This window comes from Streptomyces sp. NPDC020379 (genome assembly GCF_044387105.1).
Taxonomy (GTDB): Bacteria; Actinomycetota; Actinomycetes; order Streptomycetales; family Streptomycetaceae; genus Streptomyces.
Genome location: NZ_JBIRVR010000009.1, coordinates 1 through 57,671 on the forward strand (window position 1 = coordinate 1; position 57,671 = coordinate 57,671).

At 71.9% G+C, this 57,671-nt stretch carries 46 protein-coding genes and 1 riboswitch (1 of these 47 running past the window's edge); of the genes, 28 read left to right on the plus strand and 18 right to left on the minus strand.

Annotation, left to right across the window (positions count from 1 at the left end; translation table 11 throughout):
• The coding region (locus ACH427_RS14205; RefSeq protein ID WP_398869737.1) for a protein-L-isoaspartate(D-aspartate) O-methyltransferase at window positions 1–867 on the plus strand (867 nt) is incomplete at its 5' end.
• Window positions 868–1,079: 212 nt separating this feature from the next.
• Window positions 1,080–1,601 carry a hypothetical protein gene (locus tag ACH427_RS14210; RefSeq protein ID WP_398869738.1) on the plus strand — a complete coding sequence of 174 codons (522 nt, stop codon included), beginning with the start codon at window positions 1,080–1,082 and terminating at the stop codon, window positions 1,599–1,601.
• Between the two features lie 10 nt (window positions 1,602–1,611).
• Here ACH427_RS14210 and ACH427_RS14215 read toward each other — a convergent pair whose 3' ends face one another.
• Complete coding sequence (locus tag ACH427_RS14215; RefSeq protein WP_398869739.1) at window positions 1,612–2,988, minus strand: cation:dicarboxylate symporter family transporter; 1,377 nt, start codon at window positions 2,986–2,988, stop codon at window positions 1,612–1,614.
• 139 nt (window positions 2,989–3,127) lie between these two features.
• Between ACH427_RS14215 and ACH427_RS14220 the strand changes: the two genes are divergently transcribed.
• The 5 genes from ACH427_RS14220 to ACH427_RS14240 all read left to right on the plus strand — a co-directional run bounded on the left by ACH427_RS14220 (window position 3,128) and on the right by ACH427_RS14240 (window position 9,215).
• Entirely contained in the window at window positions 3,128–4,801 is a 1,674-nt protein-coding gene (locus ACH427_RS14220) for an ATP-binding protein (RefSeq protein ID WP_398869740.1), read from the plus strand.
• Complete coding sequence (locus ACH427_RS14225; protein ID WP_398869741.1) at window positions 4,798–5,502, plus strand: response regulator; 705 nt, start codon at window positions 4,798–4,800, stop codon at window positions 5,500–5,502. Before ACH427_RS14220 ends, ACH427_RS14225 begins: the two co-directional genes overlap by 4 nt.
• Window positions 5,503–5,816: 314 nt before the next feature.
• Entirely contained in the window at window positions 5,817–7,181 is a 1,365-nt protein-coding gene (locus tag ACH427_RS14230; protein WP_398869742.1) for an extracellular solute-binding protein, read from the plus strand.
• Window position 7,182: 1 nt separating this feature from the next.
• On the plus strand, window positions 7,183–8,079 hold the full coding sequence (locus tag ACH427_RS14235; RefSeq protein WP_398869743.1) for a carbohydrate ABC transporter permease: 897 nt from the start codon (window positions 7,183–7,185) through the stop codon (window positions 8,077–8,079).
• A 164-nt stretch (window positions 8,080–8,243) separates the two neighbouring features.
• The gene (locus ACH427_RS14240; RefSeq protein WP_398869944.1) at window positions 8,244–9,215 is read left to right on the plus strand and encodes an alpha/beta hydrolase; all 972 of its coding nucleotides are present in this window, start codon (window positions 8,244–8,246) and stop codon (window positions 9,213–9,215) included.
• A gap of 19 nt (window positions 9,216–9,234) precedes the next feature.
• On the opposite strand, the gene ACH427_RS14245 is transcribed toward ACH427_RS14240, so the two are convergent.
• The 5 genes from ACH427_RS14245 to ACH427_RS14265 all read right to left on the minus strand — a co-directional run bounded on the left by ACH427_RS14245 (window position 9,235) and on the right by ACH427_RS14265 (window position 18,230).
• Window positions 9,235–9,651, minus strand: coding sequence for an MmpS family transport accessory protein (locus ACH427_RS14245; protein WP_398869744.1), 417 nt, complete (start codon window positions 9,649–9,651; stop codon window positions 9,235–9,237).
• A 177-nt stretch (window positions 9,652–9,828) separates the two neighbouring features.
• A complete protein-coding gene (glgB, locus tag ACH427_RS14250) occupies window positions 9,829–12,489 on the minus strand; it encodes a 1,4-alpha-glucan branching enzyme (RefSeq protein WP_398869745.1) in 2,661 nt (886 codons plus the stop codon).
• An 85-nt stretch (window positions 12,490–12,574) separates the two neighbouring features.
• On the minus strand, window positions 12,575–14,176 hold the full coding sequence (locus ACH427_RS14255) for a maltokinase (RefSeq protein WP_398869746.1): 1,602 nt from the start codon (window positions 14,174–14,176) through the stop codon (window positions 12,575–12,577).
• A 317-nt stretch (window positions 14,177–14,493) separates the two neighbouring features.
• Complete coding sequence (treS, locus tag ACH427_RS14260; RefSeq protein ID WP_398869747.1) at window positions 14,494–16,227, minus strand: maltose alpha-D-glucosyltransferase; 1,734 nt, start codon at window positions 16,225–16,227, stop codon at window positions 14,494–14,496.
• Window positions 16,224–18,230, minus strand: coding sequence for a maltotransferase domain-containing protein (locus ACH427_RS14265; RefSeq protein WP_398869748.1), 2,007 nt, complete (start codon window positions 18,228–18,230; stop codon window positions 16,224–16,226). Before ACH427_RS14265 ends, treS begins: the two co-directional genes overlap by 4 nt.
• A 647-nt stretch (window positions 18,231–18,877) precedes the next feature.
• On the opposite strand from ACH427_RS14265, the gene glgP reads away from it, so the two are divergent.
• Window positions 18,878–21,505 carry an alpha-glucan family phosphorylase gene (gene glgP, locus ACH427_RS14270; protein ID WP_398869749.1) on the plus strand — a complete coding sequence of 876 codons (2,628 nt, stop codon included), beginning with the start codon at window positions 18,878–18,880 and terminating at the stop codon, window positions 21,503–21,505.
• Between the two features lie 74 nt (window positions 21,506–21,579).
• On the opposite strand, the gene ACH427_RS14275 is transcribed toward glgP, so the two are convergent.
• The 4 genes from ACH427_RS14275 to glgX all read right to left on the minus strand — a co-directional run bounded on the left by ACH427_RS14275 (window position 21,580) and on the right by glgX (window position 30,539).
• Window positions 21,580–23,862 carry a M4 family metallopeptidase gene (locus tag ACH427_RS14275; RefSeq protein WP_398869750.1) on the minus strand — a complete coding sequence of 761 codons (2,283 nt, stop codon included), beginning with the start codon at window positions 23,860–23,862 and terminating at the stop codon, window positions 21,580–21,582.
• Window positions 23,863–24,271: 409 nt separating this feature from the next.
• Window positions 24,272–26,116, minus strand: a complete 1,845-nt coding sequence (locus tag ACH427_RS14280) for an ABC transporter ATP-binding protein (protein ID WP_398869751.1) — start codon at window positions 26,114–26,116, stop codon at window positions 24,272–24,274.
• Entirely contained in the window at window positions 26,113–27,918 is a 1,806-nt protein-coding gene (locus ACH427_RS14285) for an ABC transporter ATP-binding protein (RefSeq protein WP_398869752.1), read from the minus strand. Before ACH427_RS14285 ends, ACH427_RS14280 begins: the two co-directional genes overlap by 4 nt.
• Window positions 27,919–28,181: 263 nt before the next feature.
• Entirely contained in the window at window positions 28,182–30,539 is a 2,358-nt protein-coding gene (gene glgX, locus ACH427_RS14290) for a glycogen debranching protein GlgX (RefSeq protein WP_398869753.1), read from the minus strand.
• Window positions 30,540–30,927: 388 nt separating this feature from the next.
• Here glgX and ACH427_RS14295 point away from each other — a divergent pair, with 388 nt between their 5' ends.
• The 5 genes from ACH427_RS14295 to ACH427_RS14315 all read left to right on the plus strand — a co-directional run bounded on the left by ACH427_RS14295 (window position 30,928) and on the right by ACH427_RS14315 (window position 35,024).
• A complete protein-coding gene (locus tag ACH427_RS14295) occupies window positions 30,928–32,142 on the plus strand; it encodes an Ig-like domain-containing protein (protein ID WP_398869754.1) in 1,215 nt (404 codons plus the stop codon).
• A 123-nt stretch (window positions 32,143–32,265) separates the two neighbouring features.
• Window positions 32,266–33,033 (plus strand): enoyl-CoA hydratase/isomerase family protein, encoded by a 768-nt coding sequence (locus ACH427_RS14300; protein WP_398869755.1) that lies wholly within the window; start codon window positions 32,266–32,268, stop codon window positions 33,031–33,033.
• Window positions 33,034–33,360: 327 nt separating this feature from the next.
• Window positions 33,361–33,864 carry an ATP-binding protein gene (locus ACH427_RS14305; protein WP_398869756.1) on the plus strand — a complete coding sequence of 168 codons (504 nt, stop codon included), beginning with the start codon at window positions 33,361–33,363 and terminating at the stop codon, window positions 33,862–33,864.
• Window positions 33,865–34,251: 387 nt separating this feature from the next.
• Window positions 34,252–34,761 (plus strand): N-acetylmuramoyl-L-alanine amidase, encoded by a 510-nt coding sequence (locus ACH427_RS14310; protein ID WP_398869757.1) that lies wholly within the window; start codon window positions 34,252–34,254, stop codon window positions 34,759–34,761.
• A 38-nt stretch (window positions 34,762–34,799) separates the two neighbouring features.
• Window positions 34,800–35,024, plus strand: a complete 225-nt coding sequence (locus ACH427_RS14315) for an EF-hand domain-containing protein (protein ID WP_398869758.1) — start codon at window positions 34,800–34,802, stop codon at window positions 35,022–35,024.
• Window positions 35,025–35,051: 27 nt separating this feature from the next.
• Here the strand turns inward: ACH427_RS14315 and ACH427_RS14320 are convergent, their stop codons facing one another.
• From ACH427_RS14320 to gcvT, 6 genes are all read right to left on the minus strand, one after another.
• Window positions 35,052–35,360, minus strand: a complete 309-nt coding sequence (locus ACH427_RS14320) for a hypothetical protein (RefSeq protein WP_366003756.1) — start codon at window positions 35,358–35,360, stop codon at window positions 35,052–35,054.
• Between the two features lie 48 nt (window positions 35,361–35,408).
• The gene (locus tag ACH427_RS14325; protein ID WP_398869759.1) at window positions 35,409–35,960 is read right to left on the minus strand and encodes a hypothetical protein; all 552 of its coding nucleotides are present in this window, start codon (window positions 35,958–35,960) and stop codon (window positions 35,409–35,411) included.
• A 108-nt stretch (window positions 35,961–36,068) separates the two neighbouring features.
• Window positions 36,069–37,451, minus strand: a complete 1,383-nt coding sequence (locus ACH427_RS14330; RefSeq protein ID WP_398869760.1) for an L-serine ammonia-lyase — start codon at window positions 37,449–37,451, stop codon at window positions 36,069–36,071.
• 176 nt (window positions 37,452–37,627) lie between these two features.
• Window positions 37,628–38,890: a serine hydroxymethyltransferase gene (gene glyA / locus ACH427_RS14335; protein ID WP_398869761.1), complete on the minus strand. Its 1,263-nt coding sequence runs from the start codon at window positions 38,888–38,890 to the stop codon at window positions 37,628–37,630.
• Between the two features lie 40 nt (window positions 38,891–38,930).
• Entirely contained in the window at window positions 38,931–39,311 is a 381-nt protein-coding gene (gene gcvH / locus ACH427_RS14340) for a glycine cleavage system protein GcvH (protein WP_398869762.1), read from the minus strand.
• A 67-nt stretch (window positions 39,312–39,378) separates the two neighbouring features.
• The gene (gene gcvT / locus ACH427_RS14345; RefSeq protein WP_398869763.1) at window positions 39,379–40,494 is read right to left on the minus strand and encodes a glycine cleavage system aminomethyltransferase GcvT; all 1,116 of its coding nucleotides are present in this window, start codon (window positions 40,492–40,494) and stop codon (window positions 39,379–39,381) included.
• Window positions 40,495–40,641: 147 nt separating this feature from the next.
• A riboswitch (glycine riboswitch) is annotated at window positions 40,642–40,735 on the minus strand.
• Between the two features lie 151 nt (window positions 40,736–40,886).
• On the opposite strand from gcvT, the gene ACH427_RS14350 reads away from it, so the two are divergent.
• From ACH427_RS14350 to mnmA, 12 genes are all read left to right on the plus strand, one after another.
• On the plus strand, window positions 40,887–41,546 hold the full coding sequence (locus ACH427_RS14350) for an AAA family ATPase (protein WP_398869764.1): 660 nt from the start codon (window positions 40,887–40,889) through the stop codon (window positions 41,544–41,546).
• Window positions 41,547–41,775: 229 nt separating this feature from the next.
• Window positions 41,776–42,573: an enhanced serine sensitivity protein SseB gene (locus tag ACH427_RS14355; RefSeq protein ID WP_398869765.1), complete on the plus strand. Its 798-nt coding sequence runs from the start codon at window positions 41,776–41,778 to the stop codon at window positions 42,571–42,573.
• A 156-nt stretch (window positions 42,574–42,729) separates the two neighbouring features.
• Window positions 42,730–43,512: an enhanced serine sensitivity protein SseB C-terminal domain-containing protein gene (locus ACH427_RS14360; protein ID WP_398869945.1), complete on the plus strand. Its 783-nt coding sequence runs from the start codon at window positions 42,730–42,732 to the stop codon at window positions 43,510–43,512.
• A 341-nt stretch (window positions 43,513–43,853) separates the two neighbouring features.
• Window positions 43,854–44,852, plus strand: coding sequence for an ABC transporter permease (locus tag ACH427_RS14365; protein WP_398869766.1), 999 nt, complete (start codon window positions 43,854–43,856; stop codon window positions 44,850–44,852).
• A 58-nt stretch (window positions 44,853–44,910) separates the two neighbouring features.
• Window positions 44,911–46,668 (plus strand): ABC transporter substrate-binding protein, encoded by a 1,758-nt coding sequence (locus tag ACH427_RS14370; protein ID WP_398869767.1) that lies wholly within the window; start codon window positions 44,911–44,913, stop codon window positions 46,666–46,668.
• A gap of 101 nt (window positions 46,669–46,769) precedes the next feature.
• Window positions 46,770–47,783: an ABC transporter permease gene (locus ACH427_RS14375; RefSeq protein ID WP_398869768.1), complete on the plus strand. Its 1,014-nt coding sequence runs from the start codon at window positions 46,770–46,772 to the stop codon at window positions 47,781–47,783.
• A 23-nt stretch (window positions 47,784–47,806) separates the two neighbouring features.
• Window positions 47,807–48,910 (plus strand): ABC transporter ATP-binding protein, encoded by a 1,104-nt coding sequence (locus ACH427_RS14380; RefSeq protein WP_398869946.1) that lies wholly within the window; start codon window positions 47,807–47,809, stop codon window positions 48,908–48,910.
• Window positions 48,911–48,921: 11 nt separating this feature from the next.
• Window positions 48,922–49,974, plus strand: a complete 1,053-nt coding sequence (locus ACH427_RS14385; protein WP_398869769.1) for an ABC transporter ATP-binding protein — start codon at window positions 48,922–48,924, stop codon at window positions 49,972–49,974.
• Between the two features lie 87 nt (window positions 49,975–50,061).
• Window positions 50,062–50,721 carry a trimeric intracellular cation channel family protein gene (locus ACH427_RS14390; protein WP_398869770.1) on the plus strand — a complete coding sequence of 220 codons (660 nt, stop codon included), beginning with the start codon at window positions 50,062–50,064 and terminating at the stop codon, window positions 50,719–50,721.
• Between the two features lie 57 nt (window positions 50,722–50,778).
• Window positions 50,779–51,627 carry a thioesterase family protein gene (locus tag ACH427_RS14395; protein WP_398869771.1) on the plus strand — a complete coding sequence of 283 codons (849 nt, stop codon included), beginning with the start codon at window positions 50,779–50,781 and terminating at the stop codon, window positions 51,625–51,627.
• A 438-nt stretch (window positions 51,628–52,065) separates the two neighbouring features.
• Complete coding sequence (locus ACH427_RS14400; protein ID WP_398869772.1) at window positions 52,066–53,235, plus strand: cysteine desulfurase family protein; 1,170 nt, start codon at window positions 52,066–52,068, stop codon at window positions 53,233–53,235.
• Between the two features lie 247 nt (window positions 53,236–53,482).
• Window positions 53,483–54,640 carry a tRNA 2-thiouridine(34) synthase MnmA gene (gene mnmA / locus ACH427_RS14405; protein WP_398869773.1) on the plus strand — a complete coding sequence of 386 codons (1,158 nt, stop codon included), beginning with the start codon at window positions 53,483–53,485 and terminating at the stop codon, window positions 54,638–54,640.
• 5 nt (window positions 54,641–54,645) lie between these two features.
• Here mnmA and ACH427_RS14410 read toward each other — a convergent pair whose 3' ends face one another.
• The gene (locus tag ACH427_RS14410) at window positions 54,646–54,909 is read right to left on the minus strand and encodes a hypothetical protein (RefSeq protein WP_398869774.1); all 264 of its coding nucleotides are present in this window, start codon (window positions 54,907–54,909) and stop codon (window positions 54,646–54,648) included.
• Entirely contained in the window at window positions 54,906–55,274 is a 369-nt protein-coding gene (locus ACH427_RS14415; protein ID WP_398869775.1) for a hypothetical protein, read from the minus strand. Before ACH427_RS14415 ends, ACH427_RS14410 begins: the two co-directional genes overlap by 4 nt.
• A gap of 198 nt (window positions 55,275–55,472) precedes the next feature.
• Between ACH427_RS14415 and ACH427_RS14420 the strand changes: the two genes are divergently transcribed.
• The 3 genes in view from ACH427_RS14420 to ACH427_RS14430 are tightly spaced (at most 56 nt apart) and all read left to right on the plus strand, a layout consistent with a single transcriptional unit that may run on beyond the window.
• The gene (locus ACH427_RS14420) at window positions 55,473–56,012 is read left to right on the plus strand and encodes a TIGR00730 family Rossman fold protein (RefSeq protein ID WP_398869776.1); all 540 of its coding nucleotides are present in this window, start codon (window positions 55,473–55,475) and stop codon (window positions 56,010–56,012) included.
• Between the two features lie 14 nt (window positions 56,013–56,026).
• A complete protein-coding gene (locus tag ACH427_RS14425) occupies window positions 56,027–56,716 on the plus strand; it encodes an SDR family oxidoreductase (RefSeq protein ID WP_398869777.1) in 690 nt (229 codons plus the stop codon).
• 56 nt (window positions 56,717–56,772) lie between these two features.
• Window positions 56,773–57,671, plus strand: partial view of a methionine synthase gene (locus ACH427_RS14430; RefSeq protein WP_398869778.1) — the 5' portion only. Its footprint extends 124 nt past the window's final position; 899 of the gene's 1,023 nt are visible here — the first part of the coding sequence; it begins with the start codon at window positions 56,773–56,775; the stop codon falls past the right edge of the window.

Consider the following 57,671-nt stretch of genomic DNA (forward strand, 5'->3'; position numbering starts at 1 on the left):
GTGCCGCGACGAGTGGCACGCACGGTTCTGAGGGGGGACCGCCGCAGTAATGCGGCGGTCCTACCTGACACCGGCTGGAACGCAGGTCTCCTCACACATCGGGTCGGCGGCGCCAACGTGGTCAGCGTCGAGTACGACGCGGATGTGTCGAAGGCCGCCGTCGAGAACCTCCGGGTGGCTGGCCTGGCGCCACTGGTGCTCGTGGGAGACGGGCGTCTGGGGCACGCGAGCAGTGCCCCGTTCGACCGGGTCATCGCCACGTGCTCTGTCGGGGAGGTGCCCCGGGCGTGGGTCGAGCAGACTCGCCCCGGAGGGGTCATCGTTGCGCCCTGGGGGACCGAGTACGGCGGCGAGTACATCATGCGCCTGTCAGTTGGCGAAGACAGCACGGCAGGTGGCCCCTTCACCCGCTCCAGTGCCTTCATGCGCTTGAGGCAGCAGCGGACCGAGCGGCCGCCGTTTGATGCCTACCTCAAAGGCCGGGAGTGGCCCGCGGACGGCGTCAAGGGCGTGACGGCACTGTCCCCCGCCGACATCGGCGGGTGGGTCGAACAGTTCGTGATCGGGCTGCACGTACCCGGAACGTTCTGGCGGGCCGAGCGGTACGACGACGGTGCGTACACGCTGTGGACGTACAGCACCGACACCCGGTCGTGGGCGTCGGCCGACTACGAGCCCGGGGCGAGTGAGTACGTCGTGGCCCAATCCGGGCCGCGCCGCTTGTGGGACGAGACGGAAGCGGCCTTCCGGTGGTGGGAGGAGAACGGCCGTCCCGGCTTCGACCGCTTCGGGCTCACCGTGGATGGCGACGGGGAACGGGTCTGGCTCGATTCCCCGGACAACCCTGTACCTCGCCTGAGCGCGTAGCTGCCCCGAGTGGCCCCGGTCGGCGTCTCCCACGAGCGCTGGCCGGGCGTTTTCCCGGAGCTGGTGGGCGACGGAGTGGGCGGGTCCTTCGAGAGCGGCAGACGGCGGTCTGTGGCCCGCCCTCGTCCCCGCCGACCGGCACCCGCGCCACCCTCACCGGAAGCGCTCAGCCCGCACCCCTTAAATTGGGCCGCCGCACCACAGGAGAGCCCATGAAAGACCCTTCCAGCGGGACCCTACGTTTCGGCAGTGCCTTCATCGTCGTCGTCGGGCTCGTCGTCGTCGCGCTCGGCGCCGTGAACTCCGCCCACGCCTCCGGGCTGTTCGGGCAGCACGGCACCTTCACCGTGCGGCGGTGCGAGACCCGTACGACCTCGCGTGGCGGCACTTCCACCGACTGCTTCGGCGCCTTCCGGTCCGCCGACGGCAAGACCGTCATGCGCGACGCCGAGCTCGATGTGACGTACGCGACGGGGCGAAGCGTCAGCGCCTCGTGCGGGTTTCCCGATATGTGCTACAAGATCGACGCGGCCGACGCCGTCGGCTGGTTCGCCGGGCTGCTGGCCGCGTTGACGGCCCTGTGCTTCGCGGGGCCGCAGTTGGTCCACGGTGCCGCCTGGCGGCAAGAGCGGCACCTCAGGGGGCGGGCGGTGCAGAACCGGCTGCTCAAGTGGCTCTTCTGGAGCGCCGTCGGCAGTGGCGCGATCGCCGTGGCGTGCGCCGTCGCCATGTGAGGTCCGGGGGTCACACTCCCGCCGCCTCCCGCCGCTCCGGCGCCGGCGCGCCGTGGCCGTCGGTGCCCGCCAGGGAGGACTCGTCGAACGGCAGGCGGCCGCCCAGCACCTCGCGGCAGCGGGCGCTGTCGATCTCCTTCGTCCAGGTGCCGATGAGGACCGTCGCCACCGCGTTGCCCGCGAAGTTGGTCAGCGCTCGGGCCTCGCTCATGAAGCGGTCGATGCCGACGATGAGGCCGACGCCGTCGACCAGTTCGGGGCGGTGCGACTGGAGGCCGCCCGCGAGCGTCGCCAGGCCCGCGCCGGTCACGCCCGCCGCGCCCTTCGACGCGATGATCATGAAGAGGAGCAGGGAGAGCTGCTGGCCGACGGAGAGCGGTTCGCCCATGGCCTCGGCGACGAAGAGGGAGGACATCGTCAGATAGATGGCGGTGCCGTCGAGGTTGAAGGAGTAGCCCGTCGGCACGGTGATGCCGACGACCGGGCGGCTGACGCCCAGGTGCTCCATCTTCGCGATCAGGCGCGGCAGCGCCGACTCCGAGGAGGAGGTGGAGAGGATCAGCAGGAACTCCCGGCCCAGATACTTCAGCAGGGCGAAGACGTTCACCCCCGCCACCACCCGCAGCAGCGTGCCGAGCACCACGATCACGAAGAGCAGACAGGTCGTATAGAAGCCGATCATGATGACGGCGAGCGACTTGAGCGCGTCCACGCCCGTCGCCCCGACCACGGCGGCCATCGCGCCGAACGCGCCCACCGGCGCCACCCACATGACCATGGACAGGACGCGGAAGACGAGCTTCTGCACATGCCCGACGCCGCGCAGCACCGGCTCGCCGGCCGCGCCCAGGGACTGGAGCGCGAAGCCGCAGAGGAGCGCCACCAGCAGCGTCTGGAGCACCTGCCCGCCGGTGAAGGCGGAGACCATCGTCGTCGGGATGATCCCGAGCAGGAAGTCGGCGGTCGACTCGCTCGCGCCCTTGGCCTGCGCCGCGCCCGCGTGCCGCAGCGACTCGGTCAGGTGCAGCCCGCTGCCCGGCTCCAGGATGTTGCCGACCACGAGGCCGATGGCGAGGGCGACGGTCGACATCACGAGGAAGTAGCCGAGCGCGAGACCGCCGACCGCGCCGACCTTGGCCGCCTTGCGCACCGAACCGATGCCCAGCACGATCGTGCAGAAGATGATCGGCGAGATCATCATCTTGATGAGGTTGACGAAGCCGGTGCCCAGCGGCTTCAGCTCGACGGCGACGCCCGGCGCGGCGAAGCCGACCGCGATGCCGGCGAGCACCGCCGCGATCACCGCGAGGTAGAGATAGTGCGTACGGTCCCGGCCGGCCTTCGCCGGGCGGCCCGGTGGTGACTGCGTTACGGACTGCGTGGCCATGGGTCTCTCCCCGTTGTCGCGGCTCCAGGACGCCCACTCTCCCGAGAGGGGGGGCTCCGGCGACTATGCACGCCCATGTGACTGCGGTCACCCTTGCGTGCATTACGTTCATGGGCCCGCCCAGGTCAGACTGTCCGCCATGCGCAAACCCCGCATACGCCGCCCCCACAGCCTGGCCGGCCGGCTCTTCGCGATGCAGACCGTGCTGGTCGCCGCCGTGGTGGCCGGCTGCGCGGCCTTCGCGTACGTGTCCGACCGCGGCCAGGCCGAGGACTCCGCGCGCCGCGAGGTGACCGCGGCCGCGGCGGCGGTGGCGGCCTCCCCGGCCGTGCGGGACGCGATGCGGGCGGCGGACCCGGCGACGGCGCTCCAGCCGTACGCCGAGCGGGTGCGCCACGACACCGGCGTCGACTTTGTGACGATCATGGACCGGGACGGCACCCGCTGGACCCACCCCGACCCGGACCGCATCGGCGAGCGCTTCCTCGGCCACACCGCCCCCGCGCTCGACGGCCGGATCTTCTCCGAGACCTACACCGGGACGCTGGGCCCCTCCGTGCGCGCCGTCGCGCCCGTCACCGACGGGCAGCGCGTGATCGCCCTCGTCAGCGCGGGCATCACCGTCGACGCGATCAGCGCCGACGTCAGCCGCCAGCTCGTCGTCCTGCTCGGCGTCGCCCTGGGGGCGCTCGCGCTCGGCGGCGCCGGTACCTACGTCCTCAACGCCCGGCTGCGCCGCCACACCCACGGCATGAACGCCACCGAGCTCAGCCGGATGCACGACTACCACGAGGCCGCGCTGCACGCCGTGCGCGAGGGGCTGCTGATGCTGGACGGGCAGCGGCGCATCGCGCTGATCAACGACGGGGGACGGGAACTCCTCGGCCTGGACGGCGAGGTGATCGGCCGCCGCGTCACCGCGCTGGGCCTGCCGCCCGCGCTCACCGACGCCCTGCTGGCGGCCGGGCCGCGCCTGGACGAACTGCACCTGACCGACGACCGGATCGTGGTCGTCAGCACCTCGCCGGTGTCGGGCGGGGAGCGCAGCGGCACGGTCGTGACCCTGCGCGACCACACGGAACTCCAGGCCCTGTCGGGCGAGCTGGACTCCGTGCGCGGCTTCGCCGAGGCGCTGCGCTCGCAGGCGCACGAGGCCGCGAACCGGCTGCACGCCGTGGTGTCCCTCATCGAACTCGGCCGCGCCGACGAGGCCGTCGACTTCGTGACGTCCGAGCTCGAACTCGCCCAGGCCCTCACCGACCAGGTCGTCGCCGCCGTCGCGGAACCCGTGCTCGCCGCGCTCCTCCTCGGCAAGGCCGCCCAGGCCAACGAGCACGGCGTCGAGCTCCTCCTCGCCCCCGACAGCCGCGTCGACGACGGCTTGCTGCCGTCCGGCCTCCCGGCCAGGGACCTGGTCACGATCCTGGGCAATCTGCTCGACAACGCCGTCGACGCGGCCGCCGGGGCCCTCCGGGCGGAGACCGCGCCGCACGGGGCGGCCGAAGGCGCCGGCCGCCGCCCCCGCGTCACCGTCACCCTGCGCGCCGAGGCGGGTGAGCTGCTGATGCGGGTCGCCGACAACGGCCCCGGCGTCGCGCCCGAGGCGGTGGACGAGGTCTTCCGGCGGGGCTGGACCACCAAGGCCGGGCAGCCGCTGGGCACCGCCGTGCACGGCCGCGGCCTCGGGCTGGCGCTCGTCCGGCAGGCGGCCCGGCGCAACGGCGGCACGGTCGCGGTCGCCGATGTGCCGGACGGGGGAGCGGAGTTCACCGTACGGCTGCCCCTGCGCGTACGCGAGGAGGCGGTCTCGTGAGCGTCCCGCGGCCGGCCGAGGGGCCGATCCGCGTACTCGTCGTGGAGGACGACCCCGTCGCCGCCGCCGCGCACGCGCTGTACGTACGGCGCGTGCCCGGGTTCACCGTGGCCGGGGTGGCGCACACACGGGGCGACGCCTCGCAGTTCCTCAAGCGGACCCCCGTCGACCTCGTCCTCCTCGATCTCTGTCTGCCCGACGGGCACGGCTTCCCGCTCATACGCGCGCTGCGCTCCGCCGGGCAGAGTGTGGACGTCATCGCGGTGACCTCGGCGCGGGACCTGGCGGTCGTCCGCGAGGGCGTGTCGCTGGGCGTCGTGCAGTACGTCCTGAAGCCGTTCACGTTCGCGACCCTCCGCGACCGGCTCGCGCGCTACGCGGAGTTCCGGGCGGTCGCCGGCGAGGCCAGCGGCCAGGAGGAGGTCGACCGCGCGCTGGCCGCCCTGCGCGCGCCCCAGCCGGCCGCCCTGCCCAAGGGGTTGAGCCAGGCCACGCTCCAGGCGGTGACGGCGGCGATCCGCGAGGCGGGCCCGGAGGGCGTGTCGGCGGGCGCGGCGGCGACGGCGCTGGGCATCTCACGGATCACGGCGCGCCGCTATCTGGAACACCTGGTCCACGCGGGGCGTGCGGCTCGGGCGCCGCGGTACGGGCAGGTGGGGCGCCCGGAATTGCGCTATCGGTGGCTGACACGGGGGTCGTGACCGGGGCGGTCGAGCCGGTGCGCTGTGTCGCTTGCGGCGGGCTTTGTTCCCCTGCCCCGCCCCTTCCCGGCCGCGTCTGATGCGCGGCTCCGCCGCGTGGGGGCAAGCCACCAGACCCCGAGCAACACGCTTCGCGCGTTGTCCTCAAACGCCGGACGGGTTGCTTTCCACCCGTCCGGAGATCGAGGACGCCGCCCCAGGGGGGCTCCCGCCGCAGGCGGCAACGGCGAGCCGCGCGCCCCGGTTCGGGAGGGGGCGGGGCGGGGAAAACACCGCACGCGTGCCGCAACCCTTGCCCTCCCGTAGGAGGTACCGTGCGCCCCACCACCCCCACGCTCCTCGCCCTCACCACCGTCCTCGCCCTCGTGCCCCTCGCCGCCTGCGGCGGGAGCCACAGCGGCCCCGACACCGTGAAGGTCGCCTACCAGCGCACCACGGACAACAAGAACCGGATCCTGGACGACTATCTCGCCGATGTGAAGAAGCAGTTCGAGCGAGAGCACCCGGGCAAGAAGATGCGCCTGATCCCCGTGCAGGCCGCGCAGGCCGACTACTACTCCAAGGTGCAGCAGATGATGCGGTCCGCGAAGACCGCCCCGGACATCGTGCGCGAGGACACCTTCGTCATCAACTCGGACGCGAAAGCCGGCTACTTGAGACCGCTCGACGACAAGCTGACGGGCTGGCAGGACTGGTCCCGCTTCGCGCCGTCCGCGAAGGCCGCGGTGCGGGCGGAGGACGGCAGGACGTACGGGGTGCCGGACGGCACGGACACCAGGGGGCTCTGGTTCGACAAGGAGCTCTTCGCCAAGGCCGGCCTGCCCACCGACTGGCGGCCGCGCACCTGGCAGGACGTGCTCGACACCGCCCGCACGCTCAAGCGCGCGCTGCCCGGTGTGATCCCGCTCAACGTCTACACCGGCAAGGGCCCCGGCGAGGCCGCGACCATGCAGGGCTTCGAGATGCTGCTGTACGGAACCGCCGCGGCCGGGAAGGACCCGCTCTACGACGCGGGCACGAAGAAGTGGATCACCGGGAGCCAGGGGTTCGAGGACGCGCTGGAGTTCGTCCGGACCGTCTACGCCGAGAAGCTCGGGCCGGATCCCTCGGACGCGCTGGACCCCAACGTCGACACCCATGTGGCCACCGAGTGGCTCCCGGCGGGCAAGCTCGCCATCGACCTCGACGGCAACTGGCTGGGCAAGAACTGGCTGCCGTCCGGCGGCAAACCGTGGCCGCGCTGGTCGCAGGTGATGGGCCAGGCGCCGTTCCCCACACAGAACGGCGCGGCACCCGGCGCCGTCAGCATGTCCGGCGGCTGGGCGTGGTCGGTCACCGCGAAGTCGGAGAAGGCGGATCTGGCCTGGCAGGCCGTCGAGACGCTCCAGACGAAGGACAACGCGGTGACATGGGACGTGCGGGACGCGGGGATCGCCGTGCGGGACGACGTCGCGGCGGATTCCACCTACCTCACGTCGATGCCGGGCATCCGCTTCTTCACCGGCCTGGTCAAGGACACGCACTACCGGCCCGCGCTGCCGGTCTACCCCCAGGTCTCCAGCGCGATCCGGGAGGCCATGGAGTCGGTGACGACGGGCGACGCGACGGCCGCGCGGGCCGCCGCCCGCTACGGCGACGCGCTGAAGTCGATCTCCGGCGTGAGCGTCGAGGAGCGCTGAGATGGCGGGCGCCGGATCCGCCGCGCCGCGCCTTCGTCACCGCCGGAGGGGAGTCCTCCGATGGTGGCCGATCGCCCCGGCGACGACTCTGCTGCTGCTCTTCCTCGCGGGCCCCATCGCGTACTGCGTCTATCTCGCCTTCACCGACACGCAGTTGACCGGCCAGGCGTCCGCGTCCTTCGTCGGACTGGCCAACTTCCGGCGCGCGTTCGCCGACGACGCCTTCCGGAACGCGGTGTTCCTGACCTTCGTCTTCACCGTGCTCTCCTCCATCGTCGGCCAGAACACCCTGGGTTTCGCGCTCGCCGCGCTGATGCGCCGGGCGTCGCGGCCCGTGCGCGCGCTGACCGGTGCGATCGCGATCGGGGCATGGGTGCTCCCGGAGATCGTGGCGGGCTTCCTGCTCTACACCTTCTTCAACCGCCGAGGCACATTGAACGCCGTCCTCGACTGGCTCCATCTGCCCACCCAGAACTGGCTGTTCACGCTGCCGATCCTCGCGGTCTCCTTCGCCAACGTGTGGCGCGGCACCGCCTTCTCCATGCTCGTCTACTCCGCCGCCCTGGCCGAGATCCCGCGCGATGTCACGGAGGCGGCGGAGGTCGACGGCGCGAGCGGCCTCCGGCGGTTCTGGCACATCACCCTGCCCATGATCCGCCGCTCGATCGCCACCAATCTGATGCTCAACACGCTCCAGACGCTGTCGGTCTTCGGCCTCATCTGGGCGATGACCCGCGGTGGGCCCGGCGACCGCAGCCAGACGCTGCCGGTGTTCATGTACGACCAGGCGTTCCTGAAGTCCCTGATCGGCTACGGCACGGCGATCGCCCTGCTCCTGCTGCTCGTGGGGGCGCTCTTCTCGGTGGTGTACCTGAGGCTGATGCGGGAGGAGGTCTGAACCGTGTCCCCTGAATGCCGGGAGCGCGCGCGTATCCGCGGGATCCGTGTGTTCATGGATATGTGGTGTACGTCAGCCGGGGCCGCCGCCGGGCGTCGCGCGCCCGACGCGGGCTCGTCGGCGTGGCGTCCGTGGTCGCGGCCGGGCTGATCGCCTGGCTCGCCATGAGCTACTTCGAGATACCGCCCTTCACGGACAAGGGGGATCCCGTCAGCTATGGCGCGGCCGAGGAGCGGGGCAAGCCGCCCGCCGACCCGGGCACGCTGATGCCGACCGGCCCGGCCGCCGCGTTCGCGAACGTACGGACGCTGGACGACGGCACCCACATCAGCGTCGTCACGCTGGAGGGCCGGAAGTCCGGCTTCAGGGGCAAGGTGTGGGTCTGGGCGCCCAAGGAATACACGGACGACCCGAAATTCGCCAGGAGCGGCTTCCCGGTGATGATCGCCCTGCCCGGCGGTCCCGGATACGGCACCAATTACTGGATGGGCGGCTTCAAGCTCCAGGAGAACATCGCCCAGTGGTACGACGAGGGCAAGAGCAAGCCGTTCCTGCTGGCCATGCCGGTGCTCAATCCGGGGCCGGACGACAAGGGGATCTACTGGGACGGCAGTGACATACCGGGCCAGCCGAAGATGGGCACCTGGCTCACCGAGGACGTCCCGGACTTCATGAAGGCGAACTTCCGCACCCTGAAGTCGCGGGACGGCTGGGCGTTCATGGGATCCTCCACCGGTGGCTTCGCGGGCCTGAAGGCCGTGCTGAAGCACCCCGACACCTTCAAGGCCGTCATAGCCAACGGCCCGGACATCGTGCCCGACTCCCCGCTGTGGCGCGGCCACGAGAAGGAGATGCGGGAGAACAATCCCGAGGTGCTCGCGAAGCGGCTGATCGCCGCCAAGGGGCCGGACGTCTATCTCGCCTTCCAGGTCGGCACCCGGGAGAGCAGCAAGAAGACGATGCCCAACGTCCGTAATTTCATGGCCACGTACGGCAAGGGCCCCATTCACACATATCTGCACGTGATAGAGGGCGGCAAGCACGACGGCGCGTCGTACGCCCCCAATCTGGGCCGCGGCCCGATCCAGTGGATCAGCGAGCGGATGGCGGGGCCGACGCCGTCGGCGGGTGACTGACCCTTGTGCGAGCGGATCCTCAGGCGAGCGGGGAGACCGCCACACAGGATGCCGGCGCCGAGGCGTCCTTCGACGTCTCGGACTTGAGGACCTTGCCCTTGTGGGTGATCCGGCAGGTCACCTCCGCGCCGTCCGCGGCGCCGCCGGCCTGGACCGTGGGGGCCGCGATGCCCTTGAGGGTGACCGTCTTCTTCCACGGCAGCGCGGCGTCCGTCTCGGTCTCCAGCTGCGGCTCGTTCGCCGTGCCCTTGCCCGCGTTGAAGTCGACGGTGGCGGTGCCGGACCCGGTGATCTCGTACGTCACCTCGTACGTCTCCTTGACCGCCTTGTCGACGCTCTCGGTCACCTTCTCCTCGGCGGCGCCGCAGGCGGCGAGGGCCAGGGCGGAGCCGGTGACGGCCAGGGCGGCCAGGGTGTTGCGGAGGGTGCGCTGCACGGGGGTTCCTTCGACGGCTGGAAAAGTCGAGGTCATCCAACCGCAAAGGGATGGTAAAGGCAAAAGGGTGTTTCCTTCCCCTGCTCCGTCCCTGCCCCGCCCCTTCCCGGCCGCACATCGGGCGCGGCCGGGAAGGGGCGGGGCAGGGGGAAAGCCCGCCGCGGGCGCGACGGTCCGCTACATCCCCCGCCACCACACCGTCGCCAGCGGCGGCAGCGTCACCGTCACGCTCGCCGGCCGCCCATGATGCCGCGTCGCCTCCGTCTTGACGGGGTCCGGGGAGACCACCCCGCCACCCCCGTACCGCTCCGCGTCCGTGTTGAGCACCTCCACCCAGGCCGTCGGCTGAGCCGGCACCCCCAGCGGGTAGTGGTGCCGCACCACAGGGGAGAAGTTGGAGACGGAGAGCAGCGGGGAGCCGTCCGCGTCATAGCGGAGGAAGGCGAAGACGTTGTCCTCGCTCGCGTCGCCGTCGACCCACTCGAAGCCCTCGGGGGCGGTGTCGCGCTGCCACAGCGCGGGCGTGTCGAGGTAGACGCGGTTGAGGTCGCGGACCAGGTCGCGTACGCCCCGGTGGTCGGCCTCCGCGGAGTAGGAGGGGTCCAGCAGCCACCAGTCCGGGCCGTGGGTCTCGGACCACTCCGCGCCCTGGGCGAACTCCTGGCCCATGAAGAGCAGTTGCTTGCCGGGGTGGGCCCACATGAAGCCGAGGTAGGCGCGGTGGTTGGCGCGCTGCTGCCACCAGTCGCCCGGCATCTTCGAGACCAGCGAGCGCTTGCCGTGCACCACCTCGTCGTGCGAGATGGGCAGCACGTAGTTCTCGCTGTAGGCGTAGATCATGGAGAAGGTCATCTCACCGTGGTGGTACTTCCGGTGCACCGGCTCCTTGGAGACGTAGACCAGGGAGTCGTGCATCCAGCCCATGTTCCACTTCAGGCCGAAGCCCAGGCCGCCGAAGCCGCCCGGCCCCACGTGGTGGGTGGCGCGGGTGACGCCGTCCCAGGCGGTGGACTCCTCGGCGATGGTGACGACCCCGGGGCAGCGGCGGTAGACGGTCGCGTTCATCTCCTGGAGGAAGGCCACCGCGTCGAGGTTCTCCCGCCCGCCGTGGACGTTGGGCGTCCACTGGCCCTCCTCGCGGGAGTAGTCGAGGTAGAGCATGGAGGCCACGGCGTCCACGCGCAGCCCGTCGATGTGGAACTCCTGGCACCAGTAGACGGCGTTCGCCACCAGGAAGTTGCGGACCTCCGTGCGGCCGTAGTCGAACTCCAGCGTGCCCCAGTCCGGGTGCGCGGCCCGCAGCGGGTCCGCGTGCTCGTACAGCGGGCGCCCGTCGAACTCGGCCAGCGCCCAGTCGTCGCGCGGGAAATGCGCGGGCACCCAGTCCATCAGCACCCCGATGCCCGCCCGGTGCAGCGCGTCGATCAGGTATTTGAAGTCGTCGGGCGTGCCCAGCCGGGCCGTCGGGGCGTAGAAGCCCGTGACCTGGTAGCCCCACGAGCCGCCGAAGGGGTGCTCCGCCACCGGCATCAGCTCGACGTGCGTGAAGCCGAGGTCCTTGACGTACGCGGGCAGCTGCTCGGCGAGCTGCCGGTAGGTGAGGCCCGGCCGCCAGGACGCCAGGTGCAGCTCGTAGACGGAGAACGGCGCCTCGTGCACCGGCCGCTCGCCGCGCCGCTCCAGCCACGCGCCGTCCGTCCACTCGTGGTGCGACGCGTGCACGATCGAGGCGTTGGCCGGGGGCACCTCGGTGCGCCGGGCCATGGGGTCCGCGCGCATCGTGTGCGAGCCGTCGGGGCGGGTGATCCGGAACTTGTAGAGCGCGCCCTCGCCGAGGTCCGGCACGAAGAGCTCCCACACCCCCGCGCCGCCCAGGGAGCGCATCGGATGGCCCGTGCCGTCCCAGTAGTTGAAGTCCCCGACCACCTGCACGCCCCGCGCGTTCGGCGCCCACACGCTGAAGCGGGTGCCGGGGACGCCCTCGTGGGTCATCGGCTCCGCGCCCAGCGCCCGCCACAGCTCCTCGTGCCGGCCCTCGCGGATCAGGTGCAGGTCCAGCTCGCCGAGCGCGGGCAGGAAGCGGTACGGGTCGTGGACCTCCACCTCCGCGTCGTCGTACGTCACCAGCAGGCGGTAGGCGGGGATCTCCGGGAGGGGGAGGACGCCCGCGAAGAGGCCGTCGCCCTCGTCGTGGAGCGCCGCCCGCAGACCGTCGGCGACGACTTCCACCGAACGGGCGAACGGGCGCAGCGCCCGGAACGCGACACCTCCCGGCACGGGGTGCGCGCCCAGCAGCGCGTGCGGGTCGTGATGGGCGCCGTGCAGCAACCGCCCGCGCTCCTCGTCCCCGAGCGGCTCGGCGGGTCGCCCCAGAGGGGTACGAGCGGCCGGGCCCGCGAGCGGTCCCGCCGTACGGGCCTGGGCACGCCGTCCGCCCGCTCCCAGGGCCGGGCCGCCTTCCGTACGACCGCTGCCGGGGCCATCGCCCGGGGCCGCCGGGCCGCCGGTGCTCCTGGGCACCGCCGGGCCGCCGGCCGTACGGCTCCTGCCGGGGTCGTCAGCCGGGGCCGCCGGGCCGCCGGTCGTACGGCCCCCGCCGGGCTCGCGGCCTGGAGTCGCGTCCGCCGCCCGGCGCCCTCCCGGGCCGCCGCCCGTGCCGGGCCTGTCCCGTGCGTCGCCCGAAGCCGCCCGGAGGGCCTCGCCCCGCGGGGTCCCCGGGCCGGGCGTCCCCGCGCGGGCCCGGCCCGGGAGGAACGTGGCCGGGATCCCGGACGGGGCCGCGGGGCGGCCTCCTCCCGGCTCGGGTGCGGGGCTGCTGGACGGGGGACGAGCGGTCACGGGGCGGTCCTCCTCGGGCTTCCCCCGGCGGCGGCCGGAGGGCGGATCTGCGGTGCTGGGCTCCGGTTCGTCACGCGGAGGTTCGTCATGCGGGCGTCCCGCTCCCCGGCACGGGTCCGGTGACGCCTTCGTCCGCCACGGCCGCTCCCGCGACAGCCTCGCCCGCCGCCGGGGATTCCGCCAGCCGGCGGATCGCCGACATCGGCACGGGCAGCCAGTCCGGGCGGTGGCGGGCCTCGTAGAGGACTTCGTAGACGGCCTTGTCCGTCTCGTGGGCGCGCAGCAGCTCGGGGTCCTCGCGGGGGTCGCCGCGCACCGTGGCGTAGCCCTCGCAGAAGGCCGCGCGGGCGCGCGCGGACCAGGTGCTGCCGCTCGCGCGCCCGACGGCGGCCGCGTAGTCGAAGGAGCGCAGCATGCCCGCGACGTCCCGCGCCGCGGGCTGCGGCCGGCAGCGCTCGGCCAGCGGGCGGGCGGGCTCGCCCTCGAAGTCGATGAGCGCCCAGCGGCCGTCCTCGGCGGTGCGCAGCGCCTGTCCGAGGTGCAGGTCGCCGTGGATGCGCTGGGCGCGCCAGGTGCGCCCGGCCCGGCCGAGCGCGGCGAGTTCGTCGTACGCGGCGCGCAGCGCGGCCCGGTAGGGGCGCAGGGCGGGCACGGCGTCGGCGGCGGCGTCCAGGCGGCGGGTCATCGCGGCGGCGAGGTGCTCCAGCTGGGGGCGGCGCAGCACGACGGTGGGCAGGGCTTCGGCGAGCGCGCCGTGGACCTCGGCGGTGGCGTGCCCGAGGGCGCGGGCGGAGGCGGTGAAGTCGGCCCGCACGGCGAGCGCGCTGAGCGCGAGCTGCCAGCCGTCGGCGGAACCGGTCAGATAGGGCTGGAGGACGCCGAGCGTGAGGGCGTCGGCGTCCGGCCCCGGCGGCTCGGCCTCGAACCACGCGGCGGGCGCCGGGACCCGGTTGCAGCCGCCGGCGGCGAGCGCGCGGGGCAGTTCGAGGTCGGGGTTGGTGCCGGGGCAGACGCGGCGGAAGAGCTTGAGGATATACGTTTCGCCGTAGATCACCGAGGAGTTGGACTGCTCGGCGGTGAGCAGCCGGGGGGTCAGCCCGGCGGGGATGACGGCGCCCTCCTCGCGCGTGAAGCGCAGCGGTCCGAGGCGGCCGGGCGTCCGCAGCCGCTCCAGGAGGAGGGCGGCGAGCCGGGGGTCGGCGAGGCCCTCGTAGACGGTGCGGCCGTGCAGGGGGCCGCCGGTGGGGCGGCCGATGAGCGCGGCGGCGAGGTGCGGCGGCAGTACGTCCTGGACGCCGAGCAGGAGTTGATAGCAGTCGTCGCTGCCCGTGTGCCCGGCGGGGCCCGGTGCGTCGAGGGGGCCGGGGCGGGCCGTGGGGGAGCCGGTCTGGTGGGCCCGTACGAGCAGGTGCAGCAGGCCGGGCGCGGTGCTGCCGGGGACGTGCGGGAGCAGTTCGGTCGCCGTGACGAGCGTGAAGCCGGTGATCGGACGGCCCTTGCCCGCGAACCACCGCTGCCGGGGCAGCCACTCCGCGAGCAGCGGCACCAGGGAACTCAGCAGCCCCGCCCCGGCGGCGTCCGTCCGCGGCGCGGCGTTGGCCGAGGCGGCACGGACCGAGGACAACAGAGGTCCGGGGGTCGTCCCCCGGCGGGTGGTCCCGCGGTGGGACGGTGCAGCGTCCGACATGGCGTCGCGTCCTTTCCCCGGGCACACGACAGATTGGGCAAAGTGTCCCGGATTGTGGCTTTGACCGGTGTGCGGTGCGGGACGTGTCGGGCGAGGATCGTCCGTACGGTCAGCCCCGGCGGCCACGGGTGGCCCCCTGCGTTCGGTGCGTGCGATCGTCGCGGTGCGTGCTGTCGGCCCCGTGGAGGAGGAAGGGGCCTCGGCGGCGGAATCGATCAGTTCGGTCCGGCCCGTGCGTAGTAGTGAGGGTTCCCAGGCTTCGCGGGGGAAAACCGCCCGTGCGCGCCCGATCGGGCCCGGACGCGCACGGGCGCGGCTCAGTGTCCCGGCGGCGGGGGCGCGCTCTGCCGCAGCCGGAACCAGTAGAAGCCGTGACCCGCGAGGGTCAGCAGGTAGGGCAGCTCCCCGATGGCCGGGAAGCGCACCCCGCCGATGAGCTCGACCGGATGCCTGCCGTTGAAGGCCCGCAGATCGAGCTCGGTCGGCTGTGCGAAGCGCGAGAAATTGTTCACGCACAGGACCAGGTCGTCGTCCCGCTGCCCCGGCACCCGCACTTCGCGCAGGAAGGCCAGCACCGCGGGATTGCTGGAGGACAGCTCGGTGTACGAGCCGAGTCCGAAGGCCGGGTTCTGCTTGCGGATCTCGATCATCCGCCGGGTCCAGTGCAGCAGCGAGGACGGGCTGCTCATCGCCGCCTCGACGTTGGTGACCTGATAGCCGTAGACGGGGTCCATGATGGTCGGCAGATACAGCCGCCCCGGATCGCAGGAGGAGAAGCCCGCGTTGCGGTCCGGCGTCCACTGCATCGGTGTCCGCACGCCGTCGCGGTCGCCGAGCCAGATGTTGTCGCCCATGCCGATCTCGTCGCCGTAGTAGAGGATCGGCGAGCCGGGCAGCGACAGCAGGAGCGCGGTGAACAGCTCGATCTGATTGCGGTCGTTGTCGAGCAGCGGGGCGAGCCGGCGCCGGATGCCGATGTTGGCGCGCATCCGCGGGTCCTTGGCGTACTCCGCGTACATGTAGTCGCGTTCCTCGTCCGTGACCATCTCGAGGGTGAGCTCGTCGTGGTTGCGGAGGAAGATGCCCCACTGGCAGCGCGCGGGAATGGCCGGGGTCTTGGCCAGGATTTCCGAGACCGGATAGCGGGATTCCCGCCGTACGGCCATGAAGATGCGCGGCATCACGGGGAAGTGGAACGCCATATGGCACTCGTCGCCGCCGTCGGCGAAGTCGCCGAAGTAGTCGACGACGTCCTCCGGCCACTGATTGGCCTCGGCGAGCAGCACGGTGTCGGGGTAGTGGGCGTCGATCTCGGCCCGCACCCGCTTGAGGAACTCGTGACTGCGCGGCAGGTTCTCGCAGTTGGTGCCCTCCTCGGCGAAGAGGTAGGGCACGGCGTCGAGCCGGAAGCCGTCGATGCCGAGGTCGAGCCAGAACCGCAGTGCCGCCAGGATCTCCTCCTGCACGGCGGGGTTCTCGTAGTTGAGGTCCGGCTGGTGGGAGAAGAAGCGGTGCCAGTAATACTGCTTGCGGACGGGGTCGAAGGTCCAGTTCGAGGACTCGGTGTCCACGAAGATGATCCGCGCGCCCTGGTACTGCTTGTCGTCGTCGGCCCAGACGTAGTAGTCGCCGTAGGGGCCTTCGGGGTCCGCGCGGGACTGCTGGAACCACTCGTGCTGATCGCTCGTATGGTTCATGACAAAATCGATGATGACGCGCATACCGCGCTGGTGTGCCGCGTCCACGAACTCCACGAAGTCGGCGAGGTCACCGAACTCGGGCAGCACCGAGGTGTAGTCCGAGACGTCGTAACCGCCGTCGCGCAGGGGTGACTGGAAGAACGGCGGCAGCCACAGGCAGTCCACGCCCAGCCACTGCAGATAGTCCAGCTTGGCCGTCAGACCCTTGAGGTCGCCGATGCCGTCGCCGTCGCTGTCCTGGAACGACCGGACGAGCACCTCGTAGAAGACGGCGCGCTTGAACCAGTCCGGATCCAGATCCTTCGCGGGGGTGTCCTCGAATGTGTCGGGGACGGGCTCGTTGACGATCATGGTGTGGGTGACCCTCCGATCGGTGAGGACGGTCGCAGCGAGAACACGTGCGCGGGCGCGATGGAACGGCCCGGCTCCAGGCGCACATAGTTGTCCCTGCCCCAGTGATAGGTCTCTCCGGTGAGCTCGTCGCGCACCGGGACGGACTCGTGCCATTCGAGGCCGAGTTCCGGCATGTTCAACGAGACCGTGGCCTCCTGGGTGTGGTGGGGGTCGAGGTTGACGACCGTCAGCACACAGGAGCCGCCGGGGCCGCCGGCCCGCTTGGAATAGGCGATGACGGCGTCGTTGTCGGCGTCATGGAAACGCACGTTGCGCAGCCGGCGCAGGGCGGGCTGCCGCCGCCGCAGCCGGTTGAGCACGGTGAGCAACGGCGCGAGGCTGCGGCCCTCGCGCTCCGCCGCGGCCCAGTCGCGCGGCCGCAGCTGATACTTCTCGGAGTCCAGATACTCCTCGCTGCCCGCCCGCACCGGGGTGTTCTCGCACAGCTCGTAACCGGCGTAGACACCCCAGGAGGGGGAGAGCGTCGCGGCGAGCACGGCCCGGATCTCGAACGCCGCGCGGCCGCCGTCCTGGAGATAGGCGTGCAGGATGTCGGGGGTGTTGACGAAGAAGTTCGGCCGCATGCACGCCGCGCTCGCGTCCCCCGCCAGCTCGGTGAGGTAGTCGGTGAGCTCCTGCTTGGAGTTGCGCCAGGTGAAGTAGGTGTACGACTGCTGGAAGCCGATCGCCCCGAGCGTGCGCATCATGGCCGGCCGGGTGAACGCCTCGGCCAGGAACACCACATCGGGATCCGTGCGGCCCACGTCGCCGATGACCTTCTCCCAGAAGGACACGGGCTTGGTGTGCGGATTGTCGACCCGGAAGATCCGGATCCCGCGCGCCATCCAGAAGCGCAGCACCCGCAGCGTCTCCCGGACGAGCCCGTCGAAGTCCGCGTCGAAGGCCAGCGGATAGATGTCCTGGTACTTCTTCGGGGGGTTCTCGGCGTACGCGATGGTGCCGTCGGCGCGGTGGTGGAACCACTCGGGGTGCTTCTCCACCCACGGGTGCTCCGGGGAGCACTGGAGCGCGAAGTCGAGCGCCACCTCCATGCGCAGCTCGCGCGCCCGCGCCACGAAGTGGTCGAAGTCCTCGAAGGTGCCGAGGTCCGGGTGGAGGGCGTCGTGCCCGCCGTCGGCGGAGCCGATCGCCCAGGGGCTGCCCACGTCGTACGGGCCCGCCGTGAGGCCGTTGTTGGGGCCCTTGCGGAAGGCGGTGCCGATGGGGTGCACCGGAGGGAGGTAGACCACGTCGAAGCCCATGGCCGCGACGGCCGGGAGCCGCTCGGCCGCCGTCCGGAAGGTGCCGCTGACCGGCGGCCCGTCCTTGGGCAGCCGCGCGCCCTCGGAGCGGGGGAACAGCTCGTACCACGAGCCGAACAGGGCCCGTTCGCGCTCGACGAGGACCGGCACCGGCCGGCTGCTGGTGACCAGCTCGCGCAGCGGGTGGGCGGCCAGCGCCGCCGTGACGTCGGGGGCCAGCGCGGCGGCGAGCCGCCCGGCGGGCGGGCGGCCGGTGTCCCGCAGGCCGTCGACGGCGGCGAGCACCGCCTCCCGGCCGTCGTTCTTCGGCACCCCGGCGGCGGCCCGTTCATGGAGCAGCGCGCCTTCCTCCAGGACCAGTTCGGAGTCGATCCCGGCCGGGATCTTGATCCGGGCCTGGTGCCGCCAGCTCTCCACCGGGTCGCTCCACGCCTCCACCGCGTACGTCCAGCGGCCCTCCGCGTCCGGGGTGACCTCGGCGCCCCAGCGGTCGGTGCCGGGCGCCAGCTCCCGCATCGGCGTCCACGGCCCGGAGCGGCCCGCGGGCCCCCGCAGCACCACGTTCGCGCCCACCGCGTCATGGCCCTCGCGGAAGACGGTGGCGGTCACCTGGAAGGACTCGCCCGCCACGGCCTTGACCGGTCTGCGGCCGCAGTCCACGAGCGGGCCGAGGTCCAGGACGGGGATGCGACCGATCATGGGATCACCTGGAGGTTCGACGGAATCGGGAGGTCTGGCGGTTCTGTTCTTTCTATCGGCTCCGCCGGTTCTCGGCCGGGCGCGGGCATGACTGCTCCTGCCCGCGTTCACCCGGGTGGACGCGGAGGAATTGCGCCGGATACGGAGCCGTGGACGACGGTGCGGTGACGCTGACTTCCGTGCATACCGTGTGAGCTTTCCCCTCGGCACCTGGCGAGCATGCCCGTCCCGTGGGACCTACCGGCGCGTAGTTCCCGTGGCACCGCGTGGGGAGGGCGGTCGGCATACCGTCACCCGTAGGAAGTCTCCCCGCTGGGCCGATCGTGTGCAATGTTCCGCAAGGGGATAGGAAGCGGCCGGACGGGGTAGCGCGGGGCCCGCGGCCACCACGTAAGCCGTAGGGTCGCCCGGCTGCCGGAGCGTTTGCTGTACGCGTGGCGTATTCCGCGCTCACGCGTGTGCTGTAGGCGGCGGAGCCCGCTGTGCTGAGAAGGCCGCCGTGACAGCGCCGTCGCCGGCCGGCTCCACAGGTATATCCACGCACCCGTCCGGCACCACGGGGCGCATTCGCCGCACGCTCCCGGCCGCGGCGGGCAGTGTCCCCGACAACCGGGAATCGGTGGCGCCACGGCGCTACCGTCGTGACAGTGAAGGCCATTCGTCGATTCAGTGTGCGCCCCGTCCTTCCGGAGCCCCTACGACCGCTCAGCGAGCTGGCGCGCAATCTGCGCTGGTCCTGGCACCCCGAGACGCGCGAGCTCTTCCAGTCCGTCGACCCCGACGGCTGGCGGGCCGCCGCCGGGGATCCCCTGCGGCTGCTGGGGGCCGTCTCCGCCGACCGGCTGGCGGCCCTCGCCGAGGACCGCCGCTTCCGCCGCCGCCTCGCCGCCGCCTCCGACGATCTGCACGACTACCTCACCGGCCGGCGGTGGTATCAGGAACAGCCCGAAGGACTGCCGGCCGCCGTCGCCTATTTCTCCCCCGAGTTCGGCATCACCGCCGCCCTCCCGCAGTACAGCGGCGGCCTCGGCATCCTCGCCGGCGACCACCTCAAGTCCGCCAGCGACCTCGGCGTCCCCCTCATCGGCGTCGGACTGCTCTACCGCCACGGGTACTTCCGCCAGTCCCTCTCCCGCGAGGGCTGGCAGCAGGAGCACTACCCCCTGCTCGACCCCAACGAGCTCCCGCTGCGGATGCTCCGCGAACCCGACGGCACCCCCAGCCGCGTCTCCCTCGCCCTCCCCGGCGGCCGCTGTCTGCTCGCCTACATCTGGCAGGCCCGTGTCGGCCGCGTGCCCCTGCTCCTCCTCGACTCCGACGTCGAGGAGAACGGCCCCCGCGAGCGCGACGTCACCGACCGGCTCTACGGCGGCGGGGGCGAGCACCGGCTGCTCCAGGAGATGCTCCTGGGCATCGGCGGGGTGCGCGCGCTGCGTACGTACTGCCGGCTCACCGGCCACCCCGAGCCCGAGGTCTTCCACACCAACGAGGGCCACGCCGGATTCCTCGGTCTGGAGCGCATCCGCGAACTCACCGCGCGGGGCACCGACTTCGACGCCGCCCTGGAGAGCGTGCGCGCCGGAGCCGTCTTCACCACCCACACGCCCGTGCCCGCCGGCATCGACCGCTTCGACCGCGAGCTCGTCGCCCGCCACTTCGGCCCCGCCGGGGAACTCCCCGGCATCGACGTCGAACGCGTCCTCGAACTCGGCCTGGAGAGCTACCCCGGCGGCGAGCCCAACCTCTTCAACATGGCGGTCATGGGCCTGCGCCTGGCCCAGCGCGCCAACGGCGTCTCCACCCTCCACGGGCAGGTCAGCCGCCAGATGTTCGCCGGCCTGTGGCCCGGCTTCGACGCCGACGAGGTGCCCATCACCTCCGTCACCAACGGTGTCCACGCCCCCACCTGGGTGGCCCCCGAGGTCATGCGGCTCGGCGCCCGGCAGGTCGGCGCCGGGCGCGCCGAGGACGCCCTCACCGTCGGCGGCTCCCGGCGCTGGGACGCCGTCGACGGCATCGCCGCCGCCGACATCTGGGAACTGCGCCGCACCCTGCGCGAACAGCTCGTCGAGGAGGTGCGGAGCCGGCTGCGTGCCTCCTGGCGCGAGCGCGGCGCGGGCACCGCCGAACTCGGCTGGATCGACGGCGTCCTCGACCCCGACATCCTCACCATCGGCTTCGCCCGCCGCGTCCCCTCGTACAAGCGCCTCACCCTGATGCTCCGCGACCGCGACCGGCTGATGGAACTGCTGCTCCACCCCGAGCGGCCGATCCAGATCGTCGTCGCCGGCAAGGCCCACCCGGCCGACGACAGCGGCAAGCGCCTCGTGCAGGAGCTCGTGCGGTTCGCCGACGACCCGCGCGTGCGCCACCGCATCGTCTTCCTGCCCGACTACGGCATGGCCATGGCCCAGAAGCTCTACCCCGGCTGCGACGTCTGGCTGAACAACCCGCTGCGCCCCCTGGAGGCGTGCGGCACCTCCGGCATGAAGGCCGCGCTCAACGGCTGTCTCAACCTGTCCGTCCTGGACGGCTGGTGGGACGAGTGGTACGAACCCGACTTCGGCTGGGCCATCCCCACCGCCGACGGCGCCGCGACGGACGAGGACCGCCGCGACGACCTGGAGGCCACCGCCCTCTACCGGCTGCTGGAGGAGCGCGTCGCGCCGCGCTTCTACGACCGGGGCGCGGGCGGCCTGCCCGGCCGCTGGATCGAGATGGTCCGCGGCACGCTCACCACCCTCGGCCCGAAGGTGCTGGCCGGGCGCATGGTCAGGGAGTACGTGGAGCGGCTCTACGGGCCCGCCGCCGAGGCCCAGCGCGCGCTGGGCCCGGAGGCCGCCAGGGAACTGGCGGAGTGGAAGCGGCGGGTGCGCGACGCGTGGCCGGGGGTCGCCGTCGACCACGTCGAGGCGGTCGCGGACACCGCGCTCAACGGCACGGCGGAGCTGGGCTCCACGGTCTCCCTGCGGGTGAGCGTCACCCTCGGCGGGCTCGAACCCGCGGACGTCGAGGTGCAGGCGGTCGCCGGGCGCGTCGACCCCGCGGACTGCCTGAGCCGCACGTCGACGTTCCCCCTGAAGCCGACGGGGGCGCCGGGTCTCGACGGCCGCCGGCTCTACGAGGGCCCGCTGACGCTCGACCGCACGGGACCGTTCGGCTACACGGTGCGGATCCTGCCGTCCCACCATCTGCTGGCCAGCGGTGCGGAGATGGGGCTGGTGACCCTGCCGTCGGAGGCGACGGGCGAGGGGGCCGGGGTGCTGCTGCGCTAGCCCCCCCCGCGAGGAGATGAGAGACGCCGCCCGGGGGAGTCGAGCTCTCCCCGGGCGGCGCCTGGACCGGTGGGCTAGAAGCTGAGCCGCCAGCTGTTGAGGGTGCCGCTGTCACCCGCGTACACGTCCTGGACCTGGAGCTTCCACGTGCCGGTGGCCGAGGAGCCGGAGGTGTCGACCGTGTACGTCTCCTTCACGTCCGCCGCGGAGTCCCACGAGTCGGAGTCCTTCAGCCGCCACGACTTGCCGTCGGGCGCGATCAGGTCGATCCGGAGGTCACCGCGGTAGGTGTGCGTGATGTTCACGTCCACCTTCAGCGCGGACGAGCCGTTGCCGCTGCGCGTCACGACGATCGGCGAGGTGACGGCCGCTCCCGCGTCGGGTATCGCCACCGGGGTGGTGTTCTCGAAGACGCTGCCGCCGCCCGTGGTGTTCACGGTCCACTTGAAGGTGGCGGTGCCGGTCCTGCCGCCCGTGTCCTTCACCGTCACGGTCACCGTGCTGGTGCCGGTCGCCGTCGGCGTGCCGGAGATCAGGCCGGTCGAGGCGCCGATCGACAGCCCGGCGGGCAGCCCGGAGGCCGAGTAGGTCAGCGCGCCGGCCGTCGAACTCGTCGCCTTGATCTGGAGCTGGACCGCCGTGTTCACGATGCTGGTCTGGTCGCCGGGGGAGGTGACGGTCACACCGGACGAGACCCGGCCGCCGACGCTGATGGCGGCCCACGCGTTGGCGACGTTGTTGTACGTCTCGCTGCCGACGCCGAACAGCTCGCCGGCGGCCCACAGCGTCGCGTCCCGCGCGCCCGCGTAGTTCGTGTTGGACTGCATGCGCTGGGACAGCGCCTTGAACCAGATCTTCGCGGCGTTGTCCCGGCCGATGCCGGTGACCGGCAGCCCGTCGGCGGTGGGGCTGTCGTAGTGCACGCCGTTGATGTCCTTCGGGCCGCTGCCCTCGGAGGCGAGGTAGAACCAGTGGTTGGCCGGGCCCGAGGAGTAGTGCACGTCGAGTCCGCCGAGGCCGGAGGACCACGCGTCCTTGGAGCGGCCGTCCCGGCTCGGCTTGTCCTGGTAGCGCAGCGGCGTGCCGTTGCCGTTGATGTCGATCTTCTCGCCGATGAGGTAGTCACCCGGGTCGCTCGGGTTGTTCGCCCAGAACTCCACGGCGGTGGCCATGATGTCGGACGTCGCCTCGTTCAGCCCGCCGGACTCCCCGCTGTAGGTGAGGTTGGCGGTGGCGGAGGTGACGCCGTGCGTCATCTCGTGCGCGGCCACGTCGATCGCGGTCAGCGGCTTGGCGTTGCCCGACCCGTCGCCGTAGGTCATGCAGAAGCAGCCGTCGTCCCAGAAGGCGTTGACGTAGCTGTTGCCGTAGTGGACCCGGCTGTAGGCGCCCTGGCCGTCGCCGCGGATGCCGGAGCGGCCGTGCACGTTCTTGTAGTAGTCCCAGGTGAGCTGGGCGCCGTAGTGCGCGTCGGCGCCGGCGGTGGCCGGGTCGCTGTTGCTGCCGCTGCCCCACACGTCGGTGGAGTTGGTGTACAGCGAACCCGTGCCGGACGAACCGTGGTTCAGGTTGTACGTCTTGTGCCCGCCGCGCGTGCCGTCGTCGAGGGTGTACGAGCTGCCGGACCGCGTCGTGCCGAGGCTGACCTGGCCGCTGTACTGGGTGTTGCCCGTGCCCGTCTTGATGCCCTGGTACTGGAAGAGCTTCTTGCCCGTCTTCGCGTCCGCGACGACGTGCAGCTGGTTCGGCGTGCCGTCGTCCTGGAGGCCGCCGACGACCGTCTCGTACGCGAGGACCGGCGTCCCGTCCGCGGCCCAGATCACCTTGCGCGGCGCCGCGTCGGCCTTGGTGGCCTTCGAACCCTGCGCGTTCGCGGCCTTCACCGCGTCCTTCTCGGCGGCGGAGGCCGCCAGCGACGGCGTGGTGGTGGCCACCGCCAGCCGGGCCTTGGTGGCCTTGGCGACGGTCTTGACCGTGCCGCTCCCGGTCGCGTCGACCACGAGGTCCCCGCCGAGCACCGGCAGGCCGTCGTAGGTGCGCTCGTAGCGGGTGTGGCTGGTGCCGTTGACGTCCTTGCCGACGTCCTTGACGACCAGCTGTTCCTTGGCGCCGAGGCCGAGCGTCCGGGCGGTCCGCGCCTTGGTCGCGTTGGCCTCGCGCATCAGCTCGGCGCGCTGCGAGGGGGTGAGCTTGGCGGGCAGCGCGCCGGGGTCGGCCTTGGCGACGACCTTGCGGCCCGCGGTGCCGTGGTCGGACTTCGCGGTGGCTGCGCCGGTCTGCGCGCCGACGGCGAGGACCGCGGTGACGGCGACCAGTGCGCCGGTGGCGACTGCGCGCCGATGGGGGGTGGGTCTCACACTGACTCCTTCTGCGATGGCCACGGTGGGTGGCCGAAGGGCGGCCGGGCTGCCGAGTCGGCCGCCCGGACGGAGCGAGGGGAAGAACGATGCGTCAGTGGGGGGGAAAGCCGATGAGGGAAAAGGGATCACACGACGCCCTGCCGAGAATCCTGTGGGGGAGCTGTGCGTCGGTGGAGGGAAGAGTGCCACCGCAGGCATGTACGTGTCAGGAGCGTGGCGGCAAGTTGGCCGGATAGCGTCCGTTGACGAACAAGCGGGGTCCGCATAGCGGATCGGGAAGGATGCGGGGTGGGGGACCCTTGAACTCCGCCGCGGGGGCCGGGAGACGGGGCCGCCGGGGGCGCCATCCCGACCGGAAATGGTGCAGTCCAATGACGGGCGGCCCCCGGCCGGGGACCGCCCGTCCTCAGACCAGGCTGTCCCGCCAGGCCCGGTGGAGGTCCGCGAAGCGGCCCGTGCCCGCGATGAGCTCGGCCGGTGTGCCGTCCTCCACGACGCGGCCGTCCGCCATGACCAGCACCCGGTCCGCGATCTCGACCGTCGACAGGCGGTGCGCGATCACCACCGCCGTACGCCCGCGCAGCACCGTGCGCATCGCGGCCTGCACCGCCTGCTCGCCGGGGATGTCCAGCGAGGACGTCGCCTCGTCGAGGATGAGGACCGCGGGGTCCGCGAGGAGGGCGCGGGCGAAGGCGATCAACTGCCGCTGGCCCGCCGAGATCCGGCCACCACGCTTGCGGACGTCCGTGTCGTAGCCGTCCGGCAGCGCGGTGATGAAGTCGTGCGCGCCGATGGCCTTCGCCGCCCGCTCCATCTCCGCGCGCGTCGCGTCGGGGCGGCCGATGGCGATGTTCTCCGCGACCGTGCCGGAGAACAGGAACGACTCCTGGGTGACCATGACGACCCCGCGGCGCAGCTCCGGCACGGCCAGCTCGCGCAGCGGGACGCCGTCGAGCCGGACCTCGCCCTCGGTCGGGTCGTAGAACCGGGCGAGCAGCTTGGCCAGCGTGGACTTGCCGGCGCCGGTGGAGCCGACGACGGCCACCGTCCGCCCGGCGGCCAGGGTCAGGCCGAAGCGGGGCAGCACCTCGCCGCCCGTGCGGTAGGCGAAGCGCACCCCGTCGAAGACCACCTCACGGCCCGGAGTGCCCGCGGGCCGCTCCGGCAGCGTCCTGGGGTGCGCGGGCTCGGGGACGGAGGGGCGCTGGGCGAGCAGTCCGGCGATCTTCTCCAGGGACGCGGCGGCCGACTGATAGGTGTTGAGGAACATCCCGAGCCGGTCGATCGGGTCGTACAGCCGCCGCAGGTAGAGCACCGAGGCGGCGAGCACGCCGAGCGCCAGGTCGCCGGAGGCCACCCGGTGGGCACTCCACAGGACGATCGCCGCCAGCGCGATGTTGGCCACCATCCGGGACGAGAAGATGTAGCGGGCCATCTCCAGCATCGCGGCCACATTGGCCGTGCGGTGGCGGGAGTTGAGCTCGGCGAAGTGCGCGTCGTTGGCGCGTTCCCGGCGGAACGCCTGCACCGGCCGGATGCCGTTCATCGTCTCGGTGAACTTCACGATGACGGCCGCGATCGCCGTGGACCGCTCGCCGTAGACGACCAGCGCGCGCCGCCGGTAGGAGCGCACGAAGAGATACAGCGGCGCGAAGGACAGCAGGGCCGCGCCCCCGATGCCGAGGTCGAGCCAGAGCAGCGTCGCCGAGACGTACACCACCGACAGGGCGACGGCGATGAGCTCCTGGAGGCCGTCGTTGAGCAGCTCGCGGATCGACTCGACGTCGGAGGTCGCGCGGGAGATCAGCCGGCCGGAGGTGTAGCGCTCGTGGAAGTCGACGCTGAGCGCCTGCGCGTGGCGGAAGATCCGGCCGCGCAGGTCCAGGAGCATGTCCTGGCCGATACGGGCGGACAGCCGCACGAAGGCCAGCTGGAGCAGGCCGGAGGCCAGCGCGCACAGGGCGTAGCCGGCGCCGACGGCGATCAGCGGGCCGTGGTCGCCGTGGCGCACGGCGGGCACCCCGCGGTCGATGGCGTACGCCACCAGCAGCGGGCCCGCCTGGACGGCGGCCTGCTGGAGCAGCAGGACGACGACGGCGAACCGGACCGCGCCCCGGGCGGGGGCGAGGAGTGAGCGCAGCAGCGCGCGGGAGGCGCCCTTGGGCGCGGGCAGGACGTCCCGGGTGACCGGGTCACCGGCGTCCGCCGGTCCGGCCTCCTCGGCCTGCTCCTCGGAGACGGTGGTGGTCATCGTCGCGGCCCTCCCTGAAAGGCGTGGTCGTCCCGGCCGGACATCAGCGACGCGTACTCCTCGTTGCCGTGCAGCAGTTCGTGGTGGGTGCCGACCGCCGTGACGCGCCCGCCGGAGAGCAGGGCCACCCGGTCGGCGAGCAGGACGGTGGACGGGCGGTGGGCGACCACCAGGGCCGTGGTCGTGGCCAGCACCTCGCGCAGCGCCGCCTCCACCAGGGCCTCGGTGTGGACATCGAGCGCGGAGAGCGGGTCGTCGAGGATGAGGAAGCGGGGCGAGCCGACGACCGCGCGGGCCAGCGCGAGGCGCTGCCGCTGCCCGCCGGACAGGCTCAGCCCCTGCTCGCCGACCTGGGTGGCGGGGCCGTCGGGCAGGGCGTGCGCGAAGTCGGCCTGGGCGACCGACAACGCCCGTACGAGATCGGCCTCCTGGGCGTGCGCGGCGCCCATCAGGACGTTCTCGGCGACGGTGGCCGAGAAGAGCGTGGGGTCCTCGAAGGCGACGGAGACGAGCTCGCGCAGCCGCTCGCGGGGGAGCGCCGCGATGTCCCGGCCGTCGAGGGTGATCCGCCCGGCGGTCGCCTCGTGGAGGCGTGGGATCAGCGCGGTGAGGGTGGTCTTGCCGCTGCCGGTGGTGCCGACGAGCGCCATGGTCTCGCCGGGTCTGATGTGCAGGTCGATGCCCCGCAGTACGGGCGGGGAGCCGGCGGGCGCGTCGGGATAGCGGAACTCGACGCCTTCCAGGCGGATTCCGTCACCCCGCGGCCGGGCGGGCACCGGTGCGTCGAGGGCATCGAGGGCCTCGGGAGCTTCGGCTGGCGGCTCCGTGTCGAGCACCTCGAAGAAGCGGTCCGCGGCCGTCGCCGACTCGTTCGTCACCGCGAGCAGGAAGCCGATCGACTCCACCGGCCAGCGCAGCGCGAGCGCCGTGGAGAGGAACGCCACCAGGGTGCCGGCCGACAGCTCGCCGTCGGCGACCTGCACCACCCCGAGCAGCAGCGCCGCCCCGATCGCCAGCTCCGGCAGGATCATGATCAGCGCCCAGAGCGTCCCCAGCAGGCCCGCCTTGCGCAGCTCGGTCGACCGCAGCCGGCCCGAGAGCGCCATGAAGGCGCGCTCCTGGCGGTGGTGCCGCCCGAAGCCCTTGATGACGCGGATGCCGAGGACGCTCTCCTCGACGGCCGTCGTCAGATCGCCCACCTGGTCCTGCGCGGTGCGCGCGGCCCGGGAATAGCGCTCCTCGAACGTCCAGCACAGCGCGACCAGCGGTACCACCGGCGCGAGCAGCACCAGGCCCAGCAGCCACTGCTGCATCAGCAGAATGGCGAAGCCGACCACGATGGTCACCCCGTTGACCAGCAGGAAGGTCAGCGGGAACGCCAGGAATATCCGCAGCAGCATCAGATCGGTCGTGCCACGCGAGAGCAACTGCCCCGAGGGCCACTGGTCGTGGAAGGCCACCGGCAGCCGCTGGAGGCGGGCGTAGAGGTCGGCCCGCATGTCCGCCTCGACGCCGGCCAGCGGGCGGGCGATCAGCCGGCGGCGCGCCGTGAACAGCACCGCCTCCAAGACGCCGAGGGCCAGCAGCAGGGCACCGCCCAGCCAGACGCCCGACGGGTCGCGCTCGGCGATGGGGCCGTCCACCATCCACTTCAGCACCAGGGGGAAGGCGAGACCTATGCAGGACGCGACGACCGCCACGGCTGCCGCGAGGAACAGGCGGGTGCGGACGGGGCGCACGTAGGGCCAAAGTCGCAGCAGCGACCGGGCAGTTGAGTGGGGCACTTCTCGGGTGGCAGTCATCAGGAGTGAGGGTACGGTTGACTGCTTACCGTGCCCACGTCTTTTTCTCGGCCCGGCTGCGGGGCCGGTTCGCCGCCCGCGGCGGGAGCGCCCTTCGCGCGTTGTCCTCGAACGCCGGACGGGCTGAATCGCGCACCCGCATCAGCCATGTCCAGCCCGTTCGGCGTTCGAGGACGCGACCGAAGGTCGCTGGGGTCCGGGGTCTCCCCGTTTTCGGGCAGGGGCGGGCAGGGGCGGGCAGGGGAAAAGCCCGTCGCAGGCGGCTACGGGCAAGGCCGAGGCGGGGAAGAAGCCGCCGGCACGGCCCGCAGGAGGAGGACCGAGCGCGGGCGGACAGCCACCGGCGTGCCCCCCACCCGCACCGTGCCCGGCGCCGAAGCCTGCGCCTCCAGCGCCGTGTTCACCAGGAGTTCGTACGCCGAAGCCCACGGCGGCCCGGGCAGCGTGAAGCGGACCGGTCCGGCGCCCGCGTGCAGGACCGTCAGGAAGCTGTCGTCGGTGACCGGTCGACCGGAGGGGTCGCGCCGCGGGATGTCCCGGCCGGAGAGGAACATGCCGAGCGTGGCCGCCGGCGCGTACCAGTCGGCCTCCGTCATCTCCGTGCCGTCCGCCGTGAACCAGGCCAGATCCCGCAGCCCGTCCGCCGCCTGGGGGCGGCCGGAGAAGAAGGAGCGGCTGCGCAGCACGGGGTGGGCACGGCGCAGGGCGAGGAGCCGGCCGGACAGCTCGGCGAGCGCCCGCCAGCCGGGGTCCGCCAGGAGGGACCAGTCGACCCAGCTGGTGTCGTTGTCCTGGCAGTACGCGTTGTTGTTGCCGCCCTGCGTGCGGCCCATCTCGTCACCGGCCACCAGCATCGGCACACCGGTGGACAGCAGCAGGGTGGTCAGCAGGTTCCGGGCCTGCCGCCTGCGCAGCGCGAGGACGGCCGGGTCGTCGGTCTCGCCCTCGGCGCCGCAGTTCCAGGACCGGTTGTCGCCGGTGCCGTCGCGGTTGCCCTCGCCGTTGGCCTCGTTGTGCTTCTGCTCGTAACTGACGAGGTCGCGCAGGGTGAATCCGTCGTGCGCGGTGACGAAGTTGACGGAGGCGTACGGCCTGCGGCCGCCCCAGGCGTAGAGGTCGCTGGAGCCGGACAGGCGATAGCCGAGGTCCCGTACGTCCGGCAGCGCGCCCCGCCAGAAGTCGCGCACGGCGTCGCGGTAGCGGTCGTTCCACTCCGTCCACAGCGGCGGGAAGGCGCCCACCTGATAGCCGCCCGACCCCACGTCCCACGGCTCGGCTATGAGCTTGACGCGGCGCAGCACCGGGTCCTGGGCGATGACCGCGAGGAAGGGGGAGAGCATGTCGACGTCATGCATCGACCGGGCGAGCGCCGCCGCCAGGTCGAAGCGGAAGCCGTCGACGCCCATCTCGGTCACCCAGTAGCGCAGCGAGTCGGTGATCAGGCGGAGGACGTTCGGCTGCACCACGTGGAGGGTGTTGCCGCAGCCGGTGTAGTCGGCGTAGCGGCGGGCGTCGTCCTGGAGGCGGTAGTAGCGGCGGTTGTCCACGCCGCGCAGCGAGAGCGTCGGCCCGAGCTCGCCGCCCTCCGCCGTGTGGTTGTAGACGACGTCGAGGATGACCTCGATGCCCGCCGCGTGCAAGGCCCGCACCATCCGCTTGAACTCGCCGACCTGCCGGCCGCGCGTCCCGGTCGCCGCGTAGCCGGCGTGCGGCGCGAAGTAGCCGATGGAGTTGTAGCCCCAGTAGTTGCGCAGCCCGCGCCGCAGCAGGTGCTCCTCGTGCGCGAACTGGTGGACGGGCAGCAGCTCGACGGCGGTCACCCCGAGGCGCACCAGGTGATCGACGGCCGCCGGGTGGGCGAGCCCCGCGTAAGTGCCGCGCAGCCGCTCGGGGATGCCGGGGTGGCGCATGGTGAAGCCGCGCACGTGCAGTTCGTAGATGACCGAGTCGGCCCACGGCGTCTTCGGCCGGTGGTCGTCCGCCCAGTCGTCGTCGTCCGCGACGACGACGCCCTTGGGGACGTACGGGGCCGAGTCGCGGTCGTCGCGCACGGTGTCGGCGACGTACTGCTGCGGCCAGTCGCGGACGTGTCCGTAGACCTCGGGCGGGAGGGTGAAATCACCGTCCACGGCCCGGGCGTAGGGGTCGAGGAGGAGCTTGGCGGGGTTCCAGCGCGCGCCGGTCCAGGGGTCCCAGCGGCCGTGCACGCGGTAGCCGTAGCGGCGGCCGGGGCGTACGCCCGGGACGAAGCCGTGCCATATCTCGTGCGTCAACTCCTCCAGGAGCAGGCGGGTTTCACGCCCCTGGTGCGGTGCGCCCTCGGGGCCGGGGCCAGGCTCGTCGTCGAACAGGCACAGCTCGACGGCCTCCGCCCCGCCGGCCCACAGGGCGAAATTGGTCCCCGCCACTCCGTCGGCCCCCACGCGGTAGCGCGCGCCCAGCGGCTCCGAGCTGCCCGGCCGCACCGCCGGGCGGGCCGGGGCCTGTGCCCGCCGGTGGCCGTTGACGGCGGACACGGCGGGCGGCGCCGCGCCGCCCGCCGTAGAGGGCAGGGCGGGGGCGCCCGCGAACCGGTCGTCCCGCCCGTCCCGTTCCGCCCGTTGCTCGGGTGCGCTCGACACGTCTTCGCCTCCGGCGGCTCTCGACCAGCGCGCCGGGCACCCGGCTTCCCGTGCCGGATGTCGGCGGTCCTGTCCTTCCCCCAGTTCTGCCCAGATCCACGCATGCGCTCACCCGTGTGATCGGACCCGACACCTGTGCGGGAGCTGTGCGGGTACGGCCCAGCCGGATGGTCAACGGCGGGTCTGTGGCCGGTTTAAGATGCCTCGATTCGGCCACAGCTCACTCCTCACGCGTATGCCTCGTACCACCGTTCCCATTTGCTGCGGAACGGTGACATTCGCGAGCCATGCGCTGTCGGTGGCATGTGGTTATCTATCGCCATGCGCGTGCTGACGCGCTCAGGGGGCGCCGCGTGGCCGCGGGCCGTGCGAAGGGGAGACAACCGTTGTGAACACGCAGCTGATATCGAGGGGGCGCGCCGGCCGCAGGGGTCTGTTCGCGCTGCTGCTCGGGGCGCTGTTGTTGCTGGTCACCGCCTGCGGTGGGGACGGTGACACCAAGAAGGACGGTGCGGGGAAGGACGACGGCAAGCCCTCGCAGGCCGTGGTGACGATCGCGCCGGAGGACGGCGCGAAGGACGTCGCGACGAGCGGCGCGCTCAAGGTCACCGCGGACAAGGGCACCCTGACCTCCGTCAAGGTCGCCGACGCCAAGGGCACCGCCGTGGACGGCAGGATCGCCGACGGCGGCGCGTCCTGGGAGCCGGCCGCTCACCTGGCCGCCTCCACGAAGTACACGGTGGACGCCCTGGCGAAGGACAAGAACGGCCGCACGTCCGCCAAGCACGCGACGTTCACCACCCTCATCCCGCAGAACACATTCGTCGGCTACTTCACGCCGGAGGACGGCAGCACGGTCGGCGTCGGCATGCCCGTATCGCTCACTTTCAGCCGCGGCATCGACAACGCCAAGGCCGTCGAGCAGGCCGTGAAGGTGACCGCCGAGCCGTCCGTGCCCATCAAGGCCCACTGGTTCGGCAACGACCGCCTCGACTTCCGCCCCGAGAAATACTGGGCCGCGGGCACCAAGGTGACGCTGGAGATGCACCTCAACGGCGTCGAGGGCCGTGCCGGGGTCTACGGCACGCAGGACAAGACCGTGAAGTTCACCGTCGGCCGCAGCCAGGTGAGCACCGTGGACGCCGCCAGCCACCAGATGACGGTCGAGCGGGACGGCAAGACGCTCAAGACCATCCCGATCTCCGCCGGCGCCCCGGGCCACTCGACGTACAACGGCCAGATGGTCATCAGCGAGAAGTACGACGTGACGCGGATGGACGGCAACACGGTCGGCTTCGGCGGCGAGTACGACATCGCGGACGTGCCGCACGCCATGCGCCTGTCGACGTCCGGCACCTTCATCCACGGCAACTACTGGTCGGGCGAGGGCACCTTCGGCTCGGAGAACGCGAGCCACGGCTGCGTGGGCCTGTTCGACCAGCGCGGCGGCGGCGACCCGTCCACCCCGGCCGCGTGGTTCTACGACAACTCGCTCATCGGCGACGTCGTCGTGGTCAAGAACTCCAATGACAAGACGATCCAGCCGGACAACGGGCTCAACGGCTGGAACATGCCCTGGTCCGAGTGGACCGCCGGGAGCTGACGCCCCCACTCCCTGACGGCCGGGCGGCCCGGTGCGCTTGTGTGACCAAGTGCACCGGGCCGCTCGCTGTCCGGCCGCCGCGCGGGGCAGACCCCCGCGAGGCCCTGAAGCTAACCTGCTGTCATGACTGTGCATCTTGAGGCCGCCGAGGGCGTCGGGACCATCCGGCTCGACCGTCCGCCCATGAACGCGCTCGACATCGCCACCCAGGACCAGCTCCGCGAGCTCGCGGAGGAGGCGACCCACCGCGCGGACGTGCGGGCCGTGGTGCTGTGGGGCGGGGAGAAGGTGTTCGCGGCCGGCGCGGACATCAAGGAGATGCAGAGGATGGACCACGCGGCCATGGTGGCCCGCTCCCGTGGCCTCCAGGACGCCTTCACCGCCGTCGCCCGCATCCCCAAGCCCGTCGTCGCCGCCGTCACCGGCTACGCGCTCGGCGGCGGCTGCGAGCTCGCGCTCTGCGCCGACTTCCGCATCGCCGCGGACAACGCCAAGCTCGGCCAGCCGGAGATCCTGCTCGGCCTGATCCCGGGCGCGGGCGGCACCCAGCGGCTGGCCCGGCTCGTCGGCCCGTCCAGGGCCAAGGACCTCATCTTCACCGGCCGTCAGGTGAAGGCCCCCGAGGCGCTGGAGCTCGGCCTCGTCGACCGGGTCGTGCCGGCCGCGGAGGTCTACGAGCAGGCGCACGCGTGGGCCGCGAAGCTCGCCGCCGGCCCCGCGCTCGCGCTGCGCGCCGCGAAGGAGGCCGTGGACACGGGTCTGGAGACCGACATCGACACCGGGCTCGCCATCGAACGCAACTGGTTCGCCGGGCTGTTCGCCACCGAGGACCGGGAGATCGGGATGCGCAGTTTTGTCGAGGACGGACCCGGCAAGGCCAAGTTCGTCTGAAAATCGACAGGTTGGGCATGAGTGTCGCGGGGGCCGCCGAACGGTCGGTGGCCCCTTCGCCGTTGCCCCGGCACGCTCGGCCGGCATGCCGGGCGGTTGCCTCTTGTGGGGGAATTCCCCGAGGTGTGCGAACCCATCGAAATGACCTTGTTCCATGCGCTGAGCGATCATCTGTGCACCTGCGGTCACCGCAGGTCAGTCCGCATTTTTTGGGTGACTTGCTGCCCATGGCATATGTCGCCGAACGGTGTTGGAGGAGCGGATTCCGCTCCGGTGAATCCCTTGGTTCCAGCCCACGGCGTCTTTACGGCGGCCATGATGGGGTGCATGGCGGGCCTGGAAGGAACGGATCAGCCGCGGCAGCGAAGTGGCACGGCCGCTGTGCGCTGGATGCCGTCCGCAGAGGATGAACTGGCGCTCAAGGCGCTCGACCTGTTCGGCGACCCCACACTCGGCGAAGTCCAGCTGCCCTCCCGCCCGGAGTCGGCGATCGCCGCCCGGCGGCTCACCCAGTCCGTCGTCCTGCGGCACTGGGGACTCTCCCCCCAGCTCGCCGAGCACGCCGTGCTGCTGGTCTCCGAGCTCGTGGGCAACGCCGTCCGGCACACCGGGGCGCGCTGCTTCGGGCTGCGGATGCTGCGCCGCCGCGGCTGGCTGCGCATCGAGGTGCGCGACCCCTCCCGCGGGCTGCCGTGCCTGATGCCGGTGCACGAGCTCGACACGAGCGGACGCGGGCTCTTCCTGGTCGACAAGCTCTCGGACCGCTGGGGCGTGGATCTGCTGGCCCGTGGCAAGACGACGTGGTTCGAGATGAGGGTCGCGGACCGCTGAGCCGCCCCGGCGCGGCCGGGAAACGCAGAGGCCCCCATCCGTCGGTATGCGACGGGCCGGGGGCCTCTGCGTGCGGCCGCGGAGAAATGGGGTGTGTTCCGCGGCCGGAAGAACGACCTGGCCCGGGTCAATGGGGGTCGTGTCATCGACTATGGCAGACAGTCGCGTGTCAGCCAAAGCGGCTATCGGGGCAGATTCGGGCAATTCAGGAGAGATATCTCGTTAATCAAAGGTGAGTTGTAACACCTGCCTTACATTCCATGAATGAACCAGCGGTAACCCCTATTTTTATGCGGAGTCCATGTCGGTCCTTGCGAGCCGGGCCGTTCTGGAGTGTCATGTCCCCGCCGGGCTGCCGACCGGTGTGCCCGCCATCCGGGAGCCCCCATGGACGAAGACACCGCCACCACCCCCTATCCCCCCACGCACTGGATACCGGCGAACAGCGCCAACTACACCGTCTCCAGCCGCCCCTCCGCCCACCCGGTCGACTTCCTCGTGATCCATGTGACCCAGGAGACCTTCGGCGACGCGATGCGGATCTTCCAGGACCCCGCGGCCAGGGTCTCGGCGCACTACATGGTCGCCTCCGCGGACGGCTACATCGGCCAGTTCGTCCGCGAGAAGGACATCGCCTGGCACGCCGGCAACTGGGACTACAACACCCGCAGCATCGGCATCGAGCACGAGGGCTGGATCGACCGCCCCGCATACTTCACCGACGCGATGTACCGCTCCTCGGCCCGGCTCGCCGCCGCCGTCTGCGCCCGCTACGGCATCCCGCGGACCCGCGACCACATCATCGGCCACGTCGAGGTGCCCGGCTCCACCCACACCGACCCCGGCCCCCACTGGGACTGGGACCGCTATATCGGCCTGGTGATCAGCGGCGGCTAATCTGTGCCGGTCACACCAGCACACAAGGGGAGGCCCACATGGCCGACAACGCGACGCGCGAGGCCGAAGCGCGCAAGGCTTTCGAACGGTTCGACGCCGACGGGGACGGTCTGATCACCGCCGCCGAGTACAAGAGCGTGATGGCTCAGCTCGGCGACTTCAACGTCACCGAGACCGTGGCCCAGGCCATCATCAACAAGAAGGACGCCAACGGCGACGGCGTGCTGTCCTTCGAGGAGTTCTGGGCCTCCCTCAACGGCTGATCCGGCCCCCGCACGGCTCCCGGCGGGTCAGCGCCAGCCTCTGCGCTGCGCACTGGCCCGCCGCCTGCGGTCGTTGCACAGCAGGCACCGGCCCCAGCCCGGCGGCAGCGGGTCGTCCTTGTCGCCGTGGAGCGGATCCACGGGCCCCTTGGGGTGCTCCGCGCACGCCGTCGCGCCCAGTCCGGCGCCCAGGGCACCGGCCGCGGTCAACGCCCGGCGCAGGGCGTCGAGAAGCTGGTCGGCCTCATGCGGGGCCGGGGCGGCGTCGAGGGCGAAGGCGATGTCCGAGGCGGTGCTGAGCGCGCTCTGGAGTTCGCGCAGGTCTGCGTAACTCATGCTGGAGAGCGTACGCGCCACCACTGACAACGCCCGCCCCCAGGAAGATCAGACCGCGGTCAGCGCCCAGCTCCGCTCCGCCCGGAGCGAGGACGCGTCACGCGCCGGCCGCACCCCTTCGCCCGCCGCCGTCCGGACCCCGCCCGCGCGGCGCGATTCCTGCGCCCAGACGCGGCCGTCGGCCTCGGACGCCACCTTGCGCAGACCGCCCGCACCGGCCGGAGCGGTACGGAACCGCTGCTCCGGAGCCTCCGTGTCGCACAGCGCGGTGACCAGCAGCGAGCCCTTCCGGTCGATGCAGTGGTAGGGCTCGGCCACCGACGAGAACTGATGGGTGGCCGCGCTGTACAGCCAGGACTGCCGGGCCGGAGTCACCGCGTCGCACGCCTCCAGCGCCACCAGCCTGGGCCGCGCCGCGCCCCGTGGGTCGCGGTAGCCGGCCCCCTCCGCCGTCAGGCAGCCGCTGTACGCGCCGTTCTGCAGCCGTACGGCCGAGGACGGCACCGCCGCGGGCGCGGCGACGGCGGAGGGCGCCGCGAGACCGAAGGCGGCGGTGAGGGCGCCGAGGATCGCGGCAGTGGCGCGGGCGTGGTGGCGCATGGCGGGGGCTCCTCGCGGTGGAACGGCCGACGAGGAGCCGACACTACTTCCGGGGGGCACGCGGTGACACGATGTTTCCGGCCATGATCCCCGAGCGGGAGCGCCCGTTCAGCACTCGATGACGTTGACCGCGAGCCCGCCCCGCGCCGTCTCCTTGTACTTGACCTTCATGTCGGCGCCCGTCTCCTTCATGGTCTTGATGACCTTGTCGAGGGAGACGTGGTGGCGGCCGTCGCCGCGCAGGGCCATGCGGGCGGCGGTGACGGCCTTGGCCGCGGCCATGCCGTTGCGCTCGATGCAGGGGATCTGCACCAGGCCGCCGACCGGGTCGCAGGTCAGGCCCAGGTTGTGCTCCATGCCGATCTCGGCCGCGTTCTCGACCTGCTCGGGCGAGCCGCCGAGGACCTCGGCGAGGCCGCCGGAGGCCATCGAGCAGGCGGAGCCGACCTCGCCCTGGCAGCCGACCTCGGCGCCGGAGATCGAGGCGTTCTCCTTGAAGAGCATGCCGATCGCGCCCGCGGCGAGCAGGAAGCGGACGATGCCGTCCTCGTCCGCGCCGGGCACGAAGTTCATGTAGTAGTGCAGCACGGCCGGGATGATGCCCGCGGCGCCGTTGGTGGGCGCGGTCACGACGCGGCCGCCCGCGGCGTTCTCCTCGTTGACGGCCATGGCGTAGATCGTGATCCACTCCATCGCGCGGGCCTGCGGGTCGCCCTCGGCGCGCAGCTGGCGGGCGGAGTTGGCCGCGCGGCGGCGCACCTTGAGGCCGCCGGGGAGGATGCCCTCGCGGGACATGCCGCGGGAGACGCACGCCTGCATGACGCGCCAGATCTCCAGCAGACCCGCACGGATCTCGGACTCCGTGCGCCACGCCTTCTCGTTCTCCAGCATCAGGGCGGAGATCGACAGGCCCGTCTCGCGGGACATCCGCAGCAGCTCGTCGCCCGTGCGGAAGGGGTACTTCAGCACGGTGTCGTCCAGGACGATCCGGTCCTCGCCGACCGCGTCCTCGTCCACGACGAAGCCGCCGCCGACGGAGTAGTAGGTCTTCTCCAGCAGGGGCGCGCCGGCCTCGTCGTAGGCGAAGAGGGTCATGCCGTTCGCGTGGTACGGCAGGGAGCGGCGGCGGTGCAGGATCAGCTGGGTGGACTCGTCGAAGTCGATCTCGTGCGTCGAGCCGATCTCCGCGCCGAGCAGCCGCAGCCGCTTCGAGGAGCGGATGCGCTCGACCTCGTCGTCCGCGGTCTCCACATCGACCGTGCGGGGGGAGTGGCCCTCCAGGCCGAGCAGCACGGCCTTGGGCGTGCCGTGGCCGTGACCGGTGGCGCCCAGCGAGCCGAAGAGCTCGGCGCGCACGGAGGTGGTGTGGGCCAGCAGGCCCTCGTTCTTCAGCCGGCGCGTGAACATCAGCGCGGCCCGCATCGGGCCGACCGTGTGGGAGCTGGACGGGCCTATGCCGATCGAGAAGAGATCGAAAACGGAGATGGCCACGGTGGCGCTCCCTCGGGTCGGTGGTACGGGGTGTGACGCGGGCGGCCGGGCCACGGTCGGTGCACACGGGGTGCCACGTGAGTGATCCGGCGTCCCGCCACGTGGTGCGGGGCACCGGGCTCACCTTCCAGTGTGCCCAGTGCCCCGTACCAGCGGGTGAATCGGGTCCTGCTCGGTTACTTCAGGCCGGCGTACAGCGGGTGCTTGTCCGCCAGGGCCGTGACGCGGGAGCGCAGGGACTCCACGTCGTAGGACGGCTTCAGCGCCGCGGCGATGATCTCCGCGACCTCGCGGAAGTCCTCGGCCTGGAAGCCGCGGGTGGCCAGCGCGGGGGTGCCGATCCGCAGACCCGAGGTGACCATCGGGGGCCGCGGGTCGTTCGGGATGGCGTTGCGGTTGACCGTGATCCCGACCTCGTGGAGGCGGTCCTCGGCCTGCTGGCCGTCCAGCTGGGAGTTGCGGAGGTCCACCAGCACCAGGTGCACGTCCGTGCCGCCGGAGAGGACGGACACGCCCGCCTCGGCGACATCGGCCTGCACCAGACGCTCGGCCAGGATCTTCGCGCCTTCCAGCGTACGCTGCTGGCGCTCCTTGAACTCCTCGCTCGCCGCGACCTTGAAGGAGACGGCCTTGGCCGCGATCACGTGCTCCAGCGGGCCACCCTGCTGACCGGGGAAGACGGCGGAGTTGATCTTCTTGGCCAGCTCGGCCGTGGAGAGGATCACACCACCGCGGGGGCCGCCCAGCGTCTTGTGGGTGGTCGTGGTGACGACGTGCGCGTGCGGCACCGGGGAGGGGTGCAGCCCGGCGGCGACGAGACCCGCGAAGTGGGCCATGTCGACCATCAGGTACGCGCCGACCTCGTCCGCGATCCGGCGGAAGGCCGCGAAGTCCAGCTGGCGCGGGTAGGCCGACCAGCCGGCGACGATCAGCTTCGGGCGGTGCTCCTTGGCGAGGCGCTCGACCTCGTCCATGTCGACCAGGTTGGTCGCCTCGTCGACGTGGTACGCGACCACGTTGTAGAGCTTGCCGGAGAAGTTGATCTTCATGCCGTGGGTCAGGTGCCCGCCGTGGGCGAGGTTCAGACCCAGGATGGTGTCGCCGGGGTTGAGCAGCGCGAACATCGCGGCCGCGTTCGCCTGCGCGCCGGAGTGCGGCTGGACGTTCGCGTGCTCGGCGCCGAAGAGCGCCTTGATCCGGTCGATGGCGATCTGCTCGACGACGTCGACGTGCTCGCAGCCACCGTAGTAGCGGCGGCCCGGGTAGCCCTCGGCGTACTTGTTGGTGAGGACCGAGCCCTGGGCCTCCATGACGGCGACCGGAGCGAAGTTCTCCGACGCGATCATCTCGAGGGTGGACTGCTGGCGGTGGAGTTCGGCGTCGACAGCGGCGGCGACGTCGGGGTCGAGCTCATGGAGGGAGCTGTTCAGAAGCGACATGAGTTCTTCCTGGACTTCCTGGGCGGGAGGAGGGGCGGGTTCAGCCTGCGGTGAAGGCCGTGTACTCATCGGCGGAGAGGAGGTCCGCCGGCTCGTCCGTGATCTTCACCTTGAACAGCCAGCCGCCCGTGAAGGGGGCGGAGTTCACCAGCGCGGGGTCGTCCACGACGTCCTGGTTGGCCTCGGTGACCTCGCCGGTCACCGGGGAGAACAGGTCGCTGACCGACTTGGTCGACTCCAGCTCGCCACAGGACTCACCCGCGGTGACCGTGTCACCGACCGCCGGGAGCTGGGCGAAGACGACGTCACCGAGCGAGTTCGCGGCGAACTCGGTGATGCCGACCGTGGCCACGCCGTCCGCGTCGACGGCCGACAGCCACTCGTGCTCCTTGCTGAAGCGCAGCTGCTGGGGGTTGCTCATGGCTAGATTCTCCTGGATGCGCGAGGGTGCTTGTGCAACGGGTATTGACAGGTGAGATGAGAAGGGATCAGCGCTGCCGCTTGTAGAAGGGCAGAGCGACGACCTCGTACGGCTCATGGCTGCCGCGAATGTCCACGGATACGTCATTTGTACCGGGTGCGGAGTGGGCGGCGTCGACATACGCGATGGCGATCGGCTTGCCGAGCGTGGGCGAGGGAGCACCGGAGGTGACCTCGCCGATGATCTGGCCGCCGGAGACGACCGGATATCCGGCGCGCGGCACCCGCCGGCCCGTCGCGATCAGGCCGACCAGCTTGCGCGGCGGGTCGCTCTCCGCGCGCTCGGCGGCGGCCACGAGCGCCTCGCGGCCCACGAAGTCGCCCTCCTTGTCGAACTTCACGACCCGGCCCAGGCCCGCGTCGAAGGGCGTGGTGGCCGTCGTCAGCTCGTGCCCGTAGAGCGGCATGCCCGCCTCCAGCCGCAGCGTGTCGCGGCAGGAGAGGCCGCACGGCACGAGGCCCGCCCCGGCGCCCGCGTCGGTCAGCGCCTGCCAGAGCTTCTCGGCGTCGGCCGGGGCGACGAAGAGCTCGAAGCCGTCCTCGCCGGTGTAGCCGGTGCGGGCGATCAGCACGGGCACGCCCGCCACGGTGCCCGGCAGGCCCGCGTAGTACTTGAGGCCGTCGAGGTCGGCGTCCGTCAGGGACTTCAGGATGCCGGGGGACTCGGGGCCCTGGACCGCGAGCAGCGCGTAGTTCTCGCGGTCGTCCCGGACCTCCGCCTCGAAACCGGCCGCGCGCTCGGTCAGGGCGTCCAGCACCACCTGGGCGTTGGAGGCGTTGGCGACGACCATGTACTCCTCGTCGCCGAGGCGGTAGACGATCAGGTCGTCCAGGATGCCGCCCCCGGCGTCGCAGATCATGGTGTAGCGGGCGCGGCCGACGGCCAGCGCGGAGAGGTTGCCGACCAGCGCGTGGTCGAGCGCCCGGCCCGCCCCCGGGCCGGTGAGGGTGATCTCGCCCATGTGGGAGAGGTCGAAGAGACCGGCGCGGGTGCGCACCGCGAGGTGCTCGTCGCGCTCGCTGCCGTAGCGCAGGGGCATGTCCCAGCCGGCGAAATCGGTCATCGTGGCGCCCAGCGCGCGGTGCAGCGCGTCGAGGGACGTTCGGCGAGGGGCATCAGTCATGTGTGGGCTCCCAGGCATGGCAGTGAGGACGTCCTCCCCATCTGTCATCGGAACCTGAGAGGTTCACCGGGAGCGGTCGGCGACGAGCGCGTCCTCGGCTTGCACCTTGGGTGGGGCCGCGTCGTGCGGCCCGCTTTTCAGATCTGCCTCACCCACGCGGTACGGGGCCTGAGAGATTCAAGGGAGGAACTTGCTCCTTCGGCGCCCAGCTCAATGGCTGGAACTCTCCCGCGTGGATTCGAGCGGCCGGTATGCAGTTGGGTACGCAGTTGGCGCGCACATCATTGCACGGACCGGCGCGTGAGGAACTGCCCACCGGCCTCTCAATTGGATTACCTTTTCTTTACGTTTCATGAGGACGGGGCAGGCCGGGGACGGGGGAGGGCGATCGGGTGCGGACGCGAAGCACGGAGGCGGGGCGGGCGGAGCCCGCGCCACGCGAACCGGAGGCGCTCGGGCCGCCGTCGGGCGTCGTCGACCTGCGCGGCGGCCCGGCGCGCGTGGAGCTGCGCTATCCGGCCGGGCATCTGGTGATCGTCTCCGGGCTGCCCGGCAGCGGGAAGTCCACGCTGATACGTCGGGTGGTGCCCGCCCTGGACGGCGCGGGCGAGGTCGTGTGGTGCGTCGATTCGCAGGACATCCGCGAGCGGCTGGAGCGGTGCGTGCCACGCCGCCTGCCGTACGGCGTCTACCGGCCGGCCGTGCGGGTCCTCCACTACGCCGCGCTGCGGCGGGCGTTGCGGTCCGGGGCGAGCGTCGTCGTGCACGACTGCGGGGAGCGGAGCTGGGTGCGGCGGTGGGCCGCGCGCGCCGCGCGGCGGCGCGGGGCCGGGGCGCACCTGGTGGTACTGGACGTCGACGCGAGGACGGCGCTGGTGGGCCAGTGGGCGCGCGGCCGGGGGGTCTCGGCGTACGCGTTCCGCAGGCACCGGCGGGCGATGGGCCGGCTGCTCGCCGGCGCCGCCGCGGGGGAGGTGCCGCGCGGTGCGGCGTCGGTGGTGCTGCTGTCCCGGCGCACCGCCGACGGGCTCGGCCGGCTCGCGTTCGGCTGACGGGTGCTGCCGTGTGGCGGGTGGTGGTCCCGTGCAACCCGATGCCCGCTGCGAGCGTCGTTCCCGGTGGGGGAGGAATCATCTCTTGATTCATCCCCCGATCCGTCCTGACCTGGGACATCGGTGCCGATTCCGGCAGCCGGCGGGAGCGGACGGGGGTGCAGCCGTTAGGGTTCGGTTGCGGCTTTGTCGATACGGTGGTTGGACGGCGTTGGGCGAGTTGGACGAGATGAGCATCCCCGAGCAGTACGGTCGGCCCACGGCCCCGGCCGGTGCCCCCCTTGGCGGCCTCCCCGAGGGCTGGCCCGCCAATGAACTCGAAGCGGTGCTCGCCGCCTCCCTGGGCGTGCCCGGCGCCGGTGCCCGCATCGTCGAGGTGCTCGGCCGCAGTCACCTGTGGGTGCCGCTGCCGAACGGTGGCGGGCCCGACAGCCCCGACCTCGACATCCCCACCCTGGAGCTGGACGGCGCCGCCTACGTACCGGTGTTCAGCTCCGAGGCGGAGTTCCTGCGCGTCGTCGGCGACCGGATGTCCTTCACCGTGGCGCCCGCCGTCGAATTCGCCCGCGGCCTGCCCCCGCAGGTCGGCATCGCGGTCAACCCCGACGGCGCCGTCGGGGCGCCGCTCCCGCCGCCCGCCGTCGCCGAGCTCTGCCGGGCCGGCCGCACGGCCCTCGACGGCGACGCCACCGGTGGCCGGGTGCGGCTCTTCGAGCCGGACTGGCAGGACGAGCCCACCGCCTTCCTCGCCGCCGCCGGGCTGGAGTTCGCGGCCGCCAAGGTCGTGCGGACCGCGCGCCGGACGCTGGCCAGCGTCGAGGGCGGCGACCCCGCGCTCTTCATCGGCGTCGAGCTCGACCTGCCCGACCCCGGCAGCCGCGCCGCCGTCCTGGACGCCCTCGGCCGGGCGCTCGGCACGGCGCCCGTGGCCTGGCCCGTGCAGCTCGTCTTCCTCGACGTCGCGCGGGACCCGGTCGGTGACTGGATGTCGGCTCGGGTCCGCCCGTTCTACGACCGTGACCTGTGACTCCTCCCGTGCCCGCCGCCGCGGGCTCGTAAGCTGGTTGGATGACCGGACCGGGGGCGCTGCCGCGCCCCGGGGCACCAAAGTGGGCGGCCGGGAGACGGCCGAGAGAAGAGGCGGACCCAGGTGAGCGCGGGCGCGGAGAGCGGCGTGGAGCAGATGCTGCGCCAAGTGGCGCCCGGTCGGTACGACACCTACGAGGCGCTGCTCCAGGCCCTGGCCGAGGGCAGTGTCTGGATGCTGCTCTGGCACGGCCAGGCGGGCTCGCCCGACGCGCAGTACGGCAACATGGAGATCGACGGCCTCGGCTACGCCCCGTGCGTCACCTCCGCCCAGGAGCTCGCCGCCAGTGGCTGGAACCGCGCCCACGCCGTCGTCCCGGGCCGCGCCGTCGCGGGCTCGCTCTACCCCGACCGCTGGGGCCTGTGGCTCAACCCGCACGCCCCCGGCGGCGGCGTCGGCGTGCCCTGGCTGGACCTGCGGCGGATCGCGACCGGACTCGACCGGCTGCCCGCCGGGCCGCTGCGGCTCTGCGAGCCGTCCCTGGAGCTCCCGCAGTTCTACGCCCTGCTCGGGCAGAACGCCCACCGCACCCCCGCGGTGCGGGCGCTGCGCCGCGCCTGGGTGCAGCCCGCGCTGGGCGCCCCCTATCTCGCCATCGGCCTCGATCTGTACGACAGCTCGCAGGCCGCCGTGGAGTCGGTGCGGTCGATGATGCGTCAGTCGGTCGGCGCGGTGCCCGAGGGGCTGCCGGTGTCCACGGTGGCGATGTCGGACGAGCACGACCCGGTCGCGATGTGGATGAGGGCCAACGCCCGTCCCTTCTTCGACCGTGACGCACATGGCGGTGCCCCTGGCGGGGGTTACGGCTATCCGCCGGTCGGCTATCCCGGCGGCACTGCCCAGGGCCGGCAGCCGGGCGCGGCGCCGCAGGCGTACTGACCGGGTTCCGTTCCGCGCCGGCCCCAATATGCTTGCAGGCGGCACGAGTTGCCGTCCGGCAGACAGTCGACCGCTCACTGACCCCCGGCGTTCGGATAACGGAAGCCGACTGGTCATATCACGGTTGCGCATCCATTCCCGGCCAGGGCTGGCGGGTGATCGCAGCCCCGTTGAAGACTCCCGCTCCAAGGGACGTCGCTCCTGCGTACGGGCCCTCTTTTGTGACCTTCCGCTCCACCGGTACCAACTGCACCAGTCTGCACGTGTACATGTGAGATCCAAGCCGCCTCCGGCGGCGGGCGTGGGCCGGTCACCCCCGGCCGAGAGGGGTCAAAGGCACTGTGACCGCACCTATCGAGACCACCGGGGCGGCTGCCGGGGCGCAGCCCGAGGCCGTCCTCGCCGGGGCCAAGAAGAGCCAGATCGAAGGGCGTTCGCTCACCCAGATCGCCTGGATCCGCTTCAAGCGCGACAAGGTCGCCGTCGCCGGCGGTGTCGTGGTGGTGCTGCTGATCCTGCTCGCCGTGCTGGCCAAGCCGATCGAGTCGGTCTTCGGGCTCGATCCCAACCAGTTCCACCAGGACCTCATCGACCCCGAACTCCTCGCTCCCAAGGGCGGGTTCGGCGGAATGAGCTGGGAGCATCCGCTGGGCGTCGACCCGCAGTACGGGCGCGACATCCTGGCCCGCATCATCGAGGGTTCCTGGGTCTCCCTGATCGTCGCCACCGGGGCCACCCTGCTCTCCGTGGTGATCGGCGCCGTGCTCGGGGTCGTCGCGGGCTTCTACGGCGGCTGGGTGGACAGCGTCATCAGCCGGATGATGGACACCTTCCTGGCCTTCCCGCTGCTGCTGTTCGCGATCTCCATCTCGGCGGCGCTCCAGGACGGCGCCTTCGGGCTCTCGGGCCTGCCGCTGCGCATCTGTGTGCTGATCTTCGTGATCGGCTTCTTCAACTGGCCCTATATGGGCCGCATCGTGCGGGCCCAGACGCTCAGCCTGCGGGAACGGGAGTTCGTCGAGGCGTCCCGCAGCCTCGGCGCGCGCGGCCCGTTCATCCTCTTCCGGGAGCTGCTGCCCAACCTGGTGGCGCCGATCCTCGTCTACTCCACCCTGCTCATCCCGACGAACATCCTCTTCGAGGCCGCGCTCAGCTTCCTCGGCGTCGGCATCGCCCCGCCGCAGGCGTCCTGGGGCGGCATGCTCACCAGCGCGACGGACCTCTACCAGGCCGATCCGCAGTACATGTTCGTGCCAGGGCTCGCCATCTTCATCACGGTGCTGGCATTCAACCTGCTGGGCGACGGGCTGCGGGACGCCCTCGACCCCCGCAGCAAGTGATCCGCGGCGACCTTCCGTCCACCGCGCCACAACCATCGACAGAGGGGGTTTTCCTCAGGTGAAGACAAGAAAAGCGACGGCGGTGCTCGCCACCGCCGTGGTGCTGACGCTGGGGGCGTCCGCGTGCAGCAGTTCGAAGAGCGATGGCGGCAAGGGCGGCGGGGACAAGAACGCGGCCGCCGACGCCGCCCTCGCCTCGATCGTCAACAAGAGTGACAAGAAGGGCGGCACGGCCACCTACGAGGTCTCCGACGTGCCCGACTCGCTCGACCCGGGCAACACCTACTACGGCTGGGTGCAGAACTTCTCCCGCCTCTACGGCCGCACGCTCACCAGCTTCAAGCCCGCCGCGGGCAAGGAGGGCCTGGAGGTCGTCCCCGACCTCGCCGAGTCCCTGGGCAAGCCGAGCCCGGACGCCAAGACCTGGACGTACAAGCTGCGCCCGGGCCTGAAGTTCGAGGACGGCACGGCGATCACCTCCAAGGACGTCAAGTACGCGGTCGAGCGCAGCAACTTCGCGCCCGCCGCGCTGTCCAACGGCCCGACGTACTTCAAGGCCCACCTGGAGGGCGGTGACAAATACGAGGGCCCGTACAAGGACACGTCGCCCGACGGGCTGAAGTCCATCGAGACGCCGGACGACCAGACGATCGTCTTCCATCTCAAGGACGCCTTCGCCGACTTCGACTACCTCGCGACCTTCTCGCAGACCGCACCCGTGCCGCAGAAGGCGGACAAGGGTGCCGAATATGTGAAGCACATCGTCTCCTCCGGGCCGTACAAGTTCTCCTCGTACGAGGAGGGCAAGAGCGCGACGCTGGTGCGCAACCCGCAGTGGGACAAGAAGACGGACGCGATCCGCCCGGCCCTCCCGGACAAGATCTCGATCAAGTTCAAGATCCTCCAGCCGACCATCGACAACAGCCTGCTCAACGACAGCCTGACGGCCGACGCGGCCGGCACCGGCGTCGCCCCGCAGACCCAGCCGAAGGTCCTGAGCGGCAAGTACAAGAAGCAGACGGACAGTTCGTACGCCGGCGCCAGCTCGTACATCGGTCTGAACGTGCACGTGAAGCCGTTCGACAACATCCACTGCCGCAAGGCGGTCCAGTGGGGCATCGACAAGGCTTCCGTCCAGCAGGCCCAGGGCGGCGACCCCAAGGGCGACGTCGCCTCGACGCTGCTGCCGCCGACCGTCAACGGCTACGCGAAGTTCAACCTCTACGAGACGCCGAACAGCGCCGGTGACATCAACAAGGCCAAGGACGAGCTCAAGCAGTGCGGTCAGCCGAACGGCTTCACGACCAACCTGACGGCGCGCTCCGACCGCCCGGCGGAGATGGCCATGGCCACCGCGGTCCAGGCGTCGATGAAGAAGATCGGCATCACGGCGAACATCAAGACGTTCCCGACCGGCAAGTACTTCACCAACTTCGTGGGTGTGCCGGACTATGTGCACAGCCATGACCTGGGCATGATCATGACCGCCTGGGGTGCCGACTGGCCGACCGGCTTCGGGTTCCTCGACCAGATCGCCAATGGCTCGGCCATCAAGCCCTCCGGCGGCAACAACGTCCAGGAGCTGGACGACCCGCAGATCAACAAGGCGCTCAACGACGCCATCGGCAACACCGACGCGGCCGCCCGCACCAAGGCGTGGGGCGACATCGACAAGATGATCGTCGACAACGCCTCCGCGGTGCCGCTGATCTACCGCAAGAACCTGCTCTTCCGGCCCGACTCCGCGACCAACGTCACGGTCACCCAGGCGTACCTCGGCATGTACGACTACCTGCTGATGGGCTCCTCCAAGTAGCAGCGGGCCAGCCCGCCGTAGATTCTGGAAAGGCAGGTGAAGGTGCCGGCGTCCGCCGGGCCGGAACGCTTCCGGCCCGCGGCCGCCGGTGCCGCACAGCTGTGGCTGCGTACATCATCCGACGCCTGTTCGCCGCGGTCCTACTGCTGCTGGTGGTCAGCGCAGTCACCTTCGCGATCTTCTTCCTCGTCCCCCGCATCGCGGGCCAGACGGTCGACCAACTCGCCACTCAGTACGTCGGCAAGGACGCCAACCCCGACTCGATCGCCGCAGTCAAGAAGAACCTCGGCTTCGACCAGCCGATCTACGCCCAGTACTGGCACTTCATCAAGGCCATCGTGGTGGGCGCGGACTACAAGTTCGGCCCGGACGCCTCGCACTGCGCCGCGCCCTGCTTCGGCTACTCCTTCAAGAGCCACATCGAGGTCTGGCCGCAGCTGACCTCGCGCATCCCGGTGACCCTCTCGCTGGCGATCGGCGCCGCCGTGATCTGGCTGATCTCGGGCGTGGCCGTCGGCGTGCTCTCCGCGCTCAAGCGGGGCACCTTCTTCGACCGCTTCTTCATGGGCGTGGCCCTGGCCGGCGTCTCCCTGCCGATCTTCTTCACCGGCATGCTGGCCCTGAGCGTCCTCACCGTCCAGTGGCCGGTGTGGGGCAGCGGCATCAACTACGTGAGTTTCACCGACAATCCGGCGCAGTGGGCCTGGAACCTCCTGGTCCCCTGGTGCAGCCTCGCCTTCCTCTACTCCGCGCTCTATGCCCGGCTCACCCGCGCCGGGATGCTGGAGACCATGAGCGAGGACTACATCCGCACGGCCCGCGCCAAGGGCCTCAAGGAGAGCAAGGTCGTCGCCAAGCACGGACTGCGCTCCGCCCTCACCCCGATCGTCACCATCTTCGGCATGGACTTCGGCCTGTTGCTCGGCGGCGCGGTCATCACCGAGACGGTGTTCTCGTTCAAGGGCATCGGCGAATACGCCGTCAAGGGCATCCAGGACAACGACCTGCCCATCGTGATGGGCGTGACCCTGGTCGCCGCCTTCTTCATCGTCCTGTGCAATCTGCTGGTGGACCTGGTCTACGCGGCCATCGACCCCAGGGTGAGGTACTCGTGAGCGAGCTCGGCAAGGAACAGCCCATGACCGGGGGCGCGGCCGTGGGCGAGCCCGTCGCCACGCCGCCGGCCGGCTCCTCTCCGGCCGCGGGTCCGGACGCCTTCCTCTCCGTGCGTGACCTGCGCATCCACTTCGACACCGACGACGGCCTGGTGAAGTCCGTCGACGGCGTGAGCTTCGACGTCCAGGCCGGGAGGACGCTCGGCATCGTCGGCGAGTCGGGCTCGGGGAAGTCCGTCACCTCGCTCGGCATCATGGGCCTGCACCGCACGGCGCGGGCCCGCATCTCCGGCGAGGTGTGGCTGGACGGCGAGGAGCTGATCTCCGCCGACCCCGACCACGTACGCACCCTGCGCGGCCGGAAGATGGCCATGATCTTCCAGGACCCGCTCTCGGCCATGCACCCGTACTTCACCGTCGGCGCGCAGATCGCCGAGGCCCACCGGGTGCACCACACCTCCGACCGGAAGACCGCCCGCAAGCGCGCCGTGGAGATGCTCGACCGCGTCGGCATCCCCGAGCCGCACCGCCGCGTCGACGACTACCCGCATCAGTTCTCCGGCGGCATGCGCCAGCGCGCCATGATCGCGATGGCCCTGGTCAACAACCCCGAACTGCTGATCGCCGACGAGCCGACGACCGCCCTCGACGTCACCGTCCAGGCGCAGATCCTCGACCTGATCCGCGATCTGCAGAAGGAGTTCGGCTCCTCGGTCATCATCATCACCCACGACCTGGGGGTCGTCGCCGAACTGGCCGACACCATCCTCGTGATGTACGGCGGCCGCTGTGTCGAACGCGGCCCCGCCGAGAAGGTCTTCTACGAACCCCGCCACCCCTACACCTGGGGACTGCTCGGCTCCATGCCGAGGATCGACCGCGACCAGACCGAGCGGCTGATCCCCGTCAAGGGCACCCCGCCCAGTCTGATCAATGTGCCGTCCGGCTGCGCCTTCAACCCCCGCTGCCCCTACGCCGACATCCCCGAAGGCGGCATCACCCGCACCGAGCGGCCCGAACTGCGGCTGGTCTCCGGCGAGGGCGACGGGCGGCACGTCGCCGCCTGCCATATGTCCCAGGAGGAGCGGACCCGCATCTGGACCGAAGAGATTGCGCCCAAGCTGTGAAGGACGACACCGTGCCGGAGCAAGACGTGACCATCCCCGGGCAGCAGGCGGCACCCGAGCGGGCCGGGCCGCTGCTGAAGGTGGAGGGCCTGGTCAAGCACTTCCCCATCACCAAGGGACTGCTGCGCCGCCAGGTCGGCGCGGTGCAGGCGGTCGACGGCATCAGCTTCGAGGTGCGCCCGGGGGAGACCCTCGGCGTGGTCGGGGAGTCCGGCTGCGGGAAGTCGACCATGGGCCGGCTGATCACCCGGCTGCTGGAGCCCACCGGTGGCAGGGTCGAGTTCCAGGGCAGGGACATCACCCACCTCGGGGCCTCCGGGATGCGCCCGATGCGCCGCGACATACAGATGATCTTCCAGGACCCGTACTCCTCGCTGAACCCCCGGCACACCGTCGGCACGATCGTCGGCGCCCCCTTCAAGCTCCAGGGCGTCACGCCCGAGGGCGGGGTGAAGCGGGAGGTCCAGCGGCTGCTGGAGCTGGTGGGTCTCAACCCCGAGCACTACAACCGCTATCCGCACGAGTTCTCCGGCGGCCAGCGGCAGCGCATCGGCATCGCCCGCGCGCTCGCCCTCAACCCCAAGCTCGTGGTCGCCGACGAGCCGGTCTCCGCCCTGGACGTCTCCATCCAGGCGCAGGTGGTCAACCTGCTGGACGACCTCCAGGACGAGCTGGGCCTGACCTACGTGATCATCGCCCACGACCTGTCCGTCATCCGGCATGTCTCCGACCGGATCGCGGTGATGTACCTCGGCAAGCTCGTCGAGCTCACCGACCGCAAGTCGCTCTACGAGAAGCCGATGCACCCGTACACCAAGGCGCTGCTCTCCGCGGTGCCGGTGCCCGACCCCAAACGGCGCGCCAGGCGGGAGCGGATCCTGCTCAAGGGCGACGTGCCGTCGCCCATCTCGCCGCCCTCGGGGTGCCGCTTCCACACGCGGTGCTGGAAGGCGACGGAGGTGTGCTCCACCCAGGAGCCGCCGCTGCTCGAACTGGCCACCGGACACCGGGTGGCCTGCCACCACCCGGAGAACGCCCCGGAGCCGGCCGTGGCCTCCTCCTGACCGCCCGGGCGGGCCGGTTCGTCCGGCCCGTCCGGTTTCGAGGGCCGTGGGCGGAGGAAGGAGCGTGCGTTCGAGTAAGAATGTCGCGTGCTCACCGATCTGTTCAGCCCCTCCGTCCAGCATCTGCTGGACATCGCCGGGATCTTCGTCTTCGCGATCTCCGGCGCGCTCCTCGCCGTGCGCAAGAACTTCGACGTCTTCGGCATGGCCGTGCTCGCCGAGGTCACGGCGCTGGGCGGCGGGCTGTTCCGGGACCTGATCATCGGCGCGGTGCCGCCCGCGGCCTTCACCGACCTCGGCTACTTCCTGACCCCGCTGTTCGCCACGCTGATCGTCTTCTTCCTGCACCCGGAGGTCGAGCGGATCACCAAGGCCGTCGGGGTCTTCGACGCCGCCGGGCTCGGGCTGTTCTGTGTGACGGGCACGATGAAGGCGTACGCGCACGGGCTCGGCCTCACCTCCTCCGCCACCCTCGGCCTCGCCACGGCCGTCGGCGGCGGAGTGCTGCGCGACATCCTCGCGCACGAGGTGCCCTCGCTGCTCCGCTGGGACCGCGACCTCTACGCCGTGCCCGCGATGGTCGGCGCGGCGATGGCCGCGCTGCTCATCCGCTTCGACGCGCTCGACGCCACGACCAGCGCGCTTCCCGTGCTGACGGCCTTCGTGCTGCGGCTGCTGGCCATGCACTACCACTGGCGGGCGCCGCGCGCGTGGCACCGCAGGAGCGCGGCGGCGGAAGAAGTCTGACCGCTTCCGCCGCCGACTGACCTACCCATCAGTAACTTCTCGGTGTATTTTCGGCCCATGGCTCTGGGAACCATCGGGAACAGCGAATTCGACCGCGACACCGCCCTGTCGCCGCGCGAGCGGGACGGCCGGCGCGCCGACTACGACGCGGACCTCTCCGCCGGGTGGACCGTCTTCGGCACGGTCAACGGCGGCTACCTCCTCGCCCTCCTCGGCCGCGCCCTCGGCACCGCGCTGCCGCACCCGGACCCCTTCTCCGTCACCGCGCACTACCTCTCCGCCGCCCGGCCCGGCCCCGCCGTCGTACGGACCGAGCTGATCCGCACCGGCCGTACGCTCTCCACCGGGCAGGCGTCGCTGGTCCAGAGAGCCGAGGACGGCACCGAGGTCGAGCGCGTCCGGGTCCTCGCCACCCACGGCGACCTCGGCACCCTCACCGACGACATCCGCACGACGGCCAAGCCGCCCGCCATGCCGCCCTACGAGCACTGCCTCGGCAAGGAGGACGGCCCGGCCGGCGGCCCGGCCCCCGAGATCTCCGGGCGGCTCGACATCCGGCTCGACCCCGCCACGGCCGGCTGGGCCGTGGGCGCGCCGAGCGGGCGGGGCGAGATGCGCGCCTGGTTCGGGCTGGCGGACGGGCGGCCCGCCGACGCGCTCTCGCTGCTGCTGGCGGTGGACGCGCTGCCGCCGACGGCCTTCGAGATGGGCCTGAACGGATGGGTCCCCACGGTCGAACTCACCACCCACGTCCGCCGCCGCCCCGCTCCCGGCCTCCTCCGCGTCTCCATCACCACGCGCAACCTCGCGGGCGGCTTCCTGGAGGAGGACGCGGAGGTCTGGGACAGCGAGGACTGTCTGGTGGCACAGTCGCGTCAGCTGGCGCTGGTGCCGCGGGGAGTGTGAGGCTCGCGGTCGCCTGCGGCGGCTTTGTTCCCCGGGCCCGCCCCTTCCCGGCCGCGTCTGCTGTGCCGCCGTGTGGGGGCGAGCCCCCGGACCCCGCAACACGCTTCGCGCGGTGTCCTCGATCGCCGGACGGGCCGGATCGCGCATCTCGGATCGGCCGGATCAGCCCGTCCGGCGTTTGAGGACGCTCCCCAGACTTCGTCCGGGGGTCCCCCGAGGCCGCTCCCGCCGCAGGCGGCGAACCGGCCCGCAGCCGGGGGGCCTGGGTCACGCGCCCCACGCGGCGGAGGCGCACATCGGACGCAGCGGGAAGGGGCGGGCAGGGGGAAAGCCCGCCGCAGGCGCGACGCACCCGCGCACGGCGCTGGCGCGTGCCTCCGCCAACCCCCACCCACAAGGGAACCGCCAAGCGCGGCGCCTCGTAGAATCGTCCCCACCATGGCCTACCTCGACCACGCCGCCACCACCCCGATGCTCCCGGAGGCGGTGCAGGCGATGACCGCCCAGCTCGCCCGCACGGGCAACGCCTCCTCGCTGCACGCCGCCGGGCGGCGGGCGCGCCGCACCGTCGAGGAGTCGCGCGAGTCCCTCGCCGCGGCGCTCGGCGCGCGCCCCAGCGAAGTCGTGTTCACCGCGGGCGGCACCGAAGCGGACAACCTCGCCGTCAAGGGGCTGTACTGGTCCCGCCGCGCCGCGGACCCGGCCCGTACGCGCGTCCTCGCCAGCCCCGTCGAGCACCACGCCGTGCTCGACGCCGTGCACTGGCTCGGCGAGCACGAGGGCGCGACCGTGGAGTACCTCCCCGTCGACGCCCACGGCCGGGTGCACGCCGACGCGCTGCGCGAGGCGATCGCCCGCGACCCCGGCGACGTGGCCCTCGCCACCGTGATGTGGGCCAACAACGAGATCGGCACGGTCATGCCGGTCCGTGAACTGGCCGCCGTGGCAGCCGAGTTCGGTATACCCCTGCACGCCGACGCCGTGCAGGCGTTCGGCCAGCTCGATGTGGACTTCGCCGCCTCCGGGCTCGCCGCGATGACGGTCAGCGGCCACAAGGTCGGCGGGCCGTACGGGATCGGCGCCCTGCTGCTCGGGCGGCAGTACGCGCCCGTACCCCTGCTGCACGGCGGCGGCCAGGAGCGGCACGCGCGCTCCGGGACGCTCGACGTGCCCGCCGTCGCCGCCTTCGCGGTGGCCGGCACGCTGGCCGCGGAGCGGCGCGCGGACTTCGCGCGCGAGGTCGGGGCCCTGCGGGACGACCTGGTCGCGGCGGTACGGGCCGCCGTGCCGGACGCGGTGCTCGGCGGCGACCCCGACCCCGCCGGGCGGCTGCCCGCGAACGCGCACTTCTCCTTCCCCGGCTGCGAGGGCGACTCCCTCCTGCTGCTCCTGGACGCGCAGGGCATCGAGTGCTCGACGGGCTCCGCGTGCACGGCGGGCGTGGCCCAGCCCAGCCACGTGGTGCTCGCCACGGGAACCGACCCGGCCCTGGCGCGGGGGACGCTGCGCTTCTCCCTGGGGCATACGTCGACGGAGGCGGACGTGGCCGCGGTGGCGAAGGCGATCGGCCCGGTCGTCTCGCGCGCCCGGACCGCCGGCCTGAGCTGATCCCGGGGGCTCTGCCCCGGGCCCCGGTTCGTCAGCCTGTGGGGGCTGGTCACACGATTCCCCCCCCGCAGCCGGGGATACGAGACGCGCCCCCGACAGGGGCGCGGGGAACTGCGCGAACGGCCCCCGCCAGGCCCGCGGCCGCGTGCGGAGCGCAAGGCGCACCCCCATGGGCGCACCGGACCATCGAGGGCTGCCGGAGATCACCGCCGAGCCCGCGGCCGGCGCCCCGTACCCTGGAAGGGTTATGACTGACTTCCCCGGTGCACCCGACCCGAAGGCCCCCCGCAAGGGGCCGCTGCGCGTACTCGCCGCCATGTCCGGCGGTGTCGACTCCGCCGTCGCCGCCGCCCGCGCCGCGGAAGCGGGCCACGAGGTGACCGGCGTGCACCTCGCGCTGTCCGCGAACCCGCAGTCGTTCCGTACGGGCGCGCGCGGCTGCTGCACCATCGAGGACTCGCGCGACGCCCGCCGCGCCGCCGACGTCATCGGCATCCCGTTCTATGTGTGGGACCTCGCGGAGCGCTTCCGTGAGGACGTGGTCGAGGACTTCATCGCGGAGTACCAGGCGGGCCGGACGCCCAACCCCTGCCTGCGCTGCAACGAGAAGATCAAGTTCGCGGCGCTGCTCGACAAGGCCCTCGCGCTCGGCTTCGACGCGGTGTGCACCGGCCACTACGCCACCGTCGTCCTCAAGGACGACGGCACCCGTGAGCTGCACCGGGCCAGCGACATGGCCAAGGACCAGAGCTATGTGCTCGGCGTGCTCGACGAGCGGCAGCTGGCGCACGCGATGTTCCCGCTCGGCGACACCCTGACGACCAAGGAAGAGATCCGGGCGGAGGCGGAGCGGCGCGGCCTGGCCGTGGCGAAGAAGCCCGACAGCCACGACATCTGCTTCATCGCGGACGGCGACACCCAGGGCTTCCTGGCCTCCCGCCTGGGCAGGGCCGACGGCGACATCGTCGACGAGTCGGGCACGAAGCTGGGCACCCACGAGGGCGCCTTCGGCTACACCATCGGCCAGCGCAAGGGCCTGCGCATCGGGCACCCGGCGCCGGACGGCAAGCCGCGCTACGTCCTGGACATCTCCCCGGTGAACAACACGGTCACGGTCGGCCCGGTGGAGGCCCTCGACGTCTCGGCCCTGACCGCCATCAAGCCCCGCTGGTGCGGCACGGCCCCCACGGGCCCCGGCACCTACACGGCCCAGCTCCGCGCCCACGGCGGCGAGACCCCGGTCACGGCCGAGCTGGTGGACGGCGAGCTGCGGGTCTCCTTCGCGGAGCCCGTCCGAGGCGTGGCCCCGGGCCAGGCGATCGTGCTCTACGACGAGACGCGGGTGGTGGGGTCGGCGACGATCGCTTCGACGGAGCGGACGCGGACGGGCGCGGCCCCCCGGTAGGCGGGTCAGTGGACGGACACACTGACGACGACCACGCGCTCGCCCCGTACATCGGTCACGTAGGTGACCATGAAGGCGTGGCCGTCCGTCGTCGTCCCGTACTCGCGACGTACCGGTGGTGACTGGCCCTCATAGGCCGCCCCATCGAGGTACACCATGGAATTGGCGACGGCCAGATCGGCGGCGATGTGCTCGACTGCCGCCCGCACGCCGGGCGGCAGGGTGTCGCCGTAGCCGTCCGGGTCGTACTCCCACGCCCAGTCGCTCACCCGGCCTCCAGGTCTTCGACCTCGCGCTGGGCCGCGCGGATGATGGTCCCGATCTCGTGAATGGCCTCTTGTCTTTCGGCCGCGTCACCACTCGTCCGCATCCGCTCCTCTGCGGCATGGAAGCGAGCCGCTCGCGCAGGATCTCGTTCAATGGCGACGACCGTGCCCCAGCGCCGGAAGAACAGGCGGATGGGGCCGATGCTGTCGTGCTCGGAGGCCCGGTCGAAGGCCGTCTGCATCTCGTCGAACAATTCTGGCAACTGCCCGGGGGCGACCGTGGCGATCGCGCGGCGCAGTGCGGGCAGAGTGAGCTCGGGCATCGGGATCAGGGGCCCGTCGTGGTGGTGCCCAGGCTGGCCGCTCATGCAGAAGTCGCCTCCTCGATCGGCTGGCGATTCAGCCTACCGACCGGCCCGCTCCCGGAGGCAGGACGTGGCGGGCGGGGACCGAGTGGGGAAGGGTTCGACCGGTCTCGGTCGGTTCGACGACACCTGCGGCTTGTCGGCGACCGCACTCATGATCATCTGCTTGGACGCCGTGACGCCGGTGCGTACCGTGTCCCCATGAACATCGCCGTCTTCTGTTCCGCCGCCGACCTCGACGACCGCTACACCACCCCCGCCCGGCAGTTCGCCGAGCTCATCGGGCGGGGCGGGCACACGCTGGTGTGGGGCGGGTCCGAGTCCGGGCTGATGAAGGTGATGGCGGACGGGGTGCAGGAGAGCGGCGGGCGCCTCGTGGGGGTGTCGGTCGAGTTCCTCGCCGCGAGCGCGCGCGAGGATGCCGACGAGATGGTGATCACCAGGGACCTCGCGGAGCGCAAGGCCCAACTGCTCGCGCGGGCCGACGGCGTGGTCGTGATGGTCGGCGGGACGGGCACGCTGGACGAGGCGACGGAGATCCTGGAGCTGAAGAAGCACGGGATCCACCGCAAGCCGGTGGTGCTGCTGAACGCCGCCGGGTTCTACGACGGCCTCAAGCAGCAGCTCCAGCGGATGGACGCGGAGGGCTTCCTGCCGCTTCCCCTCACCGACCTGGTGTTCTTCGCGGAGGACGGCGTGGGCGCCATGGCCTACCTGGAGGAGTCCGCCGGCCTGCGATAGGGCAGGGTGGAGGCATGGCTACACATCTGATCACCGGAGCCGGCTCGGGCATCGGCGCCGCGGTCGCGGAGCGGCTGCTGGCGCGGGGCGACGAGCTGTATCTCTTCGCGCGGGACGCCGGGCGGGCCAAGGAGCTGGCCGCCCGCTTCCCCGGGGCGAGGACGCTCGTCGCCGACCTCTCCAACCCCGACCGGATCTCCTGGGCGCTCAGCCAGCAGACGCTGCCCGACCGCGTCGACTCGCTGCTGCACATCGCGGGCGTCTGCGACCTCGGCACCATCGGCGACATGACCACCCGCACCTGGAATAGCACGCTCGCGGCCAACCTGGTCTCCCCGGCCGAACTCACCCGCCTCTTCCTGCCGCAGCTGCGCGTCTCCCAGGGGCACGTCGTCTTCGTCAATTCCGGCGCCGGGCTCAACGCCCATGCCACCTGGGGCGTCTACGCGGCCAGCAAGCACGGCCTGAAGGCCCTCGCCGACGCGCTGCGCGCCGAGGAGCACGGCAACGGCGTACGCGTCACCAGCGTCTACCCCGGCCGCACGGCGACCGCGATGCAGGCGAAGGTGCACCAGCAGGAGGGCAAGGAGTACGACGCCGCGAAGTGGATCGACCCGGGCTCCGTCGCGCAGACCGTCCTGCTGGCGGTCGACCTGCCCCGGGACGCGGAGATCAACGACCTGACGGTCCGCCCCGGCCGCTGACGCCACGGCGGGCGCACGAGGTCAGGGGCACCGCGGCGGTCTCGTAGTCTTCCTGCGTGAGCGAGAAGAACGAGTTGAGCTGGGGCCCCGGAGTCGCCACCGGGGTCGGGTCGATGCCCGGTGGCGACGCCCGGGAGGCCGCCAAGACCGTCACGGGGTCGCTGGAGGCCCTGCCGTACCTCCCGGAGCTGCCCGACCGCGGCCCGGGCGCGGACATGATCGGACGCACCGCCGGAATGCTGGTCGAGCTCTACGCCCATGTGGAGCCCAGCGGATGGCGGATCAGCGACCGGCCCGGCCGCGACACCAAGCGCGCCCGGTCCTGGCTGGGCGAGGACCTCGACGCCCTGGAGGAGTTCACGCAGGGCTACGAGGGCGCGCTCAAGGTCTCGGCCGTCGGCCCGTGGACGCTGGCCGCCGCGCTGGAACTGCGCGGCGGCGAGGCGGCCCTCGCGGACCCCGGGGCCTGCCGTGACCTCACGGCTTCGCTCGCGGAGGGCGTGCGGACGCACCTCGCCGAGGTGCGCCGCCGGGTGCCGGGCGCCCAGGTGGTGCTCCAGCTGGACGAGCCCTCGCTGACCCCGGTGCTGACCGGTCGCGTCCGCACCGCCAGCGGCTACCGCACCTACCGGGCGGTGGACCGGGCCGTGGTCGAGGGCGCGCTGCGCGAGCTGGTGGCGGTCGCGCGCGAGGCCACGGGCACGGCGCCCGTCGTGCACGCGTGCTCTCCCGGCGTGCCGTTCGCCCTGCTGCGCCGGGCCGGCGCCGGCGGTGTCTCCTTCGACTTCTCGCTGTTCACCGAGCGTGAGGAAGAAGCCGTCGGCGAGGCCGTCGAGGCGGGCACGAAGCTGCTCGTGGGCGTGGTGCCGGGTGTGGACGGCCCATTGTCAGACCCTGCCGGTAGCGTCATGGGTGTCAGGACGCTGTGGCGCAGGCTGGGGCTGTCGCCGGGGAG

What these genes read in the sequence shown, in the direction of transcription:
- ACH427_RS14210 (WP_398869738.1), top strand. Translation starts at nt 1,080, where the DNA reads ATGAAAGACCCTTCCAGCGGGACCCTACGTTTCGGCAGTGCCTTCATC.
- ACH427_RS14215 (WP_398869739.1), bottom strand. Translation starts at nt 2,988, where the DNA reads ATGGCCACGCAGTCCGTAACGCAGTCACCACCGGGCCGCCCGGCGAAG.
- ACH427_RS14220 (WP_398869740.1), top strand. Translation starts at nt 3,128, where the DNA reads ATGCGCAAACCCCGCATACGCCGCCCCCACAGCCTGGCCGGCCGGCTC.
- ACH427_RS14235 (WP_398869743.1), top strand. Translation starts at nt 7,183, where the DNA reads ATGGCGGGCGCCGGATCCGCCGCGCCGCGCCTTCGTCACCGCCGGAGG.
- ACH427_RS14240 (WP_398869944.1), top strand. Translation starts at nt 8,244, where the DNA reads ATGAGCTACTTCGAGATACCGCCCTTCACGGACAAGGGGGATCCCGTC.
- ACH427_RS14255 (WP_398869746.1), bottom strand. Translation starts at nt 14,176, where the DNA reads ATGTCGGACGCTGCACCGTCCCACCGCGGGACCACCCGCCGGGGGACG.
- treS (WP_398869747.1), bottom strand. Translation starts at nt 16,227, where the DNA reads ATGATCGTCAACGAGCCCGTCCCCGACACATTCGAGGACACCCCCGCG.
- ACH427_RS14265 (WP_398869748.1), bottom strand. Translation starts at nt 18,230, where the DNA reads ATGATCGGTCGCATCCCCGTCCTGGACCTCGGCCCGCTCGTGGACTGC.
- ACH427_RS14280 (WP_398869751.1), bottom strand. Translation starts at nt 26,116, where the DNA reads ATGACCACCACCGTCTCCGAGGAGCAGGCCGAGGAGGCCGGACCGGCG.
- ACH427_RS14285 (WP_398869752.1), bottom strand. Translation starts at nt 27,918, where the DNA reads ATGACTGCCACCCGAGAAGTGCCCCACTCAACTGCCCGGTCGCTGCTG.
- ACH427_RS14300 (WP_398869755.1), top strand. Translation starts at nt 32,266, where the DNA reads ATGACTGTGCATCTTGAGGCCGCCGAGGGCGTCGGGACCATCCGGCTC.
- ACH427_RS14305 (WP_398869756.1), top strand. Translation starts at nt 33,361, where the DNA reads ATGGCGGGCCTGGAAGGAACGGATCAGCCGCGGCAGCGAAGTGGCACG.
- ACH427_RS14310 (WP_398869757.1), top strand. Translation starts at nt 34,252, where the DNA reads ATGGACGAAGACACCGCCACCACCCCCTATCCCCCCACGCACTGGATA.
- ACH427_RS14315 (WP_398869758.1), top strand. Translation starts at nt 34,800, where the DNA reads ATGGCCGACAACGCGACGCGCGAGGCCGAAGCGCGCAAGGCTTTCGAA.
- ACH427_RS14320 (WP_366003756.1), bottom strand. Translation starts at nt 35,360, where the DNA reads ATGAGTTACGCAGACCTGCGCGAACTCCAGAGCGCGCTCAGCACCGCC.
- ACH427_RS14325 (WP_398869759.1), bottom strand. Translation starts at nt 35,960, where the DNA reads ATGCGCCACCACGCCCGCGCCACTGCCGCGATCCTCGGCGCCCTCACC.
- glyA (WP_398869761.1), bottom strand. Translation starts at nt 38,890, where the DNA reads ATGTCGCTTCTGAACAGCTCCCTCCATGAGCTCGACCCCGACGTCGCC.
- gcvH (WP_398869762.1), bottom strand. Translation starts at nt 39,311, where the DNA reads ATGAGCAACCCCCAGCAGCTGCGCTTCAGCAAGGAGCACGAGTGGCTG.
- gcvT (WP_398869763.1), bottom strand. Translation starts at nt 40,494, where the DNA reads ATGACTGATGCCCCTCGCCGAACGTCCCTCGACGCGCTGCACCGCGCG.
- ACH427_RS14355 (WP_398869765.1), top strand. Translation starts at nt 41,776, where the DNA reads ATGAGCATCCCCGAGCAGTACGGTCGGCCCACGGCCCCGGCCGGTGCC.
- ACH427_RS14360 (WP_398869945.1), top strand. Translation starts at nt 42,730, where the DNA reads ATGCTGCGCCAAGTGGCGCCCGGTCGGTACGACACCTACGAGGCGCTG.
- ACH427_RS14380 (WP_398869946.1), top strand. Translation starts at nt 47,807, where the DNA reads ATGACCGGGGGCGCGGCCGTGGGCGAGCCCGTCGCCACGCCGCCGGCC.
- ACH427_RS14395 (WP_398869771.1), top strand. Translation starts at nt 50,779, where the DNA reads ATGGCTCTGGGAACCATCGGGAACAGCGAATTCGACCGCGACACCGCC.
- ACH427_RS14400 (WP_398869772.1), top strand. Translation starts at nt 52,066, where the DNA reads ATGGCCTACCTCGACCACGCCGCCACCACCCCGATGCTCCCGGAGGCG.
- mnmA (WP_398869773.1), top strand. Translation starts at nt 53,483, where the DNA reads ATGACTGACTTCCCCGGTGCACCCGACCCGAAGGCCCCCCGCAAGGGG.
- ACH427_RS14415 (WP_398869775.1), bottom strand. Translation starts at nt 55,274, where the DNA reads ATGAGCGGCCAGCCTGGGCACCACCACGACGGGCCCCTGATCCCGATG.
- ACH427_RS14420 (WP_398869776.1), top strand. Translation starts at nt 55,473, where the DNA reads ATGAACATCGCCGTCTTCTGTTCCGCCGCCGACCTCGACGACCGCTAC.
- ACH427_RS14425 (WP_398869777.1), top strand. Translation starts at nt 56,027, where the DNA reads ATGGCTACACATCTGATCACCGGAGCCGGCTCGGGCATCGGCGCCGCG.